The organism is Enterobacter cloacae complex sp. IR53041 (genome assembly GCF_049238285.1).
Lineage (GTDB): Bacteria > Pseudomonadota > Gammaproteobacteria > Enterobacterales > Enterobacteriaceae > Enterobacter > Enterobacter roggenkampii.
Genome location: NZ_JBMKHB010000019.1, coordinates 1 through 56,113 on the forward strand (window position 1 = coordinate 1; position 56,113 = coordinate 56,113).

Consider the following 56,113-nt stretch of genomic DNA (forward strand, 5'->3'; position numbering starts at 1 on the left):
TAGCTGAACAGGAGGGACAGCTGATAGAAACAGAAGCCACTGGCGCACCTCAAAAACACCATCATACACTAAATCAGTAAGTTGGCACCATTACCGATATATCGCCGCAGGTCACGCTTCAGTCAGCGAGCTTGACTTCAAGGTGCTGAACAGCCGACGTGTGATGCTGCGTATGAAGCAAACCGATGGTCAGCCGCTGAGAAAAGGGCTGGCAATCGTGGATGAGAAGGGCAACTACATTGTGACGGTCGTTGATGATGGTCATGTCTTTATCAACGATGCGGATCAGTTACCGGCGCTGTACGCCATGGACGCCAACAACAATCGTTTGTGCAAACTCGATTTCGCTCTTCCTGAGAAACGCAATGAAGACGCCTTCTATGAAGAAGTAAACGGAGTATGCCGATGAATTATCAACAAACAGTAGGATTAACAGCGCTGGGGATACTTTTCTTCGTGGCGACTGCAAATGCGGAAGATTGCCAAATATCGCTTTCGCAGCCGGTGGTGGATTACCATGAAATGCGTCGAGATAATATCGATAAAACCCAGCAGAACTGGCACAAAATGGCGGACCGTACCCTCAACGTTAATGTTTACTGTCCGCAGCCGCAGCAAATGGCGGTGTTGTTACAGGGGACGGCAGGCGATAAAGGGCGCTTCACATTCGGCCAGTCTGGCGGGATGGCGGTTAAAATCGATGATATGACCATCGATGGTAAAAATTACACCGTCGGCAAAACGGTCGATCAGCTCGGTTTTACTCCGCAAAGCGGCACGCCTTCGCCGTTTTATGTGCGTAATAATGAAGCGGTTATTGCGGTTGATGATAATCAGGTGCCTTCAGGCCAGCAGATGAATTTCCGGGTCACGCTATCACCTGTGCTGGATGACAATGCGTTTAGCCGCATCACCGATCAAACCGTACTGGAAAGTGACTTAACCTGGACTCTGCTGACGAGGTAGCATTTCGGAGAGTAAAAAATAGCTCTTCATTATTTCTATCGCCAATGAAATGCCTGTTTTTTTCTTGCAGCTGACTCAAGCATTGATAGGCTGGCAACCTTCATGCTGAAATATCTGAAATTTTTTTGATTACGCTGTAGGTAACAAAGGGAATAAACCGGAAGGTTTATTCCCTTTTTTCTTACACTTCCAGGTAGTTCAGTATCCCGTCAGCCGCTTTGCGCCCTTCGGCAATCGCCGTCACCACCAGGTCGGAACCGCGAACGATATCGCCACCGGCGAAGATTTTCGGATTGCTGGTCTGGAAGGCATTATCGCTGCCTTCTGGCGCAATAATACGGCCCTGCGAGTCCAGCTCAACGCTGTGCTTCGCCAGCCATTCCATGCTGTGAGGACGGAAACCGAACGCCATCACCACGGCGTCGGCCGGGATCACGTGTTCAGAACCGGCCACGATCTCGGCGCGACGACGGCCTTTTGCATCCGGTGCGCCCATCTCAGTGCGCGCCATCTTCACGCCGCTCACTTTACCGTTGGCATTCACTTCAATACCCAGAGGCTGGATGTTGAACTGGAATTCCACGCCCTCTTCACGTGCGTTTTTCACTTCACGCTTAGAGCCCGGCATGTTCTCTTCGTCACGACGGTAGGCGCAGATCACGTGTGCCGCATTCTGACGAATCGAGGTACGCACGCAGTCCATCGCGGTATCACCGCCGCCCAGCACCACCACGCGTTTGCCTTCCATGCTGACGAAAGGCTCATCGGCGGTTTCGCCGTAGCCCATGATCTGCTTGGTGTTGGCAATCAGGAACGGCAGCGCGTCGTACACGCCCGGCGCGTCTTCGTTCTCCAGACCACCGCGCATGGACTGATAGGTACCCACGCCCAGGAACACGGCGTCGTAATCCTTCAGCAGATCGTCGAGCTGCACGTCGCGGCCCACTTCCACGTTCAGTTTGAACTCAATGCCCATGCCGGTGAAGATTTCGCGGCGACGGGTCATGACCTCTTTTTCCAGCTTGAAGGCCGGGATACCGAAGGTCAGCAGGCCGCCGATCTCCGGATGACGGTCAAAGACCACCGCCTTCACGCCGTTGCGGGTCAGCACGTCCGCACAGGCCAGGCCCGCCGGGCCCGCGCCGATGATCGCCACGCGCTTGTCGGTTTGACGCACACCGGTCATATCCGGACGCCAGCCCATCTCGAACGCTTTATCGTTGATGTAGCGCTCGATGTTGCCGATGGTCACCGCGCCAAACTCGTCGTTCAGCGTACAGGAACCTTCGCACAGACGGTCCTGAGGACACACGCGGCCGCAAACTTCCGGCAGGGTGTTGGTCTGGTGAGAGAGCTCGGCGGCTTCGAAAATACGCCCTTCGTTGGCCAGCTTCAGCCAGTTCGGGATGTAGTTGTGTACCGGACATTTCCATTCGCAGTAAGGGTTACCGCAGGACAGGCAGCGGTCTGCCTGTGCTTTGGCCTGGCCTTCTGAAAACGGCTCGTAGATTTCAACAAATTCAATTTTGCGGATCTTCAGCGGTTTCTTTGGCGGATCAACACGCTGCAGGTCGATAAACTGGTATACGTTCTGGCTCATCTGAATTCCTTACTGCGCCTGCACGCGCAGCTCTGCTGCGCTACGACTACGGTGACCCAACAGGGCTTTAACATCGCTGGACTTCGGCTTAACCAGCGCGAATTTCGCAGAGAACGCCGGCCAGTTCGCCAGGATCTCTTCGCCGCGCGAAGAACCGGTATGCTGCACGTGTTCGGTAATCAAACCGCGCAGGTGTTCTTCGTGAATGGCCAGCGTGTCAACGTCCAGCACTTCTACCAGTTCAGGGTTCACGCGTTTACGGAACTCACCGTCTTCATCCAGGACGTAGGCAAAACCGCCCGTCATGCCTGCGCCGAAGTTCACGCCGGTTTTACCCAGAACGCAAACAATCCCGCCCGTCATGTATTCACAACCGTTATCGCCAATGCCTTCCACCACGGTGATAGCACCGGAGTTACGCACCGCAAAACGCTCGCCCGCACGGCCCGCGGCAAACAGACGACCGCCGGTTGCGCCGTACAGGCAGGTGTTACCGATAATGCTGGCTTCATGGCTGCGGAAGGCTGAGCCGACCGGAGGACGTACCGCCAGAAGACCGCCCGCCATGCCTTTACCGACGTAGTCGTTGGCATCGCCGGTCAGGTACAGCTCAACGCCGCCTGCGTTCCACACGCCGAAGCTCTGACCCGCAGTACCGCTGAAGTGTGCGGTAATCGGATCGGCTGCCAGCCCCTGGTCACCGTGCGTCTGTGCAATGTAGCCGGAGAGGGAGGCACCCACGGAACGGTCGGTGTTGCGGATATCAAACCAGAACGTTTTGCTCTGCTTGTCGTCCACATACGGTTTCGCCTGCTGCAGCAGCTGCGCGTTCAGCACGCCGTTGTCGAACGGCGGGTTGTTCTCGGTGCAGTAGACCGCTTTGCCAGGATGCGGCTGCGCGGTTTCCAGCAGCTTAGACAGCTCCAGCTTCTGCTGCTTGGCCGTGAAGCCTTCCAGCTCTTTCAGCAGGTCGGTACGGCCAATCAGGTCTACCAGGCGCTTCACGCCCAGCTGCGCCATCAGCTCGCGGGTTTCACGGGCGATGAAGTCAAAGTAGTTGGTCACTTTGAACGGCAGGCCGTGGTAGTGGTTCTTACGCAGCTTCTCGTCCTGGGTCGCAACACCGGTTGCGCAGTTGTTCAGGTGGCAAATACGCAGGTATTTACAGCCGAGCGCAACCATTGGGCCGGTACCGAAGCCAAAGCTTTCCGCACCCAGAATCGCCGCCTTGATGATGTCGAGGCCGGTTTTCAGGCCACCGTCCACCTGCAGACGGATCTTGTGACGCAGACCGTTAGCCACCAGCGCCTGCTGGGTTTCCACCAGGCCAAGTTCCCACGGGCAGCCCGCATATTTCACGGAGGAGAGCGGGCTTGCGCCGGTACCACCGTCATAACCGGCGATGGTGATAAGGTCCGCATAGGCCTTCGCCACGCCGGTGGCAATGGTGCCGACGCCCGGTTCGGAAACCAGCTTCACGGAGATCATCGCTTTCGGGTTGACCTGCTTCAGGTCGAAAATCAGCTGCGCCAGGTCCTCGATAGAGTAGATATCGTGGTGCGGCGGCGGGGAGATCAGCGTCACGCCCGGTACCGAGTAGCGCAGTTTGGCGATGTACGGGGTAACTTTATCACCCGGCAACTGACCGCCTTCGCCCGGTTTCGCACCCTGAGCGACTTTAATCTGAATCACGTCGGCGTTGACCAGGTACGCTGGCGTCACGCCAAAGCGGCCGGATGCCACCTGCTTGATACGGGACACTTTGTTGGTGCCGTAACGGGCAGGATCTTCACCGCCTTCGCCGGAGTTAGAGTTGCCACCGATGCTGTTCATGGCTTCCGCCAGCGCCTCGTGGGCTTCCGGGCTCAGCGCGCCGATGGACATCGCCGCGGTATCGAAGCGTTTGAACAGTTCGGATGCCGGTTCGACTTCGTCAATGCTGACCGCTTCATCACCCGGATTCAGGGCAATGAGGTCGCGCAGCGTCGCCGCCGGACGGTTGTTCACCAGTTCAGCGTACTGCTGATAATCACGGTATTCGCCGCTCTGAACCGCCTGCTGCAGCGTGCGCACCACGTCAGGGTTGTAGGCATGATACTCGCCGCCGTGAACGTATTTCAGCAGACCGCCCTGATCCAGCGGCTTACGTGCCAGCCAGGCGCGCTTGGACAGGTTCACCAGATCCTGCTGGAAGTCAGCAAAACCGGCGCCGCCGATGCGGCTGACCACGCCCTGGAAGCAAAGGTTGGCGACCTCATCGTGCAGGCCGACCGCTTCAAACAGCTTCGAGCAGCGGTAGGAGGCAATGGTCGAGATGCCCATTTTGGACATGATCTTGTACAGACCTTTGTTGATGCCGTTACGGTAGTTCAGCATCACCGCGCGGTAATCTTTGTCGATCGCGCGGGTATCCACCAGACGGGCCAGCGTTTCATAGGCCAGGTACGGGTAGATCGCCGTCGCGCCAAAGCCTAACAGCACGGCAAAGTGGTGCGGGTCGCGCGCGCTGGCGGTTTCAACAATGATGTTGGCGTCGCAGCGCAGGCTCTTATCCACCAGACGCGTCTGGATAGCGCCCACCGCCATTGGTGCAGGCACCGGCAGACGGTTTTTCGCGATGTTGCGGTCGGACAATACCAGCAGCACGGTACCGTTACGCACCATCTGTTCGGCTTTGTCGCACAGCGCATTCACCGTCTCTTCGAGGCTCGCGTCGTTCACGTCGAAGGTAATATCGAGCGTGTCGGCGCGATAGTGCTCCTCTTTCATGGTGGTGAGCTGTTTGAAATCGGAGTACAGCAGGATCGGCGATTTAAAGGTCAGACGGTGCGCCTGGCCTTCGGCCTCGCAGAAGACGTTCATCTCGCGACCGATGCTGGTGGCCAGAGACATCACGTGGGCTTCACGCAGCGGATCGATTGGCGGGTTGGTGACCTGCGCAAACTGCTGGCGGAAGTAGTCGTAAATGATGCGCGGCTGGCTGGAGAGCACGGCAAACGGGGTATCGTCACCCATCGAGCCGACCGCTTCCTGGCCGTTTTCACCGAGCACGCGGATGACGGAGTCCAGCTCCTCCGCGCTGTAGTTAAACTGCTTTTGGTAGCTCGCGAGGGTGTCATCATCCAGCTCGCGGCTGCCCACTTCTTCATCCGACAGATCTTCAAACGGCACCAGACGACGCACGTTTTTCTCCATCCACTCTTTGTACGGATGGCGGCTCTTCAGATCGTTGTCGGTTTCGGCGGAGTGCAGGATGCGTCCACTGCGGGTGTCGATCACCATCAGCTCGCCCGGACCGACGCGGCCTTTCTCGACCACTTCGTCAGGCTGGTAATCCCAGATGCCGACTTCAGAGGCGCAGGTGATGAGCTTATCTTTGGTGATGACGTAGCGCGCCGGACGCAGGCCGTTACGGTCCAGGTTACACGCAGCGAAACGACCGTCGGACATGACGATGCCCGCCGGGCCGTCCCACGGCTCCATGTGCATGGAGTTAAAGTCGAAGAACGCGCGCAGCTCAGGGTCCATATCCGGGTTGTTCTGCCAGGCCGGCGGCACGAGCAGACGCATGGCGCGCACGATATCCATCCCGCCCGCCAGCAGCAGTTCCAGCATGTTATCCATCGAGCTGGAGTCCGAGCCGGTTTCGTTCACGAACGGCGCGGCATCATGCAGGTCAGGGATCAATGGCGTCTGGAACTTGTAGGTACGGGCGCGGGCCCACTGGCGGTTACCGGTAATAGTGTTGATCTCGCCGTTATGCGCCAGGTAGCGGAACGGCTGCGCCAGCGGCCAGCGTGGAACGGTGTTGGTGGAGAAGCGCTGGTGGAACAGGCAAATGGCCGATTCCAGACGCAGGTCCGCCAGGTCCAGGTAGAAGCGCGGCAGGTCAGCCGGCATACACAGACCTTTATAGATGTTCACCAGGTTAGAGAGGCTACAGACGTAGAACTCTTTATCGTCCTGGAGACGTTTTTCAATGCGGCGGCGGGCGATAAACAGACGGCGTTCCATATCACGCGGACGCCAGCCCGCAGGCGCGTTGACGAAAATCTGTTCAATACGAGGCAGCGAGGAGAGGGCGATTTCACCGAGCACCCCTTCGTTGGTTGGCACATCGCGCCAGCCGACAATCGACAGGGTTTCACGCTGAAGTTCTTCTTCGACGATGCGGCGTGAGGCGGCAGCCTTTTCAGGATCCTGGTTCAGGAACAGCATGCCGACAGCGTAGTTTTTGGCTAAACGCCAGCCGCGCTCTTCCGCCACGATGCGGAAGAAACGATCCGGTTTTTGCAGCAGCAGGCCGCAACCGTCGCCAGTTTTACCATCGGCAAGAATGGCGCCACGGTGCTGCATACGGGCCAGTGCGTGAATAGCGGTACGCACCACCTTGTGGCTAGGTTCGCCTTCTATGTGGGCGATCAGGCCGAAACCACAGTTATCCTTCTCAAGGGATTTATCGTACAACATATCAGTGAACCTCCCCAGGCTCGTCGGGCTTCCCACTGAACTTTACCGTGGCGCACAGGCACAGAAAGAGCATGGCGACGGGGTTTGCGTTTCATACGCGGACCTCGCATTCGCCCTCTTTTTCATCCTTTCGCGCAGGTAAACAAGTTTGAGGACTTGCTTCAGAGGAAATCTCAATTACTGCATAAATATGATGAGCAGGCCGCTCATCCAGAAAGCTTCCAGCGGATTTCCAACTTATCGGGAATTGGTACACAGGTCAAATGGCAATCTTATTTATACAAAAATGTGCTAAAGAGAGTTTATCTGTTTGTATTTTAAGGTTATTTAACTAATTTTACATTGAATGAATGCCCTGAAAGAGCGCAGCGGAGTGTGATCTGACTCACTATATGAAAGCGGTATTATCCCTGTAGCGTGCTGAATAGCGGTTTTATAGCAGAACAATAATCTGGCATTGGCCGCAAACCCGCATAAACACACTGTTTTTCAGTGATGGCGCTATAAATGAAAAAAACAATCAGAACATAAGGAAAAGTAATCACATGCGGCGTGAATGAAATTGCAGTAATCCTGAGTATTTATTCATATAGATAAAGGCCGTCCAGGGCGATTGATCCAGGTCATCGCCGACAGAGGCTAAAAATGGCAGGCTTGTCCCCTTTCTCCGGGACGGTCTATCAGATTATGCAGTTACAGAAATTAGTCAATATGTTTGGTGGGGATCTTTTGCAGCGGTACGGGCAAAAGGTTCATAAGCTGACGCTGCACGGCGGGTTTAGCTGCCCGAATCGCGACGGCACCATCGGGCGCGGTGGCTGCACCTTCTGTAACGTCGCGTCGTTTGCCGATGAAGCACAGCAACATAACTCTATCGCTGAGCAGCTTGCCCACCAGGCCAGCCTGGTGAACCGTGCGAAGCAGTATCTGGCCTATTTTCAGGCTTACACCAGCACGTGGGCGGAGGTGCAGGTATTGCGATCGATGTATCAGCAGGCCGTCAGCCAGGCCAGTATCGTTGGGCTGTGCGTGGGAACCCGCCCGGACTGCGTACCGGACGCGGTGCTGGACCTGCTCAGCGAGTACAAAGAACAAGGCTACGAGATCTGGCTGGAGCTGGGCTTGCAAACCGCACATGACAAAACGCTGCACCGTATCAACCGTGGCCATGATTTCGCCTGCTACCAGCGCACCACGCGGCTGGCACGCGAGCGCGGGCTGAAGGTCTGTTCACATCTGATTGTCGGTCTGCCCGGTGAAGGTCAACAGCATGGCCTTGAAACCTTGGAAAAAGTCGTTGAAACCGGCGTGGACGGCATCAAGCTTCATCCGCTGCATATCGTGAAGGGCAGCATTATGGCGAAAGCCTGGGAGGCCGGGCGGTTAAGCGGTATCGAGCTTGAGGACTATACGGTGACGGCGGGGGAGATGATTCGCCACACGCCACCGGAGATTGTCTACCACCGCATCTCGGCCAGCGCCCGCCGTCCAACGCTTCTGGCACCGCTGTGGTGTGAGAACCGCTGGACGGGGATGGTGGAAATTGACCGCTACCTGCAGGAGAACGGCGTACAGGGTTCGGCGCTGGGCCGCCCGTGGGTTCCGCGTCTAGCGGCGACGGCCGCCTAACAAACTCCCCAGCATGCCGCGTACGATCTGATTGGTGACCTGTCGCGCGGCGCTTTTCGCCATGGTCTGCACTACGCCGTCGCGTTTGCCGCCGCGCGGCCCGGTGCTGCCGAACAGGATGTCTTTGAGTCCACCAAGAATGCCGTCATCCACGGCGACAGACTGCCCTTTAGCGGCAGGCGCATCCTGCGATTCCGTTGTCGCCTGGACTCCTTTTTGCAGCATCTCGAAAGCAGATTCGCGATCCACCTCGTCTTCGTACTTCCCGTAAACCGTTGAGTGGTTAATCAGGCCGTTGCGTTCATCGTCGGTCACCGGCCCCATGCGCGAGCAAGGCGCAATGACCATGGCGCGTTCCACCACGGACGGGCTGCCCTTTGCATCCAGGAACGAGATCAGCGCTTCACCGGTTCCCAGCGCCTGAATGGCGGCTTCGGTATCAAAGGCCGGATTGGCGCGCATGGTTTGCGCAGCGGCTTTTACCGCTTTTTGATCTTTCGGCGTGAAGGCGCGCAGGGCGTGCTGTACGCGGTTACCGAGTTGTCCCAGTACGTTATCGGGGATATCCGACGGGTTTTGCGAGACAAACCAAACGCCGACGCCTTTGGAACGGATCAGGCGGATAACCTGCTCGATCTTGTCCAGCAGCACCTGCGGTGCATCGTTAAACAGCAGGTGCGCTTCATCAAAGAAGAACACCAGCTTCGGCTTCTCAAGGTCGCCCGCCTCTGGCAGCTGTTCGTAAAGTTCAGAGAGCATCCACAGCAGGCTGGCGGCGTAGAGTTTCGGCATCTGGTAGAGCTTTTCGGAGCTCAGGATGTTAATAATCCCTTTGCCGCTGCTGTCGGTGCGCATCCAGTCTTTGATATCCAGCATGGGTTCACCAAAGAAATGTTCAGCGCCCTGTTGCTCAAGCGTCAGTAGCCCACGCTGAATAGCGCCCACCGAGGCGCTGCTGATGTTGCCGTACTGGTTCTGGAAGGATTTGGCGTTATCGCCGATGTACTGCGTAATGGCGCGCAGATCTTTGAAATCAAGCAGCAGTAGCCCCTGGTCATCGGCAATGCGGAAGATAATATTCAGCACGCCGGACTGCACGTCGTTGAGGTTAAGCAGACGGGACAGCAGCAGCGGGCCAAGATCGGAGACGGTGGCGCGTACCGGGTGGCCTTTTTCACCGAAGATGTCCCATACCACCACCGGGTTACCGTGCGGCGTCCAGTCCGTGATGCCAATATTTTTCAGCCGTTCGAGCAGTTTTTCAGAGGCGGTACCCTCCTGAGCCACACCGGTTAAATCGCCTTTTACGTCAGCCATAAAGACCGGTACGCCAATCTCCGAAAGCGACTCCGCCAGCTTTTGCAGGGTGACCGTTTTCCCCGTCCCGGTCGCACCGGTGATCAGACCGTGGCGGTTCGCCATCGCGGGCAGTAAATAGAGCTCTTTTTCCAGCGTCCGGGCAATTAACAATGGTGTACTCATGATGCGCTTCCTCTCATAGTCCTGGGTGGAGTATAGGCAACCTGACGGTAAAACGGCTGAGTAAATTGCTGACTTTGCGGCGCATTATCCAGCGCGGACTATGCTTTTGCATACGGTTCACAAAATAGTGGGAAACTATGTCCAGATTCTTCTTTAACGATCGCAAACAGCTGGTCAACGATGCCATTGAAGGCATACTGCTCTCTGCGCCACATGCCAATCTCGTCAAGCTTGATATCGATCCGGCCATCAGGATCGTCGCGCGCGGCGACTGGGATAAAAGCCGCGTGGCGGTAATTTCCGGCGGCGGCTCAGGCCACGAACCCGCACACGCCGGGTTTGTTGGGAAAGGGATGCTGACGGCGGCTGTGTGCGGCGATCTGTTTGCCTCGCCGAGCGTGGATGCGGTACTGAATGCCATCGTCGCGGTCACGGGCGATCGCGGCTGTCTGCTGATCGTCAAAAACTACACCGGCGACCGCCTGAACTTCGGCCTGGCCGCTGAAAAGGCCAAACGCTACGGCCTGAAGGTGGAGATGGTGATTGTGGCGGACGATATCGCGCTGCCGGATAACAAGCAGCCGCGCGGTATTGCCGGTACGGCACTGGTGCACAAGATTGCGGGCTATGCGGCGGAGCAGGGGAAATCGCTGAGCGAGGTGCGGGATATTGCGCAACAGGCCTGCGATAACCTCTGGAGCCTGGGCGTAGCGATGCAAACGTGCAACCTGCCGGGCAGCGACGATGAAGAGGGGCGCATTAAGCAAGGCCATGTCGAGCTGGGCCTGGGCATTCACGGCGAGCCCGGGGCTTCCGTGGTGGATACGCAAAACAGCAAAGCCATTATCGACACCCTGGTGACGCCGTTACGCGCGCAGGCGGGGGAGGGGCGTTTTGCGGTGCTGATTAACAATCTTGGCGGCGTATCGGCGCTGGAGATGGCGCTGCTGACCAAAGAGCTGGCGCACTCGGCGCTGAAAGAGAATATCGCGTACCTGATTGGCCCTGCGCCGCTGGTCAGCGCGCTGGATATGAAAGGCTTTTCTTTGACGCTGCTGAAGCTCAACGATTTCTTTGAAAAGGCGATTCACGCCGACGTCGAGACGCTGGGCTGGCAGAAGCCCGTCGCGTTTGCGCCACTGCGCACCGTGGCGCACAGCGCCATTCATGACCGTGTGGAGTACACTCCGTCTGACAATCCACAGGTGCGTGCGTTTGTCTCCTCCGTGACGACAACGCTGCTCCAGCTCGAAAACCGCCTGAACGCGCTGGATGCTAAAGTGGGGGATGGCGATACCGGCTCTACCTTTGCGCAAGTGGCGCGGGATATTGCGCAGCGCCTGGAGGAGAACGCGCTCCCGCTTAATGACGTGCCTAAGCTGCTGTTACTGGTTGGCGAGCGGCTGGCTACGGTAATGGGCGGGTCGAGCGGCGTGCTGATGTCGATCTTCTTTACCGCGGCCGGGCAAAAGCTTCACGATGGTCAGACGCTCCCGGAGGCCTTGCTCAGTGGACTTGCGCAGATGAAGCAGTACGGCGGGGCAGATCTCGGCGATCGCACGCTGATCGATGCGCTGCAACCGGCGCTGGAGGCGTTACAGAAAGGCAATATTCAGGCGGCAGCGCAGGCCGCGCAGCAGGGCGCAGAAGCAACGTCGAAGATGGCGAAAGTCGGCGCGGGACGCTCGTCGTATGTCAATAAAGAGAACCTGGATGGGGTGATGGATCCGGGAGCGGTCGCGGTAGCGGAAGTATTTAACGTATTGGCGCAGCAGTGAAAGTAGGCCGGGTAAGGCGAAGCCGCCACCCGGCAAACTCACATCAGAAATCTGCTTTCAGCACCACGCGGTAGCGGGCTTTGCCGTCGCGCACGTGCTGGATCGCTTCGTTGATTTTTGACATCGGATACAGTTCGGTGGTCGGCGCCACTTTGGTGCGTCCGGCGAATTTCATCAGTTTGCGCAGCTCGTACGGCGTACCGGTTGCAGAACCGGAGATGCTGCGATCCCCGCCGATCAGGGTAAACGCCGGAACCGGCAGCGGCTTCATTACCGCACCCACGGTGTGGAAGTTACCGCCGTAGGCCAGCGCTTCAAAGTACGGCTGCCAGTCGAGATCCACGTTAACGGTGTTGATGATCAGGTCAAACTGGCCCGCCAGCGCGTTCAGCGCCTGCGGATCGCGGCTGTTCACCACTTTATCCGCCCCCATCGCCAGCACTTCTTTCTCTTTCGCCGGGTTCGAGCTGAACGCCGTGACTTCACAGCCCATCGCGTGCAGCAGCTTAATGGCAATATGCCCCAGTCCGCCGATACCGATGACGCCGACGCGGCTGGTAGCGGTGATATGGTGCATCAGCAGCGGCTTGAAGACGGTGATGCCGCCACACAGCAGCGGACCGGCGGATTCGATATCAATGCTGTCCGGCAGCGGGATGACCCATTGCCAGTCGGCGCGCAGTTTATCGGCAAAACCGCCTTTGTTGAGAATGGTGGGAACGGCGCCTTCGAGGCAGTTGATTTGATTGCCGCTGATACAGGCATCGCAGTGACCGCAGCTGCGTGCCGTCCAGCCAATGCCCACGCGCTGGCCAACCTTCAGCCCTTTTTCCTGCGCGGCGCTACCGAGCGCCACGACGCGGCCAATAACTTCGTGCCCGGCAACCAGCGGATAGCTGGAGAAGCCCCATTCGTTGTCGATCATCGAGAGATCCGAGTGGCAGATCCCGCAGTAATCAACCTGTACTTCGACGTCTTCTGCTTTTAGTTCGCCCGCATCGTACTCGTACAGCTCTAGTTCTGCACCCGCCTGCGGTGCGGCGTAGCTTTTTATCTTCGACATCGTGTTTCCCCCGTTGTGGTGTGAACTGAGAGTGTAGAGCATTCAGTTTACAGCCGCTTAACAGAAGAGGGCAGGAACGAAAGTTACAGACTTTTCAGCATTCTGACTTCGCAATCAACGTGGCCGGTACAGCCCAGCGGCGCATCGATATGCTCAAAGCCCAGATGTTCATACAGGCCGATGGCCTCTTTGAGGAAGGCGGTCGTTTCAAGGTAGCAGCGGGTAAAACCCTGCTTGCGCGCGTGGTCCAGCGCCATCAGCGCCAGCTTTTTTGCCAGTCCTTGTCCGCGTGCCGCTGGCAGGAAATACATTTTCTGCAGTTCGCAGATATCCGGCTCGCTGCAGCTGAGGGGCGCCACGCCGCCGCCGCCCACGACCTGACCGTTCTGCTCGATGACCCAGTAGGCATGACCAGGCTGGCTGTAGAGCTGGAAAAGCGCGTCCAGATTCGGGTCGGCAACCGTGTAGCCCTTGTCAGCCGTCAGTCCATATTCGGCAGAAACGGTGCGAATAACGGCGGCGATAGCCGGGTTATCCTGCTCAGCGATCCGGCGCATCGTCGTCGTGACGGGGGTAATCACGCTCATAGCATTACTCATTACAAAAATTGACACATAACTGCTGTTAATAGCACCGCAGAAAGGGGAGTGCAAGCGAGGAGTTTTCAGGAAGGTTACCCCTTACGCCCTGAAGCGTAAGGGGTAAAAGCATTACAGGGCAGCGATAACCGCCTGCTGCTCAATCAGCTTGGTCTTCGCATCGGCGAAGGCAACCAGACGCTCACGCTCTTTCGCGATGACCGCTTCCGGCGCGCGGGCAACAAAGCCTTCGTTCGCCAGTTTGCTTTCGATTTTGCCAATTTCCACGTCGACTTTCGCCACTTCTTTCGCCAGACGAGCCAGCTCAGCGTCTTTGTCGATCAGACCTGCCATCGGGATCAGCAGCTCGGCACCGTCGATGATTTTGGTCACGGAAACCGGACCTTTGTCATCAGCAGGCAGCACGGTGATGCTTTCCAGACGCGCCATGGTTTTCAGGAAGGTGTTGTTCTCGGTGACGCGACGAACGGCCGCTTCGCTACAGCCGCGCAGCAGCAGCTCCAGCGGTTTGCCCGGCGCGATGTTCATTTCAGCACGAATGTTACGTACCGCCACGATCGCCTGCTTCAGCCACTCGGTATCCGCAGACGCCGCTTCATCAACCTTAGCTGCATCGAATGCCGGGAACGGCTGCAGCATGATGGTGTCGGCGTTGATGCCTGCAATCACCTTCACGCGCTGCCAGATGGTCTCGGTGATGAATGGAATAACCGGATGCGCCAGGCGCAGCAGGCCTTCCAGAACGGTAATCAGCGTGTTGCGCGTGCCGCGCAGTTCCGCCTCAGTGCCGCCGTTCATGACCGGCTTCGCCAGCTCCAGATACCAGTCACAGAACTGGTTCCAGGTGAATTCATACAGAATGCCCGCCGCGATATCGAAGCGGTAGCTGTCCAGCGCCTCGCGGAACGCTTTCACGGTCTGGTTGAATTCCGCCAGGATCCAGCGGTCGGCCAGGGAGAGGGTCATCTCGCCGCCGTTGAAGCCGCAATCCTGATCTTCGGTGTTCATCAGCACAAAGCGGCTGGCGTTCCAAAGCTTGTTACAGAAGTTACGGTAACCTTCCAGACGCTTCATGTCCCAGTTGATGTCACGGCCGGTCGAGGCCAGCGCTGCCAGGGTGAAGCGCAGGGCGTCGGTACCGTGAGCCTCAATCCCGTTCGGGAACTGCTTCTCGGTGCGCTTGCGGATTTTCTCCGCCAGCTGAGGCTGCATCATGTTGCCGGTGCGTTTTTCCAGCAGCTCTTCCAGAGAAATACCGTCAACCATATCCAGCGGGTCAATGACGTTACCCTTGGATTTGGACATCTTCTGGCCTTCGTCGTCGCGGATCAGACCGGTCATGTAGACGGTATGGAACGGAACCTGCGGCTTGCCGTCTTCGTCTTTGATGAAGTGCATGGTCATCATGATCATGCGGGCAATCCAGAAGAAGATAATGTCGAAGCCGGACACCATCACGCTGGTTGGGTGGAACTGACGCAGCGCGTCGGTGTTTTCTGGCCAGCCGAGGGTGGAGAAGGTCCACAGCGCGGAGGAGAACCAGGTATCCAGCACGTCTTCGTCCTGACGCAGGGCAACGTCAGCGCTCAGGTTGTTTTCCTGGCGCACTTCATCTTCGCTGCGGCCAACGTACACGTTGCCTTCGTTGTCGTACCATGCCGGGATACGGTGACCCCACCACAGCTGACGGGAGATACACCAGTCCTGAATATCGCGCATCCAGGAGAAGTACATGTTTTCGTACTGCTTCGGCACGAACTGAATGCTGCCGTTCTCAACCGCTTCAACAGCCGGTTTCGCCAGCACGTCGGCACGCACGTACCACTGGTCGGTCAGCATTGGCTCGATAACCACGCCGCCACGGTCGCCGTACGGCACGGTCAGATCGTGAGGCTTGATCTCTTCCAGCAGGCCGAGTGCGTCAACAGCAGCCACGATGGCTTTACGCGCGGCAAAGCGTTCCAGCTTCTGGAACTCGGCCGGGATGTCGCTGGAATAGACGTCGGATTCGTTGCCTTTGGTGTCGTACACTTCTGCGCTTTCGCGGATATCGCCGTCGAAGGTCAGAATGTTGATCATCGGCAGGGCGTGACGACGACCCACTTCATAGTCGTTGAAGTCGTGCGCCGGGGTGATTTTCACGCAGCCGGTGCCTTTTTCCATGTCGGCGTGTTCGTCGCCCACAATCGGAATACGGCGGTTTACCAGCGGCAGCACCACGAATTTGCCAATCAGATCTTTATAACGCGGATCTTCCGGGTTAACGGCCACGCCGGTATCGCCCAGCAGGGTTTCCGGACGGGTGGTCGCGACCACCAGGTAATCTTTACCGTCAGCGGTTTTTGCGCCGTCGGCCAGCGGATAGCGGATGTGCCACATGGAGCCTTTAGACTCGCGGTTTTCCACTTCCAGATCGGAAATCGCGGTGCGCAGTTTTGGATCCCAGTTAACCAGGCGCTTGCCGCGGTAAATCAGGTCTTCTTTATACAGGCGGACGAAGACTTCTTTCACGGCGTTGGAAAGGCCTTCATCCATGGTGAAGCGCTCGCGCTCCCAGTCCACGGAGTTGCCGAGACGGCGCATCTGACGGGTAATGGTGCCGCCAGATTCCGCTTTCCACTGCCAGATTTTGTCGATGAACGCGTCGCGACCGTAGTCGTGGCGGGTTTTCCCTTCTTCAGCGGCAATTTTACGCTCAACCACCATCTGGGTCGCGATACCCGCGTGGTCAGTCCCCGCCTGCCACAGGGTGTTTTTGCCCTGCATGCGCTGGTAGCGGATCATGGTGTCCATGATGGTCTGCTGGAAAGCATGACCCATATGCAAACTGCCGGTGACGTTCGGCGGCGGGATCATGATGCAGAAGGACTCTTTGCTTTCGTCGCCGTTAGGCTTGAAATAGCCCTGCTGTTCCCAGTGCTCGTAAAGCGGCTGTTCGATATCGCGTGGGTTATATGTCTTTTCCATTATTTCCAGGTTGCCGTATTCAGGTTAAAACCAGCCAGGCGGTACGCTTTATAGCGTTCGCGTGCCAGTTGTTTCAAGGATTCTTCGTAAGGGACAAAGTCTACCACTTCTGTGAAAGCGGTGGCAAAATCTGCAAAATCTATCCGCAGGCTAATCAGAATGTCGCGCGCGCTGCTGTTGCGCTTTTGCGGCCAGGCAATTTCCACCGGCGCCCCGCCGCGTGGCCCTTCGCCTGACAGGTTATGCGGAACAAAGCTCTCCGGCGGGCGGGCCCACAGCGCTTCATCGAGACGAATCGCCTGCTGCTCATCTTCACAGGCTATCAACACGCGTTTGCCTGCGCGCCAACGTTCTGCGGCAATTTCACACACCAGCTGTTCGACGGCGCTGAGTCCATCCTGATGGGTGTCGTTGTCCAGAAGGTAGAACGTTGCATTCTTCATAATATGGGGCTTCTTGTCGTGGATTTAAATGCAAAGCCGGGTGGCGCTACGCTTACCCGGCCTACGGTTGAATGACGTTGTAGGCCGGGTAAGGCGAAGCCGCCACCCGGCACTTTATATCACTCGTCGCCGTTAAAACCCGCACGGTTGAGCAGGAACTGCGACAGCAGCGCCACCGGACGACCGGTTGCGCCTTTGGCCTTACCGGAGCGCCATGCGGTGCCCGCGATATCCAGGTGCGCCCAGTTGTACTTGCGGGTAAAGCGCGCCAGGAAGCATCCCGCGGTGATCGCCCCGCCAGGACGTCCGCCAATGTTCGCCATATCCGCGAAGTTAGACTCCAGCTGCTCCTGATATTCATCACCCAGCGGCAGACGCCATGCGCGGTCACCGGCCTGCTCCGAGGCGCTAATCAGCTCGTGCGCCAGCGGATTATGGTTAGACATCAGGCCGGTAATGTGGTGGCCCAGCGCAATCACGCAGGCACCGGTCAGGGTGGCGACGTCAATGACCGCTTCTGGCTCGAAGCGCTCAACGTAGGTCAACACGTCACAGAGTACCAGACGGCCTTCAGCGTCGGTGTTCAGCACTTCTACCGTCTGGCCAGACATAGTGGTCAGGACGTCACCCGGGCGATACGCGCGACCGCCGGGCATGTTTTCGCAGCCCGCCAGGACGCCGATCACGTTGATCGGCAGCTGAAGCTCCGCGACCATGCGCATCACGCCGTAAACCGCCGCCGCGCCGCACATGTCGTATTTCATCTCGTCCATGCCTTCCGCAGGCTTGATGGAGATACCGCCGGAATCGAAGGTCAGGCCTTTACCGACCAGCACGACAGGGCGCGCGTCTTCGGCCGGGTTGCCCTTGTACTCGATAACCGACATCAGGGATTCGTTCTGCGAGCCGTTACCGACCGCCAGATAAGAGTGCATTCCCAGCTCTTTCATCTGCTGTTCGCCGATGACGCGGGTAATCACGTTTTTGCTGTAGGCGTCGGCCAGCTGGCGCGCCTGAGAGGCGAGGTAAGCGGCGTTACAGATGTTCGGCGGCATGTTGCCGAGATCTTTTGCCGCTTTAATACCGGCGGCAATCGCCAGACCGTGCTGAATGGCGCGCTCGCCGCTGGTCAGCTCGCGACGGGTTGGCACGTTAAAGACCATTTTACGCAGCGGACGACGCGGCTCGCTTTTATTGGTCTTCAGCTGATCGAAGCTGTACAGGCTCTCTTTTGCCGTTTCGACTGCCTGACGCACTTTCCAGTAGGTGTTACGCCCTTTAACGTGCAGCTCGGTCAGGAAGCAGACGGCTTCCATTGAACCGGTATCATTCAGCGTATTGATGGTTTTCTGAATCACCTGCTTGTACTGACGTTCATCCAGCTCGCGTTCTTTGCCGCAGCCAATCAGCAGAATGCGCTCTGACAGTACGTTCGGAACATGGTGCAGTAACAGCGTCTGCCCAGGTTTGCCTTCCAGTTCGCCACGGCGCAGCAGGGCGCTAATATAGCCGTCACTGATTTTATCGAGTTGTTCGGCGATCGGGGAGAGTCGGCGTGGTTCAAAGACGCCCACAACGATGCAGGCACTCCGCTGTTTCTCCGGGCTACCGCTTTTTACACTGAACTCCATGCACTACGCTCCTGAATCTTAAAGACAACGGCGGCGGCTACGGATAGAATTGAAACCTTTCGTAACTCATGTCCGCTGTTGTGGTGACTTCGTGTTAATCTTACGTTACTACGGTTTCGACACGTCAGAAAAAGTCCTGAAGCGTGAATCCGCCGGATGTTTTAATCTTAGCGATGATTTCGACGACTCAAGAGAATAAATGACGTTTAAGCCATGAAACAAGCGATTTTCCAGCAAAGAGACGGGTTTTTACGGGCGTATTTAAAGTGATAATCATAAGATATCTGGTGCGGGAGACGCTCAAAAGCCAACTGGCGATCCTCTTCATCCTGCTGCTGATTTTTTTCTGTCAGAAGCTGGTTAAGATCCTCGGTGCGGCCGTTGACGGCGAAATTCCAACAAATCTGGTGCTTTCCCTGCTTGGTTTAGGGATCCCGGAAATGGCGCAGCTTATCCTGCCGCTAAGTCTTTTCCTTGGCCTGCTCATGACGCTTGGGAAACTCTACACCGAGAGTGAAATCACGGTGATGCATGCCTGTGGCCTGAGCAAAGCGGTGCTGGTCAAAGCCGCCATGATACTGGCGCTGTTCACGGGTATCGTTGCGGCGGTGAATGTGATGTGGGCGGGTCCTCTGTCTTCTCGCCATCAGGACGAAGTGCTGGCCGAAGCGAAAGCCAACCCCGGCATGGCGGCGTTAGCTCAGGGGCAGTTCCAGCAGGCAACCGACGGGAACTCCGTGCTGTTTATTGAGAGCGTTGACGGCAGCAAATTCAACGATGTTTTCTTGGCGCAGCTGCGTCCTAAAGGTAACGCGCGTCCTTCTGTGGTGGTTGCCGACTCCGGTCAGCTTGCTCAGCGCAAAGATGGTTCTCAGGTCGTGACGCTGAACAAAGGCACCCGTTTCGAAGGCACCGCGATGCTGCGTGACTTCCGCATTACGGATTTCCAGAACTATCAGGCCATTATCGGCCATCAGACCGTGGCGCTCGATCCAACGGATACTGAGCAAATGGACATGCGTACCCTCTGGAATACCGATACCAACCGAGCGCGTGCTGAGTTCCACTGGCGTATTACGCTTGTCTTCACCGTGTTCATGATGGCGCTGATAGTCGTTCCGCTGAGCGTGGTGAACCCACGTCAGGGACGCGTGCTCTCTATGCTGCCAGCGATGCTGCTTTACCTGATCTATTTCCTGCTGCAAACCTCGATTCGTTCCAACGGCGCGAAGGGTAAGCTGGACCCTATGGTCTGGACATGGTTCGTTAACAGCCTGTACATCTTACTGGCGCTGGGGTTAAACCTGTGGGATACGGTGCCTGTGCGCCGCATACGTGCCCGATTCTCGCGTAAAGGAGCCATCTAATGCAGGCGTTTGGCGTTCTTGATCGCTATATCGGTAAAACCATTTTTACCACCATCATGATGACGTTGTTCATGCTGGTGTCCCTCTCCGGCATTATCAAATTTGTCGATCAGCTGAAAAAAGCCGGGCAGGGGAGTTATGACGCGCTGGGCGCGGGGATGTATACCCTGCTCAGCGTGCCGAAAGATGTGCAGATCTTCTTCCCGATGGCGGCCCTGCTGGGGGCGCTGCTGGGGCTGGGGATGCTGGCGCAGCGCAGTGAGCTGGTCGTTATGCAGGCTTCGGGTTTTACCCGTATGCAGGTCGCGCTGTCGGTAATGAAAACCGCCATCCCCCTGGTGCTGTTGACCATGGCGATTGGCGAGTGGGTCGCGCCGCAGGGCGAACAGATGGCGCGTAACTACCGTGCTCAGGCCATGTACGGCGGCTCACTGCTCTCGACTCAGCAAGGTTTATGGGCGAAAGACGGTAAAAACTTCGTCTACATCGAACGGGTGAAGGGGAATGATGAACTGGGCGGGGTGAGCATCTACGCTTTCGATGACCAGCGCCGTCTGCAGTCCGTTCGCCACGCCTCTTCGGCGAAGTTTGACGCCGAACATAAGCAGTGGCGGTTGTCCCAGGTTGATGAATCTGACCTGACCGATCCGAAACAGATTACGGGTGCTCAGACGGTAACCGGTACGTGGAAAACCAACCTGACGCCCGATAAGCTCGGCGTCGTGGCGCTGGATCCTGACGCGCTCTCCATCAGCGGTTTGCACAACTATGTGAAATACCTGAAGTCGAGCGGACAGGATGCGGGACGCTATCAGCTCAACATGTGGGGCAAAATCTTCCAGCCGATGTCCGTGGCGGTAATGATGCTGATGGCGCTGTCGTTTATCTTCGGTCCGTTGCGCAGCGTGCCGATGGGGGTCCGCGTCGTGACCGGCATCAGCTTCGGCTTTGTGTTCTACGTGCTCGATCAGATCTTCGGTCCGCTGACGCTGGTTTATGGCATTCCGCCGATTATCGGTGCGCTGCTGCCAAGCGCCAGCTTCCTCCTGATCAGTCTCTGGCTGCTATTGAAACGCTCCTGATTGACCTCGCCTCGCTTCCGGTTACCCGGGAGCGAGGCTAATCTCCTGTTTCACCCCGCACTTTTTCTCACAACCTTCAACGTCCCGCCGCGAATTTGAGTATTATTGAGCGATAACGTCGTGAAGGGATCCTCTATGAAGCAAATTCGAATGCTTGCCCAGTATTACGTCGACCTGATGATGAAGCTTGGGCTGGTGCGTTTTTCCATGCTGCTTGCGCTGGCGCTGGTCGTTCTGGCCATTGTCGTGCAAATGGCGGTTACCATGGTTCTGCATGGTCAGGTCGAGAGTATCGACGTCATCCGCTCCATCTTCTTTGGCTTGCTTATTACTCCCTGGGCGGTCTATTTCCTTTCCGTGGTGGTTGAACAGCTGGAAGAGTCCCGTCAGCGTTTGTCTAAGCTGGTGGATAAGCTGGAAGAGATGCGCGAGCGTGACCTGAAGCTCAACGTCCAGCTCAAAGACAACATTGCGCAGCTGAATCAGGAGATTTCAGATCGTGAGAAAGCGGAGGCCGAGCGTCAGGCCACCCTGGAGCAGCTGAAAATCGAAATGAAAGAGCGCGAGGTCACGCAGATCCAGCTTGAGCAGCAATCTTCTTTCCTGCGATCGTTCCTGGATGCGTCGCCGGATCTGGTGTTCTACCGTAATGAAGATAAAGAGTTTTCCGGCTGTAACCGGGCGATGGAGTTGCTCACCGGGAAAAGCGAGAAGCAGCTGATACACCTGAAGCCGCAGGACGTTTACTCTGAAGAGGCGGCGGCCAAGGTCATGGAGACCGACGAAAAAGTCTTCCGTCATAACGTCTCGCTGACCTATGAACAGTGGCTGGATTACCCGGACGGGCGCAAAGCCTGCTTTGAGATCCGTAAGGTGCCCTACTATGACCGCGTGGGGAAACGCCACGGCCTGATGGGCTTTGGCCGCGATATTACCGAGCGTAAGCGCTACCAGGATGCCCTGGAGCGCGCCAGCCGCGACAAGACCACCTTTATCTCCACCATCAGCCACGAGCTGCGTACGCCGCTTAACGGCATCGTCGGGTTGAGCCGTATTCTGCTGGATACCGACCTGACCGCAGAGCAGGAAAAATACCTCAAGACTATCCATGTTTCAGCGGTCACGCTGGGTAATATCTTCAATGATATTATTGATATGGATAAGATGGAGCGCCGCAAAGTTCAGCTTGATAACCAGCCTGTGGATTTCACCAGCTTCCTTGCCGATCTGGAAAACCTGTCTGGCCTGCAGGCGCAGCAGAAGGGATTGAGCTTTGTCATGGAGCCAACCCTGCCGCTGCCGCATAAAGTGGTGACGGACGGCACGCGACTGCGCCAGATCCTGTGGAACCTGATCAGCAACGCGGTGAAATTTACCCAGAAAGGAAAGGTTGCGGTGCGTATCCGCTATGACGAAGGTGACATGCTGCACTTCGAGGTGGAAGACTCCGGGATGGGTATTCCGCTGGAGGAGCAGGACAAAATCTTCGCCATGTACTATCAGGTGAAGGACAGCAACGGTGGGAAACCGGCCACCGGTACGGGCATTGGCCTGGCGGTGTCTAAACGTCTGGCGAAGAGTATGGGCGGCGATATCACCGTTGCCAGCCAGCCGGGCAAAGGCTCAACCTTCACGCTGACGGTCCATGCCCCTGCGGTGGCGGAAGAGGTAGAGGATACCTTTGAAAATGACGATATGCCGCTGCCTGCCCTGCACGTCCTGCTGGTCGAAGATATTGAGCTGAACGTAATTGTGGCGCGCTCTGTACTGGAAAAACTGGGCAACAGCGTGGATGTCGCGATGACCGGCAAAGCTGCGCTGGAGATGTTTAAACCAGGCGAATACGATCTTGTTCTGCTGGATATTCAATTACCGGATATGACCGGGCTGGATATCTCGCGCGAGTTGACGCGTCAGTACGCGGCCGACGAACTGCCGCCGCTGGTTGCCCTGACGGCGAACGTGCTGAAAGATAAAAAAGAGTATCTCGATGCCGGTATGGACGATGTACTCAGCAAGCCGCTGGCGGTGCCTGCTCTGACCGCTATGATCAAAAAGTTCTGGGATACCCATGATGAAGAGGAGAGCACCATGACGTCTGTTGATAGCGCAAAAGCCCAAACGATACTCGATACCGCGATGCTGGAGCAGTACATCGATCTGGTGGGGCCGAAACTGATTACCGACGGTCTGGCGGTGTTCGAAAAAATGATGCCGGGCTATCTGAGCGTGCTGGAATCCAACCTGACGGCCCGTGACCAGAAGGGGATCGTGGAAGAAGGACATAAAATCAAAGGTGCCGCCGGCTCGGTTGGCTTACGCCATCTGCAGCAGCTGGGGCAACAGATTCAGTCGCCTGATTTACCTGCATGGGAAGATAACGTGGGTGATTGGGTTGAAGAGATGAAACAGGAATGGCAAAACGATGTGGCGGTGCTAAAAGCCTGGGTTGACGCCAGAAAAAAATGACCCCGGATTAACCGGGGTGCGCGAATACTGCGCCAACACCAGGGAAATCGTGGCTGCGCCTGTTTTTAAACGTTATTTTTGAAAGGGCGCTGCCTGAAAAATTTAGGCCGCACGCAGATAAGATAGCAAATCTTAAATGGTTTGTTACATGAATCAGTGAAATGTGTGAAGCATAGCGTTTTAATCAAAATTATTAATGTGCTTCAGCAAGTTGCAGAAAAGGATTGTCATGATGAAAAAGATTGGTGTCGTGCTAAGCGGATGCGGTGTTTACGATGGCTCTGAGATACACGAAGCCGTCATCACGCTGCTGGCCCTGGCTAAGCAGGGAGCCGAGGTGATTTGTTTTGCACCGGACAAAAATCAGGCGGATGTGATTAACCATCTGACCGGTGAGCCGATGGTGGAAACCCGTAACGTGCTGATTGAAGCCGCGCGCATTGCGCGAGGTGACATCCATCCTCTTATTCAGGCAGACCCTGCAGAGCTTGATGCGCTCATTGTGCCGGGTGGGTTTGGCGCAGCCAAAAATCTCAGTACCTTTGCCGCGCAGGGCGCGGAGTGTCAGATCGATCCTCATCTCAAAGCGCTGTCGCAGGCCATGCATGCGGCAGGAAAACCGCTGGGCTTTATCTGTATCGCACCGGCGATGTTGCCTAAAATTTTTGATTTCCCGCTGCGCCTGACCATCGGGACGGATATTGATACCGCAGAGATTGTCGAAGAAATGGGGGGCGAACACGTTCCGTGCCCGGTGGATGACATTGTGGTTGATGAAGATAACAAGATTGTCACCACGCCTGCGTATATGCTGGCGAAGAATATCGCGGAAGCCGCTGTGGGCATTGAAAAACTGGTCGCCCGCGTGCTGGTGCTGACGGAATGAGGCGTCCGTTTTCCGCAGGCGCATGGGTGAAACGCCTTCTTCTACGCATCGTTCTCGTCATGGCGGTGTTCTGGGGAGGCGGGCTGGCCGTGTTCAGCATTATGCCGGTCCCGTTCTCTGCCGTGATGGTTGAGCGTCAACTCGGTGCGTGGCTCAGCGGCGATTTCGGCTATGTTGCCCATTCTGACTGGGTAAGCATGGACGAGATCTCTCCGTTCATGGGGCTGGCGGTCATCGCAGCGGAGGATCAGAAATTCCCTGAGCACTGGGGGTTCGACGTTGCGGCCATTGAGAAGGCGCTGGCGCATAACGAACGCCATGAAAACCGCGTGCGCGGCGCGTCAACGTTGTCGCAGCAGACGGCCAAAAATCTGTTTCTGTGGGACGGCCGTAGCTGGGTGCGAAAGGGGCTGGAAGCGGGGCTCACCCTGGGCATGGAAACGGTCTGGAGCAAAAAGCGCATTCTGACCGTGTATCTCAACGTTGCCGAGTTTGGCGACGGGGTATTTGGTGTCGAAGCTGCATCACAACGCTATTTTAATAAACCCGCCAGCAAGCTGAGCATGTCGGAGGCGGCGCTGCTCGCGGCTGTTCTGCCTAATCCCCTCCGCTTTAAAGCCAGTGCCCCGTCAGGGTACGTGCGAAGCCGTCAGGCGTGGATTATGCGCCAGATGCGTCAGTTGGGAGGAGAAGGGTTTATGGAGAGCAACAAACTTATGTAGGGCGGGTAAGCGCAGCGCCACCCGCCTGAAGGGCAGAGACCTTAATCTTCGTCGAACCCTGCGTTAAACAGCGCAATCACCGCCGCCAGCGCTTCCTCTTCCTGGGGGCCGGTGGCTTCGACTTCAATCTGACGTCCTTTGGCGGAATCCAGCATCAGCAGCGCGATCACGCTGTTCGCTTCCGCTTCGGTACCTTCGTCATTCCGCAGCAGAACTTCTGCATCGAAACCCTGCATCAGCTCAAACAGCTTCATCGCCGGGCGCGCATGCATGCCCAGCTTATTGGTGATCTCAACGGTCTGTTTTACGGTCATGTTTTACGTTTTTCCAGCGTGCGATGACGGGACTGAACGTTCTTCCCGCGCGAGCGGAAATAGTCGGCCAGCTGTTCGGCGATATAAACCGAACGATGTTTACCGCCGGTACAGCCAATCGCTACCGTCAGATAGCTACGATTGTTTGTCTCCAGCATAGGTAACCATAGCTCAAGGTAGCTTCGCGTCTGGTAGATAAAATTGTGAACTTCTGTGTGCCTGTCGAGGAAGGCCGCAACGGGTTTATCCAGACCGGTCATGGGACGCAGTTTCGGATCCCAGTGCGGGTTCGGCAGGAAGCGCACGTCGAAAACATAATCCGCATCAATCGGGATACCGTGCTTGAAGCCAAAGGATTCGAACACCATCGTCAGTTCGCGCTCGCGTTTACCCAACAACCGGGTACGCAGCATTTCCGCCAGCTCGTGAACGGACATCTCAGAGGTGTCGACAATCAGGTCGGCGCGAGAACGCAGCGGCTCCAGCAGATCGCTCTCTTCATCGATTGCGCTCTCCAGGGAGAGGTTCTTACTGGAAAGCGGGTGCAAACGACGGGTGTCGCTGTAGCGGCGGATCAGGGTATTCCGGTCTGCATCGAGGAACAGCAGTTGAGGCGAGAACGTGTCAGGCAGGTTACTCATTGCCTGTTCGAAGATCTCTGGCGATTCCGGCATGTTACGAACGTCGATACTGACGGCGGCCGAGGTCTGTCTCTCGGCAAGCGTACGGGCCAGGTCGGGCAACAACACGACCGGAAGGTTATCGACGCAGTAAAAACCCATGTCTTCCAGCGCGCGCAGAGCAACGGATTTCCCCGACCCTGAACGACCGCTGACAATCATCAGCACCATGTTCCGTTTCTCCTCAGGACAACAGATGTGAAGGCCATCTCCTGGTTATGCATCATCCTGATTGCCTTCTGCTTCGGTGATAATTTGATAAAGCTCTTCATCACTTTGAGCCGAGCGCAGTCGACGGCAAATGGTTTTATCAGCCAGACGCTTGGCGACCAGCGACAGCGTATGCAGATGGGTTTTCGTCTGATCAGCAGGCACCAGCAGCGCGAAGAGGAGATCGACGGGCTGGTTATCAATGGCATCAAAGGCGATCGGTGTTTCAAGCTGCACAAACACACCGACGGCACGCAGGGTATCCTCTTCCAGCTTGCCGTGCGGGATTGCGATGCCGTTGCCGATACCGGTACTGCCCATCTTTTCGCGGGTCAGAATCGCTTCGAACACCACCTGCGGCGGCAGGCCCAGCTGTTTTGCGGCCAGTTCACTGATGATTTCCAGCGCACGTTTTTTGCTCTGGCAGTGAACCGCACTGCGGGTACATTCCTGGTTAAGGACATTGCTCAGTTGAAGAGCGGAATCGTTGTTCATCATAATTTCACCTAAGCGCTAACTGTACAAATGGCCTGTTGTGTTTCACAACAGGCCGTCCTGCACCCGTTAACTGCCCGGACAATTAGTGTTGTTTCAGTTTATCTTTATGTTTATTGAGCTGTCGCGCAAGCTTATCAATCAAGCCGTCGATAGCAGCGTACATGTCTTGCCCTTCCGCACTGGCATGCAGTTCCCCCCCGTTAACATGCAGGGTGGCATCCGAGATATGAGTCACTTTCTCCACTTTCAACACAATGTAGACCTGATTGATCCTTTCGAAATACTGCTCGAGTTTTGCAAACTTCGCGTTCACAAAGTCGCGTAAAGCCTCAGTAATTTCGACGTTTTGTCCAGTGATGTTGAGCTGCATAGTGTCTTCCTTATCGGTTGTGTCAGACCAGCTGTTTACGCTGGTTGGACGGCGGAATGGATAAAGACTCTCGATACTTCGCAACAGTACGACGTGCCACCATAATACCCTGATCGGACAGCATGGTGGTTAACTTACTGTCGCTTAGCGGCTTCGCGGGGTTCTCCGTGGCGATCAACTTCTTCACCAGGGCACGAATGGCCGTGGACGACGCTTCGCCGCCGCCCTCGGTATTCACATGGCTGGAGAAGAAATACTTAAGCTCAAAAATACCGCGTGGACTGTGCAGATACTTCTGCGTGGTGACACGGGAAATGGTTGATTCATGCATCTCGACGGCCTGGGCGATATCCGCCAGCACCATCGGTTTCATATACTCTTCGCCCTGCTCAAAGAACGCCTGCTGCTGTTCGACAATACAGCGGCTGACGCGTAGCAGCGTATCATTTCGGCTCTCCAGACTTTTGATCAGCCATCGCGCTTCCTGCAAATTGCTACGAATATATTGGTTGTCGGCGTCGTTACGCACGCTGGTGCACATGGAGGCATACTGCTGGTTGATTTGCAGGCGAGGGATGCTGTCTGAATTCAGTTCAACGACCCAGCGGCCGTTGTGTTTTCTGACCAGCACATCCGGGATCACGTACTCGGGCTCGCTGGTCTGGATCGACTGACCGGGGCGCGGATCGAGCGACTGGATCAGATTCACCGCTTCTTTCAGCACCTCTTCTTTCAGGCGCGTGACGCGCATCAGGGTGCGGAAATCGTGGTTCGCCAGCAGATCCAGATGATCGCTGATGATCGCGCGCGCCTCCTCGAGCCATGGCGTCTCTTTGCTGAACTGAGAAAGCTGGATCAGCAGGCAGTCGCGCAGATCTTTTGCGGCTACGCCTACCGGATCGAAACGCTGGATGCGCTTCAAAACGGCTTCGACTTCCTCAAGCTCAATCTCGTCGTCGCCCATGCTTTCCAGTATATCGTCGAGGGTGACGGTCAAATAGCCGGTGTCGTCAACGGCATCGACAATGGACGTGGCAATCGCGCGGTCGGTATCGGAGAAGGGGGTGAGTTCCACCTGCCACATCAGGTAATCCTGCAGCGACTGGGTGGTTTCGCCCTGATAGACCGGTAGCTCATCGTCCTGGTAGTCTGCACGCGTACCGGAAGGGGTTCCGGCGGTGTAGATTTCATCCCAGCTGGCATCAAGCGGAAGCTCGTCGGGCATCTCTTTTTGTTCGAGTGCATCCGCGGTATCGAGCGCTTCAGTATCCTGCGATTGCTGGGTATCTACCTCGTCATGAAGATCGGTTTGTTCCAGCAGGGGGTTACTGTCCAGCGCCTGCTGGAGCTCCTGCTGAAGTTCTAACGTGGACAGTTGCAACAGGCGAATTGCCTGCTGTAGCTGCGGCGTCATCGCCAGTTGTTGGCTGAGCCTTAATTGCAAACCTTGCTTCATGTTCAGAGCATTTTTCTCCGGTTCGGCGTTACGTTACCTCTACCCTATCAGAGTCTGAAGTCTTCCCCAAGATAGACGCGCTTAACATGATCGTCTTCGAGGATCTGCTGCGGCGTACCGTGGGCGATCAGATTGCCCTGGCTGACAATATAGGCGCGTTCACACACGGCCAGCGTTTCACGCACGTTGTGGTCGGTAATCAGTACGCCAAGCCCGCTGTCGCGCAGGTGCTCAATGATACGTTTAATGTCGATAACGGAGATGGGGTCAACGCCCGCAAACGGTTCATCCAGAAGGATAAATTTCGGGTTTGCGGCCAGCGCACGCGCAATCTCAACGCGACGGCGTTCGCCCCCGGAGAGTGCCTGACCGAGGCTGTCGCGCAGATGCTCAATGTGGAACTCTTCCATCAGCTCGTTGGCACGATCCTGACGCTGTTCGTTGGTCAGGTCGTTACGAATTTGCAGGACCGCCATCAGGTTGTCGTAAACGCTGAGACGACGGAAAATGGAGGCTTCCTGCGGCAGATAGCCGATCCCGCGACGCGCGCGCGCGTGCAGCGGCAGAAGACTGATGTCTTCATCGTCAATGATAATGTTGCCGGCATCGCGCGGCACAATACCCACGACCATGTAGAAGGTGGTCGTTTTACCCGCACCGTTCGGGCCAAGCAGCCCCACGATTTCGCCGGAGTTGACGGTCAGACTGACATCTTCTACGACACGGCGGCCCTTGTAGGCCTTCGCGAGGTTTTTTGCAGTTAATGTTGCCATAACGAATTAGTTACTCTTCTTCTGTGCCGGGGCCTGGCCCTTGCCTTTGTCCTGCAGCTGCGACGGAACCAGTACGGTGGTCACGCGTTTGCCTTTCTCGCTGGAGGCCTGCATTTTTTGCTCTTTAACCAGATAGGTAATCTGATCGCCGGTAATGTTGCTGTCCAGCTGTTCCAGATACGCATTCCCGGTCAGGATGACCAGATCCTTCGCCAGCTCATAGTGCATGTGCGTAGCGCGGCCTTTCACCGGCTTGCCGTTGTCCTGCATTTGATAGAAGGTTGCCGGGTTGCCGTAACCATCAATAATCTCTTTGCCCTGCTCGCCACCCGGACGGGTCACGACCACTTTGTCGGCGTTGATTTTGATGGTGCCCTGGGTCATGACGACGTTACCCGTGAAGGTGACGACGTTACCCTGCATATCGAGAGACTGGGTGTCGGACTCAATATGGATCGGCTGGTCGGTATCGCCCGTTACAGCAAGCGCGGGGAGACTGGCCGCCAGCATCGCGCTGGCGATAATTACTTTAAGGCTGAGTTTGTTTGTTTTGAATTTCATAGGAGGTTCTAACCTTTTCAATCAGCTCGGCGTTCTTGCTGCGTAAGTTCCCGCGCATTCTTAAACCGCTGGAATTAAATGTTGTGCCATACAGTGTGACCAGATCCTGCGACGTCACGTCCTGGGTTACCAGGTTGATCTGGGCATTATCCGTCGTAATTTTTCGCAGTTGCGAGTCAGCGGTCAGGGCGTTGACTTCAACGTGGCCATACAGATAAAGCATACGGTCATTTGTCAGTTTGGCCCGATCTGACTTAATTGACCACGTCGGCACTTTGTCTTTATCAAATGTGGTCATTACAGGTTGGGTAAACCATGAAACGCCATCATCGGAAAAATATTCAACATGCTGGGCAATCAGGCGATAGTTCAGCGCGCCTTCCGGGCTGTAGACCACGGTGTCGCTGTGATCGCTTTTATAGGTTGGATCGGTATTGTTGATCACTTCCGTTTGCGTATCGTCGCGATCGGCAAGGTTCACGCCAATCAATACCAGTGCGACAAGCGAAAGCAAAATGATAATCCAACGTCTGGTTTTACTCATATCGATTGCCCTTTGGCCTCATCAAGCTTGCCCTGCGCCAGCAGAAGCAGATCGCAGACTTCACGGACAGCGCCGCGGCCACCGTTGATGTGGGTAACGTAGTCGGCGCGCGGGATCAGCAGCGGATGCGCATCGGCAACGGCGATGCTCAGCCCAACTTCAGCCATCACCGGCCAGTCAATCAGGTCGTCCCCGACGTAGGCCACGTTTTCCGGTGCGATAGCCAGTTTACCCAGTAAATCATTGAACGCCGCCATCTTATCGGATTGACCCTGATACAGATGGGTAATACCTAAAGTTTCACAGCGGTCTTCTACCAGTTTAGCGTTTCGCCCGGTGATGATCGCCACCTCAATCCCCGAGGTGAGCGCACAGCGGATACCATAGCCGTCGCGAACATTAAACGCCTTCAGCTCTTCACCATTATTGCCCATGTAAATCAGGCCGTCGGAGAGAACCCCATCCACATCGAGGATGAGCAGACGAATGTTTTCCGCCTTTTCCATCATCTGCGTACTGACCGGACCATAACAGGTTGCAAGGGATGCACCCGCATTACTCATTGTCTTATCCTTCATTACACTACGCCTGCGCGCAGCAGATCATGCATATGTACCACACCCAGCAACTGGTCGCCATCGGCAACCATAACGGAGGTGATATGGCGGGACTGCATCAGGTTCAGCACATCCACGGCCAGCGTACCCGGACGCACGCGGATACCGCCCGGCGTCATCACGTCGGCAATGCCGAGCGTGCGGACATCGATACCCATGTCGAACACGCGACGCAGGTCGCCATCGGTGAAGATCCCCTGAATTTTCATCAGATCGTCGCACACGACCGTCATCCCCAGATTCTTACGGGTGATTTCCAGCAGCGCATCACGCAGGGAGGCTTCTTTACTGACGTGAGGGATCTCATCCCCGGTGTGCATAATATCGTTTACCCGCAGCAGGAGCTTGCGCCCCAGCGCGCCGCCCGGGTGGGAAAGCGCGAAATCTTCCGGCGTAAAGCCACGGGCTTCAAGCAGCGCCACGGCAAGCGCATCGCCCATGACCAGTGCAGCGGTGGTGCTGGAGGTCGGCGCCAGACCGAGCGGACAGGCCTCCTTGGGAACCTTCACGCACAGGTGAATATCGGCTGCACGCGCCATGCTGCTTTCCGGACGGCTGGTCATGCAAATCAGCGGCACCTGCAGTCGCTTCAGAACCGGGATGAGCGCCAGGATTTCATTGGACTCACCGGAGTTGGAGAGCGCGATGACGATATCCTGCGGCGTGACCATACCCAGGTCCCCGTGCGCGGCTTCCCCCGGATGGACAAAGAAGGAAGAGGTGCCGGTACTGGCAAAGGTTGCCGCCATTTTGCGTCCAATGTGGCCGGACTTGCCCATCCCCATCACCACGACTTTGCCGGCGCAGTAGAATATCTTCTCACATGCCAGACTAAAATCCTGATTAATGTACTGATCTAACTGCGCCAGACCTTCACGTTCAATCTCCAGAACGTCTTTGCCTGCTTTCTGAAAGTCAAAACCCGGCTGCAATTCTATTTGCGACATAATGCGTTTCCGTTTACCCAGAGAGAAGAGGCGAGAGCCAGTACAGCATCGCCATCCATACGATAAATCCACCCGTCAGCAGCGCGCCTGCGCCTTTGCCGATCTGTCGTTGCCGCCGCCAGCAGAGCAGGGCAAAAATTACGCTGACCAGCAACATCACGCCGTAATCACGTGAGAACGCCAGAGGATTAAAGGGCCCTGGCGAAATAAGGGCCGGCAGGCCCATCACAATGGCGATATTAAAAATGTTAGAACCGATGATATTACCAATGGCAATGTCATCCTCACCTTTACGTGCCCCCGCAATGGCGGTGGCCAGCTCCGGCAGGCTGGTGCCGATGGCAATCACCGTCAGGCCTATAGTCAGCTCGCTGATGGCAAAATAGTTCGCCAGCACCGTCGCGTTATCCACGACCATGCGCGTTGCCATCGGCATGATGATCAACGCGACGCCCAGCCAGAGCAGGGCAACAGGCAGCGTGCCTTCTCGCGGAAGCTCGGCGACCTGCTCGCGCGTGAGGCTATCCTGACCCTGCTTTTCAGCCAGACGGGCGATCTTAACACTATACAGCAGCCAAATAACGGCCAGCGCCAGCAGGAAAATGCCGTCGCTGTAGCTCAGTACGCCATCGTAAAATACGCACCCTGCCAGCAGGCTTACGAGTAACATTAGCGGCAATTCACGGCGCAGAACATCAGAATGCACGCGAAAAGGATGGAGCAGCGCGGCCAGGCCTAAAATCAATAAAATATTGACGATGTTAGAGCCAATGGCGGTGCCGACTGCCAGGTCTACCTGACCATGCAGCGAGGCAGAGACAGAGACGATGATTTCAGGAAGCGACGTTCCTACGCTGACCACGGTCATCCCGATGACAACAGGTGGTACGCCACTCAGGCGACACAGGATAGATGCAGCAAACACTAAACGGTCAGCACTGTAGACCACCAACAGTAAACCAATTATTAACAGTGCTGTTGCTAAAAGCATCAAAAGTCCTTTCTTCAGGTATACTCGTCGGTCCATTGCTCGGGAATGGCTGGACTGCATACAGTCTGAGGCGTAACGAATTCCTAATTTTGACTTTATGCGCCGGAAAAGTAAAACAAATGCCAGCTTTCGCTAACCTCTACGGTTATTATTCTGTAAAAATGCGGAGTTTAGGGCTGATTCAGGCTACATGCCTTAACGTGAGCAGGATAAGAAAGGAACCATAAATGAGCCAAACCATGGCGAATTTAGTCGATGTCCGCGGGGTGAGTTTTTCTCGCGCCAACAGATTGATATTTGATGATATTTCGTTGACCGTGCCGCGTGGCAAAATTACTGCCATCATGGGGCCGTCCGGGATCGGTAAAACGACCCTGCTCCGCCTTATCGGTGGGCAGATCCCACCGGATAGCGGTGAAATCCGCTTTGATGGCGAAAACATCCCGGAGATGTCGCGCTCGCGCCTGTATACTGTTCGCAAACGCATGAGCATGCTCTTTCAGTCGGGGGCTTTGTTCACCGACATGAACGTCTTTGATAACGTTGCCTATCCGCTGCGCGAGCATACCAGCCTGCCGCCTGCGCTGCTGAAAAGCACGGTGATGATGAAGCTAGAAGCAGTCGGGCTGCGGGGCGCCGCGAAGCTGATGCCTTCGGAGCTGTCTGGCGGGATGGCGCGTCGTGCCGCGCTGGCGCGAGCCATCGCATTAGAACCTGATTTAATCATGTTCGACGAACCGTTTGTCGGGCAGGATCCCATCACGATGGGCGTGCTGGTGAAGCTCATCTCTGAGCTGAACAGCGCGCTTGGCGTCACCTGCATTGTGGTGTCTCACGATGTACCTGAAGTGTTGAGCATTGCCGATTACGCCTACATCGTAGCGGACAAAAAGATCGTCGCACACGGTAGCGCCCAGGCGCTGCAGGAAAATTGCGATCCGCGCGTGCGGCAGTTCCTTGACGGTATTGCCGATGGCCCTGTGCCGTTCCGCTACCCGGCGGGCGACTATCGTGATGATTTACTGGGAATAGGGAGTTAAGCCACTCATGCTGTTAAATGCGTTGGCCGCTCTCGGACACCGTGGCATAAAAACCATCAGGACGTTCGGGCGTGCCGGATTGATGTTATTCAACGCGCTGGTCGGCAAGCCGGAATTCCGTAAGCACGCGCCGCTATTGGTGCGTCAGCTTTATAACGTCGGCGTGCTGTCGATGCTCATCATCATTGTCTCCGGTCTGTTTATCGGTATGGTGCTGGGTCTGCAGGGCTACCTGGTGCTGACAACCTACAGTGCGGAAACCAGCCTCGGGATGCTGGTGGCGCTCTCGCTGCTGCGTGAACTGGGGCCCGTTGTGGCGGCGCTGCTTTTCGCCGGGCGCGCGGGGTCGGCCTTAACGGCTGAAATTGGCCTGATGCGCGCGACCGAGCAGCTCTCCAGCATGGAGATGATGGCGGTCGATCCGCTGCGTCGCGTGATCTCGCCGCGTTTCTGGGCCGGGGTCATCTCTTTACCGCTGCTGACGATTCTGTTTGTCGCCGTGGGGATCTGGGGCGGTTCGCTGGTCGGCGTGCACTGGAAAGGCATTGATGCCGGTTTCTTCTGGTCTGCCATGCAGGACGCCATCGATCTGCGAATGGATCTGATTAACTGCCTGATTAAGAGCGTGGTATTTGCCATTACGGTCACCTGGATTGCATTGTTCAATGGTTACGATGCCATCCCGACGTCGGCGGGCATTAGCCGCGCAACTACACGTACAGTCGTTCATTCGTCGCTGGCCGTACTGGGTCTGGATTTTGTGCTCACCGCACTGATGTTTGGGAATTGAGTTCATGCAAACGAGAAAAAATGAAATTTGGGTCGGTGTATTCCTGCTGCTGGCGCTGCTGGCCGCGCTGTTTATCTGCCTGAGAGCGGCGGATATCACGTCTGTGCGCACCGAGCCGACGTATCGCATCTATGCCACCTTCGATAACATCGGCGGGCTGAAGGCGCGTTCACCGGTCCGTATTGGCGGGGTGGTGATCGGACGCGTATCTGACATTACGCTGGATGAGAAGACCTATCTGCCACGTGTCGCGATGGATATCGAAGAGCGTTACAACCACATTCCGGACACCAGCTCCCTTTCTATCCGGACTTCCGGTCTGCTGGGCGAACAATATCTGGCGCTTAACGTCGGTTTTGAAGACCCCGAGCTGGGAACGACTATCCTTAAGGACGGGAGCGTGATCCAGGACACCAAGTCCGCCATGGTGCTGGAAGATATGATTGGTCAGTTCCTTTACAACAGTAAAGGGGATGATAAAAAGTCTGACAATGCCCCTGCGCAGAGTGAAGACCATACCAATGCTGCGCCGACCCCAGGTGCTGCGAATTAATATCAGGAGAAGTCATTCATGTTTAAACGACTGTTAATGGTTGCCATGCTGGTTATTTCCCCTCTCACCGCGGTACACGCGGCGGATCAGAGTAACCCGTACAAACTGATGGACGAAGCCGCGAAGAAAACCTTCGATCGTCTTAAAAACGAGCAGCCTAAGATTCGTGCTAATCCTGATTACCTGCGTGACGTGGTTGACCAGGAGCTGCTGCCGTACGTGCAGATCAAATATGCGGGAGCCCTGGTGCTTGGCCGCTATTACAAAGACGCAACCCCGGCGCAGCGTGAGGCCTATTTTGCCGCTTTCCGTGAATACCTGAAGCAGGCTTATGGTCAGGCGCTGGCGATGTACCACGGTCAGACCTATCAGATCGCCCCGGAGCAGCCGCTGGGTGATGCGACCATCGTCCCTATTCGCGTAACGATCAACGATCCTAACGGCCGTCCGCCGGTGCGTCTGGATTTCCAGTGGCGTAAAAACAGCCAGACCGGCCACTGGCAGGCGTATGACATGATCGCCGAAGGCGTAAGCATGATCACCACCAAACAGAACGAGTGGAGCGACCTGCTGCGCACCAAGGGGATTGATGGCCTGACCGCGCAGCTGCAGTCCATCGCTCGTCAGAAAATTAGTTTGGACGAGAAGAAGTAATGTCACAGCAACTCAGCTGGTCGCGTGAAGGCGAGACATTAAAGCTGTCCGGTGAGCTGGATCAGGATCTGCTGAACCCCTTATGGGATAAACGCCATGAGGCCATGCAGGGCGTGACGGTTATTGACTTAACCGACGTCACGCGGGTAGATACGGCAGGCGTTGCACTGCTTGCCCATCTGGTTGCGGTAGGGAAAAAGCAGGGGGCGAGCGTCACGCTTCGCGGCGCGAGCGAGAATGTCGTGACCCTGGCGCAGCTCTACAATCTCCCTCAGGACGTACTGCCTCGTTAATATTTTCAGTGCGTTACTTCCGAAAGCCCTGACAGTTTCATCGTCGGGGCTTTTTGCTTGTTTAAGACGACGCCACTTTGCTCTAAGATGTTGGGCTTGTTTTCACTATCAGATGATTAAGAGCCCATGGAAAATCATGAAATCCAGACAGTGCTGATGAATGCACTCTCCCTTCAGGAAGCCCACGTCACAGGCGATGGCAGTCACTTCCAGGTTATTGCTGTGGGTGAGATGTTCGACGGTATGAGCCGTGTGAAGAAACAGCAGGCTGTGTACGCGCCGCTGATGGAATATATTGCGGATAACCGCATCCACGCCCTGTCGATTAAAGCGTTCACCCCGCAAGAGTGGGCACGCGATCGCAAACTAAACGGTTTTTGAGCTGAGGGCGACAGGCCCGCAGCACGGTTGAATTTATAAGAGAGCACACCATGGATAAATTTCGTGTACAGGGGCCAACGCGTCTCCAGGGCGAAGTCACAATTTCTGGCGCGAAAAACGCCGCGCTGCCCATCCTCTTTGCTGCACTGCTCGCGGAAGAGCCGGTAGAGATTCAGAACGTACCGAAGCTGAAAGATATCGACACCACCATGAAGCTGCTCACCCAGTTGGGCACGAAAGTCGAGCGTAACGGTTCCGTCTGGATCGACGCCAGCAAGGTGAATAACTTCTCTGCCCCTTACGATCTGGTGAAAACCATGCGTGCTTCCATCTGGGCGCTTGGCCCGCTGGTGGCGCGTTTCGGTCAGGGTCAGGTTTCGCTGCCGGGCGGTTGCGCTATCGGTGCGCGTCCGGTTGACCTGCACATCTTTGGCCTGGAAAAACTGGGCGCAGAGATCAAGCTGGAAGAAGGCTACGTTAAAGCGTCCGTCAATGGTCGTCTGAAAGGCGCGCACATTGTTATGGACAAAGTGAGCGTGGGTGCAACGGTGACCATTATGTCTGCGGCAACGCTGGCAGAAGGGACCACGATCATCGAAAACGCCGCGCGTGAACCGGAGATTGTGGATACTGCCAACTTCCTCGTGGCGCTGGGTGCTAAGATCTCCGGTCAGGGTACCGACCGCATCACCATCGAAGGCGTTGAGCGTCTGGGCGGGGGTGTCTATCGCGTACTGCCGGACCGTATCGAAACCGGTACCTTCCTGATCGCTGCTGCGATCTCTGGCGGGAAAATTGTTTGTCGCAACGCGCAGCCAGATACCCTGGATGCAGTGCTGGCGAAACTGCGCGATGCGGGTGCGGATATCGAAATCGGTGAAGACTGGATCAGCCTTGATATGCATGGACAGCGTCCAAAAGCGGTCAATGTGCGTACGGCACCGCATCCGGCGTTCCCAACTGACATGCAGGCACAGTTCACCTTGTTGAACCTGGTCGCCGAAGGGACCGGCTTTATCACGGAAACCATTTTCGAGAACCGCTTTATGCACGTACCGGAGCTGATCCGTATGGGGGCACGTGCCGAGATCGAAAGTAATACCGTGATTTGCCACGGCGTTGAGAAACTGTCCGGTGCTCAGGTGATGGCAACCGATCTGCGTGCGTCTGCCAGCCTGGTTTTGGCGGGCTGTATCGCAGAAGGCACAACGATCGTGGATCGTATTTATCACATCGATCGTGGCTATGAGCGTATCGAAGATAAACTGCGCGCGCTGGGTGCCAATATCGAGCGTGTGAAGGGCGAGTAATCGTTCCGGCAGCCCCCTGCCAGAAATGACCGGGGGGTTGCTGTTCCTGTCAAAAAAACCTTATTCCTGCGATTCTTTTTTTACTTTTCTCTGGCGAATCATGCGCGATCTGTCGATAAATTCATGGGTGACAGGATCGTGGTAGCGCGAAGGCCAAATCACCCACGGATGCGTGTCCAGCGCCGTTGCGATAATTAATTCTCCTTTTGGCCAGGGGCGGGTGAGGGCGTTTGCCAGAGTTGAAGAACTCAGTCCATGGCGGCGGGACTCTGCTGCCAGTGAAGTGCCTTTTTTGCGCAGTGCGGCAATAATATCAGCCGTGTGCCAGTCGATAAATTTCGTATCCATAACGCCGTCCTTAAGTTCGGATTCACCTACGCCGTTTCTTCTGAAACGACGGGTTTACTATACCCATTTCAAACTCTTGTTCTAAAAAGTTCGCGTTACTTGAAGGAATATTCAGAATAAGACATGGCTTTATTCATGCGGTCTCTAAACCGATGAATTTACATGAACGCGGAATTTACTGGTGTGTACTGGAATCTCCCCGCCAGGATCGCGGGGAGAAAAAGGGAGATTAACGGTCGCGCTGAACGGCGATGTGGGCAAGGCCAATCAGTGCCTCGCGCCATGGGCTGTCTGGAATGACCTGAAGGGCCTCGATGGCCTTGTCGGCTTCTTCTTCTGCACGCTGACGCGTCCATTCCAGCGATCCGCAGATTGCCATGGTTTCCAGTACAGGTTCCAGAAGATGGCGGCCATTTCCCTGCTCAATCGCTTCACGGATCATCTTCGCCTGGTCGGCCGTTCCGTTACGCATGGCGTGGAGCAGCGGCAGGGTCGGTTTGCCTTCGTTCAGGTCATCGCCAACGTTTTTGCCAAGCGTCTCGCCGTCCGCACTGTAGTCCAGCAGATCGTCAATCAGCTGGAAGGCTGTGCCCAGATAGCGGCCATAGTCCTGCAGGCCTTTTTCCTGCGCTTCGGTACAGCCCGCCAAAATGCCGGAACACTGGGCCGCCGCTTCAAACAGGCGCGCGGTTTTGCTGTAGATGACGCGCATGTAGTTTTCTTCAGTGATGTCCGGGTCGTTGACGTTCATCAGCTGCAGCACTTCGCCTTCAGCGATGACGTTAACGGCTTCGGACATCACTTCCAGCACTTTCAGGGAACCCAGGCTGGTCATCATCTGGAAGGCGCGGGTATAGATAAAATCTCCCACCAGGACGCTGGCTGCGTTCCCGAACGCGGCGTTAGCCGTGGCTTTGCCACGACGCATATCCGATTCATCCACCACATCGTCGTGCAGAAGCGTCGCCGTGTGGATAAATTCGATGAGCGCGGCGATAGTGATGTGGGCATTTCCCTGATAGCCAACGGCTCTGGCAGCCAGAATAGCAATCATCGGACGAATGCGTTTACCGCCGCCGCTGACAATGTAATAGCCCAACTGATTGATCAGCTGAACGTCAGAGTTGAGTTGCTCCAGGATTGCTGCATTCACACCCGCCATATCTTGCGCGGTTAACTCGTTGATTTTTTCTAAATTCATCGCAAAAGCCGGGCTTTTTATCCTGTTGATCCCATCTTCAATGGGGTAACGAAGGGTTTCGGTTTATCAATACTAGTGCTGATTGTACTGAAAAAACGGCTCAGATAAACGTTACCGTACGTGTTGTGTTTTTTTTCTTCATGTATTGACGGTAGCACTTGTCAAAGGCTCGCGTTTTGCGTAATATTCGCGCCCTATTGTGAATATTTATAGCGCACTCTGATTCATACGAGGACGTGCGCGGAAGCGGAGTTTATATGTACGCGGTTTTCCAAAGTGGTGGTAAACAACACCGAGTAAGCGAAGGTCAGACCGTTCGCCTGGAAAAGCTGGACATCGCAACTGGCGAATCTGTTGAGTTCGCAGAAGTTCTGATGATCGCAAACGGTGAAGAAGTCAAAATCGGCGTTCCTTTCGTTGATGGCGGCGTTATCAAAGCTGAAGTTGTTGCACACGGTCGTGGCGAGAAAGTTAAAATCGTTAAGTTTCGTCGTCGTAAGCACTACCGTAAGCAGCAGGGCCACCGTCAGTGGTTCACTGATGTGAAAATTACTGGCATCAGCGCCTAAGACCTGAGGAGAGATTTAAATGGCACATAAAAAGGCTGGCGGCTCCACACGTAACGGTCGCGATTCAGAAGCTAAACGCCTGGGCGTTAAGCGTTTCGGTGGCGAATCCGTTCTGGCGGGTAGCATCATCGTTCGTCAACGTGGTACCAAATTCCACGCTGGCAACAACGTAGGTTGCGGTCGTGACCACACTCTGTTTGCTAAAGCAGACGGTAAAGTGAAATTTGAAGTTAAAGGCCCGAACAACCGTAAATACATCAGCATCGTTGCTGAGTAAGGTTTTCTCGGTCCGGTAACGGATTAAAGCCCCGCAACCTGTTGCGGGGCTTTTTACATTGGAAACCCGGTAATTTTTTCTGTAGGGAAAACGGGCATGAAGCAGCAGGCCGGCATAGGAATTCTTTTGGCGCTCACAACCGCAATGTGCTGGGGTGCGCTGCCAATTGCAATGAAGCAGGTACTGGAAGTGATGGAGCCGCCTACGGTGGTCTTTTATCGCTTTCTGATGGCAAGCATCGGCCTCGGGGCGATTCTGGCCGTCAAAGGTAAGCTTCCACCCTTGCGGCTCTTCCGTAAACCGCGCTGGCTGGTATTGCTGGCTATCGCGACGGGCGGTCTGTTCGGTAACTTCATCCTGTTCAGCTCTTCCCTGCAATATCTCAGCCCCACGGCGTCGCAGGTGATTGGTCAGCTTTCGCCGGTGGGCATGATGGTCGCCAGCGTCTTTATCCTCAAGGAGAAGATGCGCGGTACGCAGATTATCGGGGCGAGCATGCTGTTGTGCGGTCTGGTGATGTTCTTCAACACCAGTCTGATCGAGATTTTTACCCGCCTGACGGATTACACATGGGGTGTCATTTTCGGTGTGGGGGCAGCAACGGTCTGGGTGAGCTATGGCGTCGCGCAAAAGGTGTTATTGCGTCGGCTTGCCTCACAGCAGATCCTCTTTTTGCTGTACACTTTGTGTACAATAGCATTGCTGCCATTAGCGAAGCCGGGCGTAATTTCCCAGCTTAGCGACTGGCAACTGGCGTGCCTCATTTTTTGTGGGCTGAACACGCTGGTCGGTTATGGCGCGCTGGCCGAAGCGATGGCGCGCTGGCAGGCAGCACAGGTGAGCGCGTTGATCACGCTTACCCCGCTGTTTACGCTGTTATTTTCAGATTTGTTATCAATGGCCTGGCCCGATGTCTTCGTCAGACCGATGCTCAACCTGTTGGGTTATCTCGGTGCGTTTGTCGTGGTTGCGGGCGCGATGTATTCCGCCATTGGTCATCGTCTCTGGGGACGCTGGCGCAAAAATGAAGCGGTTGTAGTAGTCCCCCGCTCAGGCGAATGAGTTACGGAGAGTAAAATGAAGTTTGTTGATGAAGCGACGATCCTGGTCGTGGCTGGTGATGGCGGCAACGGTTGCGTGAGCTTCCGCCGTGAAAAGTATATCCCTCGTGGCGGTCCTGATGGCGGCGACGGTGGGGATGGTGGTGACGTGTGGCTGGAGGCGGATGAGAACCTCAACACGCTGATCGACTACCGTTTCGAAAAATCCTTCCGCGCTGAACGTGGCCAGAACGGCCAGAGCCGTGACTGTACCGGGAAACGCGGTAAAGACGTCACCATTAAAGTTCCGGTCGGTACGCGTGTGATTGACCAGGGGACGGGTGAAACCATGGGCGACATGACCAAACACGGTCAGCGCCTGATGGTGGCGAAAGGCGGCTGGCACGGTCTGGGTAACAGCCGTTTCAAATCTTCCGTTAACCGTACGCCGCGTCAGAAAACGATGGGTACGCCGGGCGATAAGCGCGACCTGCAGCTGGAACTGATGCTTCTGGCTGACGTGGGTATGCTGGGTATGCCAAACGCAGGTAAATCGACGTTTATTCGCGCGGTTTCTGCGGCGAAGCCAAAAGTGGCTGACTATCCGTTTACCACGCTGGTACCAAGCCTGGGCGTTGTCCGTATGGATAACGAGAAGAGCTTCGTGGTCGCCGATATTCCGGGCCTGATTGAAGGCGCCGCGGAAGGGGCGGGTCTGGGCATTCGCTTCCTGAAACACCTTGAGCGCTGCCGCGTGCTGCTGCACCTCATTGATATCGATCCTATCGACGGTTCCGATCCGGTTGAAAACGCCCGCATCATCGTTGGCGAACTGGAGAAATACAGCGAGAAACTGGCGAACAAACCACGCTGGCTGGTCTTCAACAAGATCGACCTGATGGACAAAGCCGAAGCGGAAGCAAAAGCGAAAGCCATTGCTGAAGCGATGGGTTGGGAAGATAAATACTACCTGATCTCTGCGGCAAGCCAGGTTGGCGTGAAAGATCTGTGCTGGGATGTGATGACCTTCATCATTGAGAACCCAATTGTTCAGGCGGAAGAAGTCAAACAGCCTGAAAAAGTCGAATTCATGTGGGATGACTACCACCGCCAGCAGCTCGAAGAGCTGGAAGCAGAAGAAGACGATGAAGACTGGGATGATGACTGGGATGAAGACGACGAAGAAGGCGTCGAGTTCATCTACAAGCACTAATTGCTGTTCAAAGCCCCCGTTATGGGGGCTTTTTTTATTCCAGCGTTGCGGGCAGCCAGCAGCTGGCGATTAAGCCACCTTCAGCGCCATTCTCAAGCGTTAGCCTGCCGTGGTGGAGCTGGAGGATGCGCTGCACGATGCTCAGGCCCAGCCCACTGCCTCCGTAGCGCTGGTCAAGACGGCGGAATGGCTCGGTAATTGACTGTCGGTGCGCTTCATCAATTCCAGGACCCTGATCGATAACGCTAATCTGCGTCCCGCCCTCGACCTCGGTTAATGTCACTGTAATCGTTGTCCCTGACGGGCTGTAGCGCCCGGCATTCTCCAGCAGGTTGCGCAGCATGAGGCGCAGGAGAACGGCGTCTCCCTGAACCGTGAGCGCGCTTTTAGCCGGCCAAATCACCGTATGCTCTTTGGTTTCATGCCCCAGGCCGAGAGGTTCAATGATATTTTCCGTCCAGTTCACGGTTTCGTAGTGTCCGCTCGCCATGGCCTGTCCGGCCCGGGCCAGCATCAGCAGCTGTTCGACGGTATGCATGAGCTGATCGATACGGCTAATCAGCGTGGCGGCCTGTGGCGCACCTGACTGCGACATCAGCTCCAGATGGAGCCGGATGCCAGCAAGAGGCGTTCTCAGCTCGTGAGCGGCGTCTGCGGTGAAGAGACGTTCCTGCTTAATGGTGCTATCCAGCCGGGCCAGCAGCTGGTTCAGGGAGGTCGTCACCGCGCCAATTTCTTCCATGTCGGAATACATGGGAAGCGGGGTTAAGTTATCGGCTGAACGATTAGCGAGGCTGGCGCGGAGTTTATTCAGCGGCCGGGTTATCCAGGTGACCGCCCAGAAAGAGAAGAGCAGGGTAAAGCCAACCATCACCAGGGAAGGGACCAGCAGCGAGGCAATCGCTTCGCGTATCTCTTTCTCAACGTGATTATTGCGCGCTTTCGCTGACAGCGTTTCGTTGACCAGAAAACCAATCTGTTCACGGCTTTCATGCCATAGCCAGATGACGCTTATCAGCTGGAAAAACAGGAGAATGACCGCCAGCAGTACCATCAGACGCCGACGCATGCTGTTCATTTCTGGCTCTCCAGACGATAGCCGACGCCGCGAACGGTTTTGATCCTGTCTTTGCCGAGCTTACGCCTCAGATTATGGATGTGGACCTCAAGGGTATTTGACCCGGGATCGTCCTGCCAGGAGTAGATATCCTGCTGGAGCGTTTCTCTGTGTACCGTTTGCCCGCTGCGCATGATCAGACGCGTAAGCAAGGCGAACTCTTTTGGCGTGACCTCTACGGCCTGATCCTGTTGCAGCACCTGCTGGGTTTGCAAATTCAGCGTAATGTCGCCGTCGGTCAGTAAGTTATCACTATGGCCCTGATAACGGCGAATCAACGCTCGCACCCGTGCCTGCAGCTCCGCGAGCGCGAAAGGCTTCACCAGATAATCATCTGCGCCTGCATCGAGGCCGGTGATACGATCTTCAATGGCATCACGTGCCGTCAGGATCAGGACGGGATTGTTGATGCCGCGACGTCGCCACTGGCTGAGCAGCGTGGCGCCGTCTTTATCCGGCAAGCCCAAATCGAGGATCACCAGGCTGTATTCGCCGCTCTGGATCAGGGCATCCGCCTCTGCTGCGGTGCCTGCACAGTCGAGAGCATACCCTTCATTGGCCAGCCCCAGCGCCAGCCCTTCCTGCAATAACAGATCGTCTTCAACTATAAGTAGTTTCATCGCTAGTTATTCTGGTAGATGTCCTTATAAAGCCTGCTTTCGAAGCGAACCAGCGGAATACGACGATTGCGCTGATCGGTCGGTTCGACGGCATAGCCGGAAAGATACTGCACGAATGCCATGCGCTGTCCGCTGGCGGTAGTGATGAAGCCTGCAAGGTTGTAAACCCCCTGCAGTGAGCCTGTTTTCGCGGAGACTTTGCCATCCACGCCGGCAGCGTGAAGCCCCGCACGGTACTGCAGTGAACCGTCATGTCCGGCCAGCGGCAGCATTGAAATAAAGTTTAGCTCAGTGTCATGCTGTGCAATGTACTGAAGCACCTGCATCATCGTGGCCGGAGAGATCAAATTATGGCGCGACAGGCCGGAGCCATCGACGGCGATGGTATTACCCAGGTCGATCCCCGCCTGCTGGCGCAGAATCTGACGCACCGCGTCTGAGCCCGCGCGCCAGGTTCCCGGCACGCCGAAACGGGCGTGGCCAATCATGCGGAACACCGTATCGGCAATCATGTTGTCTGACTTTTTCAGCATAATTCGCAGTAAATCGTGCAGCGGCGCAGACTGTTTGCTGGCGATGACCGTGCCGGGCTGGTTGACCTGCGTCTGACGAAGCAGGGTGCCGGAATAGGTTATTCCCGCTTGTTTCAGCTCATCTTTCAGGATGGCGCCTGCATAGCTTGCGCCATCCTGTATTGCAAAGGCCAGCGGCAGCGGATCGGCGCGCTGCGTCAGGCAGCCGGTGAGCGTGAAGCGGTTAAGATCGCCTGGCACCACATCCAGTTCGCAATACTGGGCATCGGGGGAACCCTTGGCCAGCGTGCGAACCTGGCTAAACATGGTGACCGGGTAATAGGACGCGATGCGGATAAACGCTAAGTCATCCGGCTTTGGCGCACTGTAAAGCGAAACCGAGAAGCAGTTGCGGTCAACAATCGCGGCGGCGGGCGGGGCGCTAAAGCACTGTGTCATGTCGTTCCACGGCCAGCCCGGGGCTTTGTCGTGGCTGGCAAAGATGGACGTGTCGATCAGCACATCGCCATCAATTTTCTGCACGCCGGTTTTTTTTAGCACCGCAACCATATTGCGGATATCCTGGCGTTTAAAGGTTGGATCGCCTCCAAAACGGGCGATAAGATCGCCTTTCAGTTCGCCACCCTCAACGTTACCTTTGGTTTCAAGGGTGGTCGTAAAACGGAAGTCAGGCCCGAGCTGGAGCAGAGCGGCGAGGGCGGTGATCACCTTTTGGGTACTGGCAGGCAGCGCCATCTGTTGACTGTGATAGTCAATCTCGGGAGCCTGTGCGCCAACCTTCTGAACCATCAGGGCGAGGTTCGCGCCTGCGGGAAGCTGATTAATGTACTCATCAACATTCGCGGCCTGGGCGGTGAACGTTATACTGGTAGTCAATCCGATGATAAAACTGGAAAATCGCATAATCTCGCGCTAACAACCCGAAAACAAACCGTCATACTACGGTGCATGGCACTGCAAAGTAAACGATGACCCATAGTGAACTTCGCGGTAAAATGCGTATCAAATTGAAAAATTGCTGCTGACCTGGGGCGTTGCTCCCGGGTCGGTTTTCTTTTTGCTTCTGGCCTGTTCAGGTGGGCTGGAGCAGGGAACACTGCTCCCAACAGGAATGTTTAAGAGGTATAACAAATGCAAGCTATTCCGATGACCTTACGTGGTGCCGAAAAACTGCGCGAAGAGCTGGATTTTCTGAAATCCGTACGTCGCCCTGAAATCATCGCCGCTATCGCGGAAGCCCGTGAGCATGGCGACCTGAAAGAGAACGCTGAATACCACGCCGCGCGTGAGCAGCAGGGCTTCTGTGAAGGGCGTATTAAAGATATCGAAGCAAAACTGTCCAATGCACAGGTTATCGATATCACCAAAATGCCGAATAATGGCCGTGTGATTTTTGGTTCAACCGTTACCGTGCTGAACCTGGACAACGACGAAGAGCAGACCTATCGCATCGTGGGTGATGATGAAGCTGACTTCAAACAGAACCTGATTTCGGTGAACTCACCGATTGCTCGCGGCCTGATTGGCAAAGAGCAGGACGATGTTGTCACCATTCGCACCCCTGGCGGTGAAGTGGAATACGAAATTATTAAGGTTGAATACCTGTAATTCGCTTCTCTACTAAGATGTTGATACATTGTAAAGAAAAGAAAAAGGCCGCGTAGCGGCCTTTTATCAACTCAAGGAGCATGGCATTTTGCTCGCCTGCTGACAGAAATCCCTCGTTTCACACAGAAAATGTGTTTAATTCAGGATATCCTTAACGTGGCAGCGAGATTTTACGCTCTATAGATGGGCGGTAGAGCACCAGCGTTTTACCGATGACCTGTACATTACAGGCGCCGGTTTCGCGCACGATGGCTTCCACGATCAGGTTTTTAGTGTCTCTGTCTTCAGAGGCGATTTTCACCTTGATCAGCTCGTGGTGTTCCAGCGCTTGTTCAATCTCGGCAAGCACCCCTTCGGTCAAACCATTGTTGCCAAGCATCACTACAGGCTTGAGCGGATGTGCCAGACCTTTAAGGTGCTGTTTTTGTTTAGTACTCAGATTCATCGTATATTTTTGCTTACGTTGGGATTGAAAACGGTTCATTCTACCGCCATCTCCCTAATATCGCCAAATAGCTGCGTAGAAATTTACGTCACAGGCAAGTAACGATGAACCAGGACGGAAATGTTAAATGACAGGTAAAAAGCGTTCTGCCAGCTCCAGCCGCTGGCTTCAGGAACACTTTAGCGATAAATATGTTCAACAGGCACAGAAAAAGGGGTTGCGTTCCCGTGCCTGGTTTAAACTTGATGAAATACAGCAAAGTGACAAACTTTTTAAGCCGGGGATGACGGTTGTTGACCTCGGTGCGGCACCTGGCGGATGGTCCCAGTATGCGGTAACGCAGATCGGCGGAACGGGCCGAATCATCGCGTGCGATCTTTTACCAATGGATCCCATCGTCGGTGTCGACTTCCTTCAGGGCGACTTTCGTGATGAATTAGTGCTGAAAGCGTTACTTGATCGTGTAGGTGACAGTAAGGTCCAGGTTGTCATGTCAGATATGGCACCAAATATGTGCGGAACACCGGCGGTGGATATCCCCCGCGCCATGTATCTGGTGGAGCTAGCGTTAGAAATGTGTCGTGATGTACTAGCGCCTGGTGGTAGTTTTGTTGTGAAGGTGTTTCAGGGCGAAGGTTTCGAGGAGTATCTTAAGGAAATTCGCTCCCTGTTTGCGAAGGTCAAAGTTCGTAAGCCGGACTCTTCCCGGGCCCGTTCCCGTGAAGTGTATATTGTAGCGACCGGGCGAAAATGATAACCGGGAGATTTCAGACGAAAGTTTGAATGAAACTGGATATAGAGTATCCTGACGCTGTTTTTAACACAGTTGTAATATGAGGTTAATCCCTTGAGTGACATGGCGAAAAACCTAATACTCTGGCTGGTCATTGCCGTTGTGCTGATGTCAGTATTCCAGAGCTTTGGGCCCAGCGAGTCGAATGGCCGCAAGGTGGATTATTCTACCTTCCTGCAGGAGGTCAATCAGGACCAGGTTCGCGAAGCGCGTATCAACGGACGTGAGATCAACGTTACCAAGAAAGATAGTAACCGTTACACGACTTACATCCCGGTGAACGATCCTAAGCTGCTTGATAACCTTCTGACCAAAAACGTCAAAGTGGTAGGCGAGCCGCCAGAAGAACCGAGCCTGTTGGCTTCTATCTTCATTTCCTGGTTCCCGATGCTGCTTCTTATCGGCGTCTGGATCTTCTTTATGCGCCAGATGCAGGGCGGCGGTGGCAAAGGTGCCATGTCGTTCGGTAAGAGCAAGGCGCGTATGTTGACGGAAGATCAGATCAAAACCACGTTTGCAGACGTCGCCGGGTGTGACGAAGCGAAAGAAGAGGTGGGTGAACTGGTTGAATACCTGCGCGAGCCGAGCCGTTTCCAGAAGCTGGGCGGTAAGATCCCGAAAGGCGTCCTGATGGTCGGCCCTCCGGGTACCGGTAAGACCCTGCTGGCGAAAGCCATCGCGGGTGAAGCGAAGGTACCGTTCTTTACTATTTCAGGTTCTGACTTCGTTGAAATGTTCGTGGGTGTTGGTGCATCTCGTGTGCGTGACATGTTCGAGCAGGCCAAGAAGGCAGCACCGTGCATTATCTTCATCGATGAAATCGACGCCGTAGGCCGCCAGCGTGGCGCAGGTCTGGGCGGTGGTCACGATGAACGTGAACAGACGCTGAACCAGATGCTGGTTGAGATGGACGGCTTCGAAGGTAACGAAGGTATCATCGTTATCGCGGCAACTAACCGTCCGGACGTACTTGACCCGGCGCTGCTGCGTCCAGGCCGTTTCGACCGTCAGGTTGTTGTCGGTCTGCCGGATGTTCGCGGTCGTGAACAGATTCTGAAAGTCCACATGCGTCGCGTACCGCTGGCGCCAGATATCGACGCGGCAATCATTGCGCGCGGTACTCCGGGCTTCTCCGGTGCGGATCTCGCTAACCTGGTCAACGAAGCTGCACTGTTTGCCGCTCGCGGTAACAAGCGCGTCGTGTCGATGGTGGAGTTCGAGAAAGCGAAAGATAAGATCATGATGGGTGCGGAACGTCGCTCCATGGTGATGACGGAAGCGCAGAAAGAATCCACGGCTTACCACGAAGCGGGTCACGCGATTATCGGTCGCCTGGTGCCGGAACACGATCCGGTGCATAAAGTGACGATTATTCCGCGCGGTCGTGCGCTGGGTGTGACCTTCTTCCTGCCTGAAGGCGATGCGATCAGCGCCAGCCGTCAGAAGCTGGAAAGCCAGATCTCAACCCTGTACGGCGGTCGTCTGGCGGAAGAGATTATCTACGGTCCGGAACATGTTTCTACCGGTGCGTCGAACGACATTAAAGTGGCGACAAACCTGGCGCGTAACATGGTGACTCAGTGGGGCTTCTCCGACAAACTCGGTCCGCTGCTCTATGCAGAGGAAGAGGGCGAAGTGTTCCTGGGCCGCTCCGTGGCAAAAGCGAAACATATGTCCGATGAAACGGCTCGTATCATCGACCAGGAAGTGAAAGCGCTGATTGAACGTAACTACGGTCGCGCGCGTCAGATCCTGAATGACAACATGGACATTCTGCATTCCATGAAAGATGCGCTCATGAAATATGAGACCATCGATGCACCGCAGATTGACGACCTGATGGCGCGCCGCGAAGTGCGTCCGCCAGCAGGCTGGGAAGACCCAGGCGCTTCCAATAACTCTGACAACAATGGTACCCCGCGTGCGCCGCGTCCGGTTGATGAACCGCGTACGCCAAACCCGGGCAACACCATGTCAGAACAGTTGGGCGATAAGTAAGTCACTGCTGTTGAAGCGTTTGTTTGTACCTCAAACCCTGGAGCTTGCTCCGGGGTTTTTCATTTCTGTTTAACCATTTAGATATCAGGGATTTCGCCATGAAATTATTCGCTCAGGACTCGCATCTCGATCTTTCACATCCCCATGTGATGGGGATCCTGAATGTTACCCCTGACTCCTTCTCTGACGGCGGCACGCATAACACGCTTATCGAGGCGGTTAAGCATGCGAATTTAATGATTAATGCAGGTGCCACCATCATTGACGTTGGCGGCGAATCGACGCGTCCCGGTGCGGCGGACGTGTCTGTGGAAGAAGAGCTGGCGCGCGTGGTGCCGGTCGTTGAAGCAATCGCGCAGCGGTTTGAAGTGTGGATCTCAGTAGATACCTCCAAACCGGAAGTGATCCGAGAAGTGGCGAAAGTGGGCGCTCACATTATCAATGATATTCGTTCACTTACCGAGCCGGGAGCGATTGAGGCGGCTGCGGAAACCGGGCTGCCGGTTTGCCTGATGCATATGCAGGGGCAACCGAAAACCATGCAGGACGCGCCGAAGTATGACGATGTCTTTGCCGACGTAAATCGCTTCTTTATTGAGCATATCGAACGTTGTGAACGTGCCGGTATCCCAAAAGAGAAATTGCTGCTCGACCCGGGGTTCGGTTTCGGTAAAAATCTCTCACACAACTATGCGCTGCTTGCGCGCTTATCGGAATTTCATCACTTTGGCCTGCCGCTGCTGGTGGGAATGTCGAGAAAGTCGATGATTGGCCAGTTGCTGAATGTAGGCCCGAGCGAACGCCTGAGCGGCAGCCTGGCCTGCGCGGTGATTGCGGCAATGCAGGGTGCGCACATCATTCGTGTCCATGACGTCAAAGAAACAGTAGAAGCCATGCGTGTGGTGGAAGCCACACTGGCAGCGAAGGAAAACAAACGCTATGAGTAATCGTAAATATTTTGGTACCGACGGTATCCGTGGGCGCGTAGGCGATGCTCCCATCACCCCTGATTTTGTCCTGAAGCTCGGCTGGGCTGCCGGCAAGGTTCTGGCGCGTCATGGCTCACGTAAAATTATCATCGGTAAAGACACCCGTATTTCCGGCTATATGCTGGAATCCGCGCTGGAAGCGGGGCTGGCGGCGGCTGGACTGTCCGCCTCTTTTACAGGCCCAATGCCAACGCCTGCGGTCGCGTATCTGACGCGCACCTTCCGTGCGGAAGCGGGGATTGTCATCTCGGCCTCTCACAACCCGTTCTACGACAACGGCATTAAATTCTTCTCTATTGATGGCACCAAGCTGCCGGATGAGGTGGAAGAAGCCATTGAAGCTGAAATGGAAAAAGAGATCACCTGTGTTGATTCCGCCGAGCTGGGTAAAGCGAACCGTATCGTTGATGCGGCGGGTCGCTATATCGAATTCTGTAAAGGCACCTTCCCGAATGAGCTGAGCCTGGCGCACCTCAAAATTGTGGTGGACTGCGCAAATGGCGCGACCTACCACATTGCCCCGAATGTCTTCCGCGAGCTCGGTGCGAAAGTGATCGCCATTGGCTGTGAGCCGGATGGTCTGAACATCAACGAGCAGGTCGGTGCGACGGACGTTCGTGCCCTGCAGGCGCGCGTTCTGGCAGAAAAAGCCGATCTGGGCATTGCGCTGGACGGCGACGGTGACCGCGTGATCATGGTTGATCACGAAGGTAACAAGGTCGACGGCGACCAGATCCTCTACATTATTGCGCGTGAAGGTCTGCGTCAGGGTCAGCTGCGCGGCGGTGCGGTCGGGACGCTGATGAGTAACATGGGCCTGGAACTGGCGCTGAAACAGCTCGGTATTCCGTTCGTTCGCGCGAAAGTGGGTGACCGCTATGTGCTGGAAAAATTGCAGGAGAAGGGCTGGCGTATCGGCGCTGAGAATTCAGGTCACGTGATCCTGCTCGACAAAACCACCACCGGTGACGGTATTGTGGCCGCGTTGCAGGTGGTTGCCGCCATGGCGCGCAACCATATGAGCCTGCACGATCTGTGCAGCGGCATGAAAATGTTCCCACAGATCCTCGTAAACGTACGTTTCACTGCCGGCAAAGGCGATCCGCTGGAAAATGAGAACGTGAAAGCGGTGATGGCTGACGTTGAAGCGGCCCTGGGCAGCCGTGGACGCGTGCTGCTGCGTAAGTCTGGTACTGAACCGCTGATCCGCGTGATGGTGGAAGGCGAAGACGAAGCGCAGGTAACCGAATTTGCGCACCGTATTGCGGATGCTGTTAAAGCTGCATAATCTTGCACGCTAAATGTTTAAAAAGGCGGCGTTTGCCGCCTTTGTTTTAAGCAATTAATGGCTTTTTGCTGTTTTTTTCCGCAGTTGATACAATGCGTCGAAAATGCCCTTGCGAAGGTGATTCGCTTTGGTTAGTATTCACACCCGCTTCAGTGGGAAACAGAAATCCTGCTAATTGGTCGAAGCATTGGTATGCGGCAAATCCGCAAGGAACAGGTTGATTATGTACGAAGCTCTTTTAGTTGTTTTCCTTATTGTAGCCATCGCTCTCGTAGCGTTGATTATGCTGCAGCAAGGTAAAGGCGCTGATATGGGAGCCTCCTTCGGAGCAGGCGCTTCCGGTACGCTGTTCGGTTCAAGTGGTTCTGCGAACTTCATGACCCGCACGACGGCGATTCTGGCGACGCTGTTCTTCATCATCAGTCTGGTGCTTGGCAATATCAACAGCAACAAGACCAGCAAAGGAAGCGAGTGGGAAAACCTGAGCGCGCCAGCAAAAACTGAGCAGACTCAGCCAGCTGCACCGGCTAAGCCAACCAGCGATATCCCGCAGTAAGTATTCCGTACCGAGGTGGTGGAATTGGTAGACACGCTACCTTGAGGTGGTAGTGCCCTAACGGGCTTGTGGGTTCGAGTCCCATCCTCGGTACCAATATTCCAGAAGAAAGACGTCGAAAGACGTCTTTTTTTCGTCTGTAGCTTTTGCCGTTCGTAGGCCCGGTAAGCGCAGCGCCACCGGGCAAAATGGCGGGTGGCGCTGCGCTTACCCGCCCTACAAAAGCCGAACAAAAAGGCGCCCATTGGGCGCCTTTTGCATGTTTCATTATCGATTATTTCTTATCGCTGTGTTCCAGGTTTTCAACCTGCGGCAGGCCGTTACCTGAATTCGCAGAGAGCAGGCCATTCTCAACATAGTTGAACAGCTTCTCACGGGTATCGGTGATGTCCAGGTTACGCATGGTCAGCTGGCCAATACGATCGTCCGGTGAAAACACTGACTCACCTTTCTCCATGGTCAGACGCTCTGCTTTATAGGTCAGGTTATCAGACACGGTGTTCAGGATGGAGTAGTCGTTACCGCGACGCAGTTCCAGGGTCACTTCACCGGTAATTGCACTCGCCACCCAACGCTGAAGCGCATCACGCAGCATCAGCGCCTGCGGATCGAACCAGCGGCCCTGATACAGCAGTTTGCCCAGCTGACGGCCATGAGAGTGATACTGCTCAATGGTGTCTTCGTTGTGAATACCAGTCAGCAGACGCTCGTAAGCAATATGCAGCAGCGCCATTCCCGGAGCTTCATAGATGCCACGGCTTTTCGCTTCGATGATACGGTTTTCAATCTGATCGCTCATGCCCAGGCCGTGACGACCACCAATACGGTTAGCTTCCAGCATCAGCTCAACGTCATCAGAGAAGGTTTTGCCGTTCAGCGCAACCGGATGACCACGTTCGAAACGCACGGTCACTTCTTCTGCCGGGATCTTCACGTTCTCATCCCAGAACTTCACGCCCATGATTGGGTTAACGATCTTCACGCTGGAGTTCAGGAATTCCAGGTCTTTTGCTTCGTGCGTCGCACCCAGCATGTTGGAGTCGGTGGAGTAGGCTTTCTCGACGGACATCTTATAGTCAAAGCCGCAGGCGATCATAAACTCGGACATCTCATGACGACCACCCAGCTCGTCGATGAAGTCGGTATCCAGCCACGGTTTGTAGATCTGCAATTCGGCGTTGGTCAGCAGGCCATAACGATAGAAACGTTCAATATCGTTGCCTTTATAGGTGCTGCCATCACCCCAGATGTTGACGCCGTCTTCTTTCATGGCGGCAACCAGCATGGTACCGGTGACCGCACGGCCCAGCGGAGTGGTGTTGAAATAGGTCAGGCCGCCGGTGGTGTTATGGAATGCACCACACTGAATCGCCGCGATACCTTCCGCGACCAGTTGCTTACGGCAGTCAATCAGGCGCGCGTTCTCTGCACCATACTCTTTCGCGCGACGAGGAATAGCATCATAGTCGTCCTCATCCGGCTGACCCAGGTTCGCAGTATAAGCATACGGAACCGCTCCCTTCTGGCGCATCCACAGCAGTGCAGCGCTGGTATCCAGGCCACCTGAGAAAGCGATGCCAATACGTTGTCCTACCGGAAGATGCTTGAGAATCGTCGTCATAGAATAAAACCCTGCTTGATTGACTGATTAGAGACCGCTTTCGCTCTCTTGTGCATTTTTATGCAAAATAAGTGAGTATTCATTTAATCATCTTTTGGCGAAGACCGGAAGAGACTCGTGCGTTTTTTGTAAAAATTTTGGTCTGATCGATCTGGCGGAAGTCGCCTTGACAGGTGGGGTCAACTATCAATATACTAAACGCCGATTTTACGTCCCGTCTTCGGTACCAAATCCCAGCATTATTTGCAAATTCTGTCCAAAACGCGTAGAATTTGCCACGTTTCAGGCGCGGGGTGGAGCAGCCTGGTAGCTCGTCGGGCTCATAACCCGAAGGTCGTCGGTTCAAATCCGGCCCCCGCAACCACTTTCCCATAAAGTTCTTTTTCAAATATACTGTGAAGACTTAGAGCCTTCGTAGCTGGATTTGAAAAAATTCTTTCGGAGAGTGCTCCAGGCCACAGTTGTGGCTATAGGGTTCAGTTATCTAAAGCCCCGATTTATCGGGGTTTTTTGTTATCTGACTACAGAATAACTGGGCTTTACGCCCTTTTTTTATGTCTTGGGGGTGGGCTTGTCCACATTAGAGCAAAAATTAACAGAGATGATTACTGCACCGGTCGAAGCACTGGGCTACGAACTGGTCGGCATCGAATTCGTTCGCGGCCGTACATCGACGCTGCGCATCTATATTGATAGTGAAGATGGCATCAATGTTGATGATTGTGCTGATGTCAGCCACCAGGTGAGTGCGGTTCTTGATGTTGAAGACCCAATTACCGTTGCGTACAACCTGGAAGTTTCCTCACCTGGCCTCGATCGCCCGATGTTCACGGCCGAGCACTATGTGCGCTTTACCGGTGAAGAAGTGGCTCTCGTTCTGCGTATGGCCGTACAGAACCGCCGTAAATGGCAGGGAATTATCAAAGCCGTTGATGGTGAAATGATCACGGTGACAGTCGAAGGCAAAGATGAAGTGTTCGCGCTGAGTAATATCCAGAAGGCGAACCTGGTTCCCCACTTTTAACAGTCTGGATTGAGGTGAAAAGCCCGCGATGAACAAAGAAATTTTGGCTGTTGTTGAAGCCGTCTCCAACGAGAAATCACTGCCGCGTGAGAAGATTTTTGAAGCGCTGGAAAGTGCACTGGCTACAGCAACCAAGAAAAAATACGAACAAGAGATCGATGTTCGCGTAGAAATCGATCGTAAAAGCGGTGACTTCGATACATTCCGTCGTTGGGTAATCGTTGAAGAAGTGACCCAGCCGACTAAAGAGATCACGCTGGAAGCCGCCCGTTTTGAAGACGAAAGTCTGAACGTGGGTGACTACGTTGAAGATCAGATTGAGTCTGTGACCTTCGACCGTATCACTACCCAGACCGCTAAACAGGTTATCGTGCAGAAAGTGCGCGAAGCCGAGCGCGCGCTGGTTGTCGATCAGTTCCGCGATCAGGAAGGCGAAATCATCACTGGCGTGGTGAAGAAAGTGAACCGCGACAACATCTCCCTGGAGATCAAATCCGAAGGGTTGCCGGGTAACGCTGAAGCCGTGATCCTGCGTGAAGATATGCTGCCGCGTGAAAACTTCCGTCCGGGCGACCGTATTCGTGGTGTTCTGTACGCTGTGCGTCCAGAAGCTCGCGGTGCGCAGCTGTTCGTGACCCGTTCTAAACCAGAAATGCTGGTAGAACTGTTCCGTATCGAAGTACCGGAAATCGGTGAAGAAGTTATCGAAATTAAAGCGGCGGCTCGCGATCCGGGCT

At 55.4% G+C, this 56,113-nt stretch carries 53 protein-coding genes, 2 tRNA genes and 1 pseudogene (1 of these 56 cut by a window edge); 30 read left to right on the forward strand and 26 right to left on the reverse strand.

Annotated elements, in window-relative coordinates; translation table 11 throughout:
• Window positions 1-94 precede the first annotated feature (94 nt).
• Together ACOTXF_RS14490 and ACOTXF_RS14495 are read left to right on the forward strand one after the other, a co-directional pair.
• Window positions 95-409: pseudogene (locus ACOTXF_RS14490) on the forward strand (FimD/PapC C-terminal domain-containing protein); the annotation flags it as partial.
• A complete protein-coding gene (locus ACOTXF_RS14495) occupies window positions 406-966 on the forward strand; it encodes a hypothetical protein (protein ID WP_048962163.1) in 561 nt (186 codons plus the stop codon). The pseudogene ACOTXF_RS14490 and the gene ACOTXF_RS14495, both read left to right, overlap by 4 nt.
• 181 nt (window positions 967-1,147) lie before the next feature.
• Here the strand turns inward: ACOTXF_RS14495 and gltD are convergent, their stop codons facing one another.
• Window positions 1,148-2,566 (reverse strand): glutamate synthase subunit GltD, encoded by a 1,419-nt coding sequence (gene gltD / locus ACOTXF_RS14500; RefSeq protein WP_048962165.1) that lies wholly within the window; start codon window positions 2,564-2,566, stop codon window positions 1,148-1,150.
• Window positions 2,567-2,575: 9 nt separating this feature from the next.
• Entirely contained in the window at window positions 2,576-7,036 is a 4,461-nt protein-coding gene (gltB, locus tag ACOTXF_RS14505; RefSeq protein WP_021242273.1) for a glutamate synthase large subunit, read from the reverse strand.
• Between the two features lie 687 nt (window positions 7,037-7,723).
• Here gltB and ACOTXF_RS14510 point away from each other — a divergent pair.
• The gene (locus tag ACOTXF_RS14510) at window positions 7,724-8,665 is read left to right on the forward strand and encodes a TIGR01212 family radical SAM protein (protein ID WP_115415101.1); all 942 of its coding nucleotides are present in this window, start codon (window positions 7,724-7,726) and stop codon (window positions 8,663-8,665) included.
• Here the strand turns inward: ACOTXF_RS14510 and ACOTXF_RS14515 are convergent.
• Window positions 8,645-10,147: a helicase HerA-like C-terminal domain-containing protein gene (locus ACOTXF_RS14515; protein ID WP_126325208.1), complete on the reverse strand. Its 1,503-nt coding sequence runs from the start codon at window positions 10,145-10,147 to the stop codon at window positions 8,645-8,647. The two genes, ACOTXF_RS14510 and ACOTXF_RS14515, sit on opposite strands and share 21 nt — an antisense overlap.
• A 137-nt stretch (window positions 10,148-10,284) precedes the next feature.
• Here ACOTXF_RS14515 and ACOTXF_RS14520 point away from each other — a divergent pair, with 137 nt between their 5' ends.
• Complete coding sequence (locus tag ACOTXF_RS14520; RefSeq protein WP_232926973.1) at window positions 10,285-11,925, forward strand: dihydroxyacetone kinase subunit DhaK; 1,641 nt, start codon at window positions 10,285-10,287, stop codon at window positions 11,923-11,925.
• Between the two features lie 43 nt (window positions 11,926-11,968).
• Here the strand turns inward: ACOTXF_RS14520 and ahr are convergent, their stop codons facing one another.
• The 5 genes from ahr to pepA form a co-directional block, all read right to left on the reverse strand.
• Window positions 11,969-12,988: an NADPH-dependent aldehyde reductase Ahr gene (gene ahr, locus ACOTXF_RS14525; RefSeq protein WP_048962172.1), complete on the reverse strand. Its 1,020-nt coding sequence runs from the start codon at window positions 12,986-12,988 to the stop codon at window positions 11,969-11,971.
• A gap of 83 nt (window positions 12,989-13,071) precedes the next feature.
• On the reverse strand, window positions 13,072-13,575 hold the full coding sequence (locus tag ACOTXF_RS14530; RefSeq protein ID WP_421635286.1) for a GNAT family N-acetyltransferase: 504 nt from the start codon (window positions 13,573-13,575) through the stop codon (window positions 13,072-13,074).
• A gap of 123 nt (window positions 13,576-13,698) precedes the next feature.
• On the reverse strand, window positions 13,699-16,554 hold the full coding sequence (locus tag ACOTXF_RS14535; protein ID WP_023294670.1) for a valine--tRNA ligase: 2,856 nt from the start codon (window positions 16,552-16,554) through the stop codon (window positions 13,699-13,701).
• Complete coding sequence (holC, locus tag ACOTXF_RS14540; RefSeq protein WP_008502815.1) at window positions 16,554-16,997, reverse strand: DNA polymerase III subunit chi; 444 nt, start codon at window positions 16,995-16,997, stop codon at window positions 16,554-16,556. The genes ACOTXF_RS14535 and holC overlap by 1 nt, the downstream gene beginning before the upstream one ends.
• Window positions 16,998-17,116: 119 nt before the next feature.
• Window positions 17,117-18,628 carry a leucyl aminopeptidase gene (pepA, locus tag ACOTXF_RS14545; RefSeq protein ID WP_008501434.1) on the reverse strand — a complete coding sequence of 504 codons (1,512 nt, stop codon included), beginning with the start codon at window positions 18,626-18,628 and terminating at the stop codon, window positions 17,117-17,119.
• 266 nt (window positions 18,629-18,894) lie between these two features.
• Here pepA and lptF point away from each other — a divergent pair, with 266 nt between their 5' ends.
• The 5 genes from lptF to mtgA all read left to right on the forward strand — a co-directional run bounded on the left by lptF (window position 18,895) and on the right by mtgA (window position 25,154).
• Window positions 18,895-19,995, forward strand: coding sequence for an LPS export ABC transporter permease LptF (gene lptF, locus ACOTXF_RS14550; RefSeq protein ID WP_021242268.1), 1,101 nt, complete (start codon window positions 18,895-18,897; stop codon window positions 19,993-19,995).
• Window positions 19,995-21,077, forward strand: coding sequence for an LPS export ABC transporter permease LptG (gene lptG, locus ACOTXF_RS14555; protein ID WP_047746900.1), 1,083 nt, complete (start codon window positions 19,995-19,997; stop codon window positions 21,075-21,077). Before lptF ends, lptG begins: the two co-directional genes overlap by 1 nt.
• Before the next feature lie 135 nt (window positions 21,078-21,212).
• Window positions 21,213-23,546 carry an aerobic respiration two-component sensor histidine kinase ArcB gene (gene arcB, locus ACOTXF_RS14560; RefSeq protein ID WP_008501438.1) on the forward strand — a complete coding sequence of 778 codons (2,334 nt, stop codon included), beginning with the start codon at window positions 21,213-21,215 and terminating at the stop codon, window positions 23,544-23,546.
• 232 nt (window positions 23,547-23,778) lie between these two features.
• Complete coding sequence (elbB, locus tag ACOTXF_RS14565; protein ID WP_048962190.1) at window positions 23,779-24,432, forward strand: isoprenoid biosynthesis glyoxalase ElbB; 654 nt, start codon at window positions 23,779-23,781, stop codon at window positions 24,430-24,432.
• Window positions 24,429-25,154, forward strand: coding sequence for a monofunctional biosynthetic peptidoglycan transglycosylase (mtgA, locus tag ACOTXF_RS14570; RefSeq protein ID WP_008501440.1), 726 nt, complete (start codon window positions 24,429-24,431; stop codon window positions 25,152-25,154). Before elbB ends, mtgA begins: the two co-directional genes overlap by 4 nt.
• 41 nt (window positions 25,155-25,195) lie before the next feature.
• On the opposite strand, the gene npr is transcribed toward mtgA, so the two are convergent.
• The 11 genes from npr to ACOTXF_RS14625 form a co-directional block, all read right to left on the reverse strand.
• Entirely contained in the window at window positions 25,196-25,468 is a 273-nt protein-coding gene (gene npr, locus ACOTXF_RS14575) for a PTS phosphocarrier protein NPr (RefSeq protein WP_003861872.1), read from the reverse strand.
• Window positions 25,465-26,319 carry an RNase adapter RapZ gene (gene rapZ / locus ACOTXF_RS14580; RefSeq protein ID WP_008501442.1) on the reverse strand — a complete coding sequence of 285 codons (855 nt, stop codon included), beginning with the start codon at window positions 26,317-26,319 and terminating at the stop codon, window positions 25,465-25,467. The genes npr and rapZ overlap by 4 nt, the downstream gene beginning before the upstream one ends.
• A 45-nt stretch (window positions 26,320-26,364) precedes the next feature.
• A complete protein-coding gene (gene ptsN / locus ACOTXF_RS14585; protein ID WP_008501443.1) occupies window positions 26,365-26,856 on the reverse strand; it encodes a PTS IIA-like nitrogen regulatory protein PtsN in 492 nt (163 codons plus the stop codon).
• An 82-nt stretch (window positions 26,857-26,938) separates the two neighbouring features.
• Window positions 26,939-27,226, reverse strand: coding sequence for a ribosome hibernation promoting factor (gene hpf / locus ACOTXF_RS14590; protein ID WP_008501444.1), 288 nt, complete (start codon window positions 27,224-27,226; stop codon window positions 26,939-26,941).
• A gap of 22 nt (window positions 27,227-27,248) precedes the next feature.
• The gene (rpoN, locus tag ACOTXF_RS14595) at window positions 27,249-28,682 is read right to left on the reverse strand and encodes an RNA polymerase factor sigma-54 (RefSeq protein WP_232926971.1); all 1,434 of its coding nucleotides are present in this window, start codon (window positions 28,680-28,682) and stop codon (window positions 27,249-27,251) included.
• Window positions 28,683-28,729: 47 nt separating this feature from the next.
• A complete protein-coding gene (gene lptB, locus ACOTXF_RS14600) occupies window positions 28,730-29,455 on the reverse strand; it encodes an LPS export ABC transporter ATP-binding protein (protein ID WP_008501446.1) in 726 nt (241 codons plus the stop codon).
• Window positions 29,456-29,461: 6 nt separating this feature from the next.
• Window positions 29,462-30,016: a lipopolysaccharide ABC transporter substrate-binding protein LptA gene (gene lptA, locus ACOTXF_RS14605; protein ID WP_008501447.1), complete on the reverse strand. Its 555-nt coding sequence runs from the start codon at window positions 30,014-30,016 to the stop codon at window positions 29,462-29,464.
• Window positions 29,985-30,560 (reverse strand): LPS export ABC transporter periplasmic protein LptC, encoded by a 576-nt coding sequence (gene lptC / locus ACOTXF_RS14610; RefSeq protein WP_021242266.1) that lies wholly within the window; start codon window positions 30,558-30,560, stop codon window positions 29,985-29,987. The genes lptA and lptC overlap by 32 nt, the downstream gene beginning before the upstream one ends.
• Window positions 30,557-31,123, reverse strand: coding sequence for a 3-deoxy-manno-octulosonate-8-phosphatase KdsC (kdsC, locus tag ACOTXF_RS14615; RefSeq protein WP_047746897.1), 567 nt, complete (start codon window positions 31,121-31,123; stop codon window positions 30,557-30,559). The genes lptC and kdsC overlap by 4 nt, the downstream gene beginning before the upstream one ends.
• A gap of 14 nt (window positions 31,124-31,137) precedes the next feature.
• Complete coding sequence (gene kdsD / locus ACOTXF_RS14620; RefSeq protein ID WP_047746896.1) at window positions 31,138-32,124, reverse strand: arabinose-5-phosphate isomerase KdsD; 987 nt, start codon at window positions 32,122-32,124, stop codon at window positions 31,138-31,140.
• A 13-nt stretch (window positions 32,125-32,137) separates the two neighbouring features.
• On the reverse strand, window positions 32,138-33,115 hold the full coding sequence (locus ACOTXF_RS14625) for a calcium/sodium antiporter (protein WP_008501451.1): 978 nt from the start codon (window positions 33,113-33,115) through the stop codon (window positions 32,138-32,140).
• A 227-nt stretch (window positions 33,116-33,342) separates the two neighbouring features.
• On the opposite strand from ACOTXF_RS14625, the gene mlaF reads away from it, so the two are divergent.
• The 7 genes from mlaF to murA all read left to right on the forward strand — a co-directional run bounded on the left by mlaF (window position 33,343) and on the right by murA (window position 38,136).
• Window positions 33,343-34,155 carry a phospholipid ABC transporter ATP-binding protein MlaF gene (gene mlaF / locus ACOTXF_RS14630; RefSeq protein WP_048962181.1) on the forward strand — a complete coding sequence of 271 codons (813 nt, stop codon included), beginning with the start codon at window positions 33,343-33,345 and terminating at the stop codon, window positions 34,153-34,155.
• 7 nt (window positions 34,156-34,162) lie between these two features.
• Complete coding sequence (gene mlaE / locus ACOTXF_RS14635; RefSeq protein WP_008501454.1) at window positions 34,163-34,945, forward strand: lipid asymmetry maintenance ABC transporter permease subunit MlaE; 783 nt, start codon at window positions 34,163-34,165, stop codon at window positions 34,943-34,945.
• Between the two features lie 4 nt (window positions 34,946-34,949).
• Window positions 34,950-35,498, forward strand: a complete 549-nt coding sequence (mlaD, locus tag ACOTXF_RS14640) for an outer membrane lipid asymmetry maintenance protein MlaD (RefSeq protein ID WP_008501455.1) — start codon at window positions 34,950-34,952, stop codon at window positions 35,496-35,498.
• A gap of 18 nt (window positions 35,499-35,516) precedes the next feature.
• On the forward strand, window positions 35,517-36,152 hold the full coding sequence (mlaC, locus tag ACOTXF_RS14645; RefSeq protein ID WP_045353038.1) for a phospholipid-binding protein MlaC: 636 nt from the start codon (window positions 35,517-35,519) through the stop codon (window positions 36,150-36,152).
• Window positions 36,152-36,445 (forward strand): lipid asymmetry maintenance protein MlaB, encoded by a 294-nt coding sequence (mlaB, locus tag ACOTXF_RS14650; protein ID WP_021242262.1) that lies wholly within the window; start codon window positions 36,152-36,154, stop codon window positions 36,443-36,445. The genes mlaC and mlaB overlap by 1 nt, the downstream gene beginning before the upstream one ends.
• Before the next feature lie 126 nt (window positions 36,446-36,571).
• The gene (gene ibaG / locus ACOTXF_RS14655; RefSeq protein ID WP_008501458.1) at window positions 36,572-36,826 is read left to right on the forward strand and encodes a BolA family iron metabolism protein IbaG; all 255 of its coding nucleotides are present in this window, start codon (window positions 36,572-36,574) and stop codon (window positions 36,824-36,826) included.
• Window positions 36,827-36,876: 50 nt separating this feature from the next.
• Window positions 36,877-38,136 carry a UDP-N-acetylglucosamine 1-carboxyvinyltransferase gene (murA, locus tag ACOTXF_RS14660; RefSeq protein ID WP_008501459.1) on the forward strand — a complete coding sequence of 420 codons (1,260 nt, stop codon included), beginning with the start codon at window positions 36,877-36,879 and terminating at the stop codon, window positions 38,134-38,136.
• Between the two features lie 60 nt (window positions 38,137-38,196).
• Here the strand turns inward: murA and sfsB are convergent, their stop codons facing one another.
• A complete protein-coding gene (gene sfsB, locus ACOTXF_RS14665; RefSeq protein ID WP_008501460.1) occupies window positions 38,197-38,484 on the reverse strand; it encodes a DNA-binding transcriptional regulator SfsB in 288 nt (95 codons plus the stop codon).
• A gap of 229 nt (window positions 38,485-38,713) precedes the next feature.
• The gene (ispB, locus tag ACOTXF_RS14670; RefSeq protein ID WP_008501461.1) at window positions 38,714-39,685 is read right to left on the reverse strand and encodes an octaprenyl diphosphate synthase; all 972 of its coding nucleotides are present in this window, start codon (window positions 39,683-39,685) and stop codon (window positions 38,714-38,716) included.
• Between the two features lie 257 nt (window positions 39,686-39,942).
• On the opposite strand from ispB, the gene rplU reads away from it, so the two are divergent.
• From rplU to cgtA, 4 genes are all read left to right on the forward strand, one after another.
• On the forward strand, window positions 39,943-40,254 hold the full coding sequence (gene rplU / locus ACOTXF_RS14675) for a 50S ribosomal protein L21 (RefSeq protein ID WP_003025032.1): 312 nt from the start codon (window positions 39,943-39,945) through the stop codon (window positions 40,252-40,254).
• 19 nt (window positions 40,255-40,273) lie between these two features.
• Window positions 40,274-40,531, forward strand: coding sequence for a 50S ribosomal protein L27 (gene rpmA / locus ACOTXF_RS14680; RefSeq protein ID WP_004385076.1), 258 nt, complete (start codon window positions 40,274-40,276; stop codon window positions 40,529-40,531).
• 96 nt (window positions 40,532-40,627) lie between these two features.
• Complete coding sequence (locus tag ACOTXF_RS14685) at window positions 40,628-41,593, forward strand: DMT family transporter (RefSeq protein ID WP_039260417.1); 966 nt, start codon at window positions 40,628-40,630, stop codon at window positions 41,591-41,593.
• Window positions 41,594-41,608: 15 nt separating this feature from the next.
• Window positions 41,609-42,784 carry an Obg family GTPase CgtA gene (gene cgtA, locus ACOTXF_RS14690; protein WP_021242261.1) on the forward strand — a complete coding sequence of 392 codons (1,176 nt, stop codon included), beginning with the start codon at window positions 41,609-41,611 and terminating at the stop codon, window positions 42,782-42,784.
• Between the two features lie 34 nt (window positions 42,785-42,818).
• On the opposite strand, the gene pmrB is transcribed toward cgtA, so the two are convergent.
• The 3 genes from pmrB to dacB are packed head-to-tail and all read right to left on the reverse strand — an operon-like array spanning window position 42,819 to window position 45,957.
• Window positions 42,819-43,862: a two-component system sensor histidine kinase PmrB gene (pmrB, locus tag ACOTXF_RS14695; protein ID WP_044597586.1), complete on the reverse strand. Its 1,044-nt coding sequence runs from the start codon at window positions 43,860-43,862 to the stop codon at window positions 42,819-42,821.
• Window positions 43,859-44,521, reverse strand: a complete 663-nt coding sequence (gene pmrA, locus ACOTXF_RS14700) for a two-component system response regulator PmrA (protein WP_008501465.1) — start codon at window positions 44,519-44,521, stop codon at window positions 43,859-43,861. The genes pmrB and pmrA overlap by 4 nt, the downstream gene beginning before the upstream one ends.
• Window positions 44,522-44,523: 2 nt before the next feature.
• Window positions 44,524-45,957 carry a serine-type D-Ala-D-Ala carboxypeptidase gene (gene dacB, locus ACOTXF_RS14705; protein ID WP_045415312.1) on the reverse strand — a complete coding sequence of 478 codons (1,434 nt, stop codon included), beginning with the start codon at window positions 45,955-45,957 and terminating at the stop codon, window positions 44,524-44,526.
• 228 nt (window positions 45,958-46,185) lie between these two features.
• Between dacB and greA the strand changes: the two genes are divergently transcribed.
• Window positions 46,186-46,662 (forward strand): transcription elongation factor GreA, encoded by a 477-nt coding sequence (gene greA, locus ACOTXF_RS14710; RefSeq protein WP_003861815.1) that lies wholly within the window; start codon window positions 46,186-46,188, stop codon window positions 46,660-46,662.
• Window positions 46,663-46,813: 151 nt separating this feature from the next.
• Here greA and yhbY read toward each other — a convergent pair whose 3' ends face one another.
• Window positions 46,814-47,107 carry a ribosome assembly RNA-binding protein YhbY gene (yhbY, locus tag ACOTXF_RS14715; protein ID WP_047746924.1) on the reverse strand — a complete coding sequence of 98 codons (294 nt, stop codon included), beginning with the start codon at window positions 47,105-47,107 and terminating at the stop codon, window positions 46,814-46,816.
• A 127-nt stretch (window positions 47,108-47,234) separates the two neighbouring features.
• Here yhbY and rlmE point away from each other — a divergent pair, with 127 nt between their 5' ends.
• The 6 genes from rlmE (at window position 47,235) to ACOTXF_RS14745 (ending at window position 52,827) form a co-directional block, all read left to right on the forward strand.
• Entirely contained in the window at window positions 47,235-47,861 is a 627-nt protein-coding gene (rlmE, locus tag ACOTXF_RS14720; RefSeq protein ID WP_003861812.1) for a 23S rRNA (uridine(2552)-2'-O)-methyltransferase RlmE, read from the forward strand.
• Window positions 47,862-47,963: 102 nt separating this feature from the next.
• A complete protein-coding gene (ftsH, locus tag ACOTXF_RS14725; RefSeq protein ID WP_013098921.1) occupies window positions 47,964-49,898 on the forward strand; it encodes an ATP-dependent zinc metalloprotease FtsH in 1,935 nt (644 codons plus the stop codon).
• A 98-nt stretch (window positions 49,899-49,996) separates the two neighbouring features.
• Entirely contained in the window at window positions 49,997-50,845 is an 849-nt protein-coding gene (gene folP, locus ACOTXF_RS14730; protein WP_008501468.1) for a dihydropteroate synthase, read from the forward strand.
• Window positions 50,838-52,175, forward strand: a complete 1,338-nt coding sequence (gene glmM, locus ACOTXF_RS14735; protein WP_021242257.1) for a phosphoglucosamine mutase — start codon at window positions 50,838-50,840, stop codon at window positions 52,173-52,175. The genes folP and glmM overlap by 8 nt, the downstream gene beginning before the upstream one ends.
• A 223-nt stretch (window positions 52,176-52,398) precedes the next feature.
• Window positions 52,399-52,731 (forward strand): preprotein translocase subunit SecG, encoded by a 333-nt coding sequence (secG, locus tag ACOTXF_RS14740; RefSeq protein WP_021242256.1) that lies wholly within the window; start codon window positions 52,399-52,401, stop codon window positions 52,729-52,731.
• A gap of 9 nt (window positions 52,732-52,740) precedes the next feature.
• Window positions 52,741-52,827 (forward strand) — tRNA-Leu (locus ACOTXF_RS14745).
• Between the two features lie 178 nt (window positions 52,828-53,005).
• Here ACOTXF_RS14745 and argG read toward each other — a convergent pair.
• Window positions 53,006-54,352 (reverse strand): argininosuccinate synthase, encoded by a 1,347-nt coding sequence (argG, locus tag ACOTXF_RS14750; protein ID WP_023294661.1) that lies wholly within the window; start codon window positions 54,350-54,352, stop codon window positions 53,006-53,008.
• A gap of 287 nt (window positions 54,353-54,639) precedes the next feature.
• On the opposite strand from argG, the gene ACOTXF_RS14755 reads away from it, so the two are divergent.
• From ACOTXF_RS14755 to nusA, 3 genes are all read left to right on the forward strand, one after another.
• Window positions 54,640-54,716, forward strand: a tRNA-Met gene (locus ACOTXF_RS14755).
• 207 nt (window positions 54,717-54,923) lie between these two features.
• Window positions 54,924-55,376: a ribosome maturation factor RimP gene (rimP, locus tag ACOTXF_RS14760; RefSeq protein WP_014833432.1), complete on the forward strand. Its 453-nt coding sequence runs from the start codon at window positions 54,924-54,926 to the stop codon at window positions 55,374-55,376.
• Between the two features lie 28 nt (window positions 55,377-55,404).
• Window positions 55,405-56,113, forward strand: partial view of a transcription termination factor NusA gene (gene nusA, locus ACOTXF_RS14765; protein WP_003861798.1) — the beginning only. Its footprint extends 794 nt past the window's final position; the window shows 709 of its 1,503 coding nt (coding positions 1-709); its start codon is at window positions 55,405-55,407; its stop codon lies off the right edge, out of view.

What these genes read in the sequence shown, in the direction of transcription:
- ACOTXF_RS14510 (WP_115415101.1), top strand. Translation starts at nt 7,724, where the DNA reads ATGCAGTTACAGAAATTAGTCAATATGTTTGGTGGGGATCTTTTGCAG.
- elbB (WP_048962190.1), top strand. Translation starts at nt 23,779, where the DNA reads ATGAAAAAGATTGGTGTCGTGCTAAGCGGATGCGGTGTTTACGATGGC.
- glmM (WP_021242257.1), top strand. Translation starts at nt 50,838, where the DNA reads ATGAGTAATCGTAAATATTTTGGTACCGACGGTATCCGTGGGCGCGTA.
- npr (WP_003861872.1), bottom strand. Translation starts at nt 25,468, where the DNA reads ATGACCGTAAAACAGACCGTTGAGATCACCAATAAGCTGGGCATGCAT.
- mlaD (WP_008501455.1), top strand. Translation starts at nt 34,950, where the DNA reads ATGCAAACGAGAAAAAATGAAATTTGGGTCGGTGTATTCCTGCTGCTG.
- rpoN (WP_232926971.1), bottom strand. Translation starts at nt 28,682, where the DNA reads ATGAAGCAAGGTTTGCAATTAAGGCTCAGCCAACAACTGGCGATGACG.
- lptC (WP_021242266.1), bottom strand. Translation starts at nt 30,560, where the DNA reads ATGAGTAAAACCAGACGTTGGATTATCATTTTGCTTTCGCTTGTCGCA.
- secG (WP_021242256.1), top strand. Translation starts at nt 52,399, where the DNA reads ATGTACGAAGCTCTTTTAGTTGTTTTCCTTATTGTAGCCATCGCTCTC.
- mtgA (WP_008501440.1), top strand. Translation starts at nt 24,429, where the DNA reads ATGAGGCGTCCGTTTTCCGCAGGCGCATGGGTGAAACGCCTTCTTCTA.
- greA (WP_003861815.1), top strand. Translation starts at nt 46,186, where the DNA reads ATGCAAGCTATTCCGATGACCTTACGTGGTGCCGAAAAACTGCGCGAA.
- ibaG (WP_008501458.1), top strand. Translation starts at nt 36,572, where the DNA reads ATGGAAAATCATGAAATCCAGACAGTGCTGATGAATGCACTCTCCCTT.
- ahr (WP_048962172.1), bottom strand. Translation starts at nt 12,988, where the DNA reads ATGTCGAAGATAAAAAGCTACGCCGCACCGCAGGCGGGTGCAGAACTA.
- ACOTXF_RS14625 (WP_008501451.1), bottom strand. Translation starts at nt 33,115, where the DNA reads ATGCTTTTAGCAACAGCACTGTTAATAATTGGTTTACTGTTGGTGGTC.
- ACOTXF_RS14685 (WP_039260417.1), top strand. Translation starts at nt 40,628, where the DNA reads ATGAAGCAGCAGGCCGGCATAGGAATTCTTTTGGCGCTCACAACCGCA.
- folP (WP_008501468.1), top strand. Translation starts at nt 49,997, where the DNA reads ATGAAATTATTCGCTCAGGACTCGCATCTCGATCTTTCACATCCCCAT.
- lptB (WP_008501446.1), bottom strand. Translation starts at nt 29,455, where the DNA reads ATGGCAACATTAACTGCAAAAAACCTCGCGAAGGCCTACAAGGGCCGC.
- ACOTXF_RS14535 (WP_023294670.1), bottom strand. Translation starts at nt 16,554, where the DNA reads ATGGAAAAGACATATAACCCACGCGATATCGAACAGCCGCTTTACGAG.
- lptA (WP_008501447.1), bottom strand. Translation starts at nt 30,016, where the DNA reads ATGAAATTCAAAACAAACAAACTCAGCCTTAAAGTAATTATCGCCAGC.
- ACOTXF_RS14520 (WP_232926973.1), top strand. Translation starts at nt 10,285, where the DNA reads ATGTCCAGATTCTTCTTTAACGATCGCAAACAGCTGGTCAACGATGCC.
- kdsD (WP_047746896.1), bottom strand. Translation starts at nt 32,124, where the DNA reads ATGTCGCAAATAGAATTGCAGCCGGGTTTTGACTTTCAGAAAGCAGGC.
- mlaF (WP_048962181.1), top strand. Translation starts at nt 33,343, where the DNA reads ATGAGCCAAACCATGGCGAATTTAGTCGATGTCCGCGGGGTGAGTTTT.
- sfsB (WP_008501460.1), bottom strand. Translation starts at nt 38,484, where the DNA reads ATGGATACGAAATTTATCGACTGGCACACGGCTGATATTATTGCCGCA.
- yhbY (WP_047746924.1), bottom strand. Translation starts at nt 47,107, where the DNA reads ATGAATCTGAGTACTAAACAAAAACAGCACCTTAAAGGTCTGGCACAT.
- pmrB (WP_044597586.1), bottom strand. Translation starts at nt 43,862, where the DNA reads ATGAACAGCATGCGTCGGCGTCTGATGGTACTGCTGGCGGTCATTCTC.
- ispB (WP_008501461.1), bottom strand. Translation starts at nt 39,685, where the DNA reads ATGAATTTAGAAAAAATCAACGAGTTAACCGCGCAAGATATGGCGGGT.
- mlaB (WP_021242262.1), top strand. Translation starts at nt 36,152, where the DNA reads ATGTCACAGCAACTCAGCTGGTCGCGTGAAGGCGAGACATTAAAGCTG.
- lptG (WP_047746900.1), top strand. Translation starts at nt 19,995, where the DNA reads ATGCAGGCGTTTGGCGTTCTTGATCGCTATATCGGTAAAACCATTTTT.
- pepA (WP_008501434.1), bottom strand. Translation starts at nt 18,628, where the DNA reads ATGGAGTTCAGTGTAAAAAGCGGTAGCCCGGAGAAACAGCGGAGTGCC.
- ACOTXF_RS14495 (WP_048962163.1), top strand. Translation starts at nt 406, where the DNA reads ATGAATTATCAACAAACAGTAGGATTAACAGCGCTGGGGATACTTTTC.
- gltB (WP_021242273.1), bottom strand. Translation starts at nt 7,036, where the DNA reads ATGTTGTACGATAAATCCCTTGAGAAGGATAACTGTGGTTTCGGCCTG.
- arcB (WP_008501438.1), top strand. Translation starts at nt 21,213, where the DNA reads ATGAAGCAAATTCGAATGCTTGCCCAGTATTACGTCGACCTGATGATG.
- kdsC (WP_047746897.1), bottom strand. Translation starts at nt 31,123, where the DNA reads ATGAGTAATGCGGGTGCATCCCTTGCAACCTGTTATGGTCCGGTCAGT.
- ptsN (WP_008501443.1), bottom strand. Translation starts at nt 26,856, where the DNA reads ATGATGAACAACGATTCCGCTCTTCAACTGAGCAATGTCCTTAACCAG.
- rplU (WP_003025032.1), top strand. Translation starts at nt 39,943, where the DNA reads ATGTACGCGGTTTTCCAAAGTGGTGGTAAACAACACCGAGTAAGCGAA.
- ACOTXF_RS14515 (WP_126325208.1), bottom strand. Translation starts at nt 10,147, where the DNA reads ATGAGTACACCATTGTTAATTGCCCGGACGCTGGAAAAAGAGCTCTAT.
- pmrA (WP_008501465.1), bottom strand. Translation starts at nt 44,521, where the DNA reads ATGAAACTACTTATAGTTGAAGACGATCTGTTATTGCAGGAAGGGCTG.
- mlaE (WP_008501454.1), top strand. Translation starts at nt 34,163, where the DNA reads ATGCTGTTAAATGCGTTGGCCGCTCTCGGACACCGTGGCATAAAAACC.
- hpf (WP_008501444.1), bottom strand. Translation starts at nt 27,226, where the DNA reads ATGCAGCTCAACATCACTGGACAAAACGTCGAAATTACTGAGGCTTTA.
- murA (WP_008501459.1), top strand. Translation starts at nt 36,877, where the DNA reads ATGGATAAATTTCGTGTACAGGGGCCAACGCGTCTCCAGGGCGAAGTC.
- dacB (WP_045415312.1), bottom strand. Translation starts at nt 45,957, where the DNA reads ATGCGATTTTCCAGTTTTATCATCGGATTGACTACCAGTATAACGTTC.
- holC (WP_008502815.1), bottom strand. Translation starts at nt 16,997, where the DNA reads ATGAAGAATGCAACGTTCTACCTTCTGGACAACGACACCCATCAGGAT.
- cgtA (WP_021242261.1), top strand. Translation starts at nt 41,609, where the DNA reads ATGAAGTTTGTTGATGAAGCGACGATCCTGGTCGTGGCTGGTGATGGC.
- mlaC (WP_045353038.1), top strand. Translation starts at nt 35,517, where the DNA reads ATGTTTAAACGACTGTTAATGGTTGCCATGCTGGTTATTTCCCCTCTC.
- gltD (WP_048962165.1), bottom strand. Translation starts at nt 2,566, where the DNA reads ATGAGCCAGAACGTATACCAGTTTATCGACCTGCAGCGTGTTGATCCG.
- rpmA (WP_004385076.1), top strand. Translation starts at nt 40,274, where the DNA reads ATGGCACATAAAAAGGCTGGCGGCTCCACACGTAACGGTCGCGATTCA.
- ftsH (WP_013098921.1), top strand. Translation starts at nt 47,964, where the DNA reads ATGGCGAAAAACCTAATACTCTGGCTGGTCATTGCCGTTGTGCTGATG.
- argG (WP_023294661.1), bottom strand. Translation starts at nt 54,352, where the DNA reads ATGACGACGATTCTCAAGCATCTTCCGGTAGGACAACGTATTGGCATC.
- ACOTXF_RS14530 (WP_421635286.1), bottom strand. Translation starts at nt 13,575, where the DNA reads ATGAGCGTGATTACCCCCGTCACGACGACGATGCGCCGGATCGCTGAG.
- rapZ (WP_008501442.1), bottom strand. Translation starts at nt 26,319, where the DNA reads ATGGTGCTGATGATTGTCAGCGGTCGTTCAGGGTCGGGGAAATCCGTT.
- rlmE (WP_003861812.1), top strand. Translation starts at nt 47,235, where the DNA reads ATGACAGGTAAAAAGCGTTCTGCCAGCTCCAGCCGCTGGCTTCAGGAA.